Origin of the sequence: Pseudomonas sp. SB113 (assembly GCF_040754745.1) — a bacterium.
GTDB classification, from domain to species: domain Bacteria; phylum Pseudomonadota; class Gammaproteobacteria; order Pseudomonadales; family Pseudomonadaceae; genus Aquipseudomonas; species Aquipseudomonas grimontii.
Map to the genome: position 1 here is coordinate 1 of NZ_JBFMHW010000031.1, position 55599 is coordinate 55599.

Sequence of the window (55599 nt, forward strand, 5' to 3'; positions counted from 1 at the left end):
GACGGTGATAGAAGGCCAGTTGTGGCAAACCATCTTCAAGCCCAAATAACGCAGTCATGATCATCCATGTGTACCAGAAACGTGAGTTTGCTATCCGTCACCCAGAACGGATATCCGGTCGTTTCACCTAAGATAGAGGCTATATCCCGCGCATTGTCGATTTCCCAGCCCGAGTATGTTGAATCAAGTACCAACAAAATCAGGTCTTTTTGGTTAATGCGGTACTGTATTTCCTTCCAGAAATTGGGGTTGTGCTCTGAATTTTTCTCGTTCAGTTCGACGGGGTCGAGGAAGCTGCTCTCGAACTTGAAGAACTTTTTTGTCAGGTTATTTATTAATGCTGTGGTTTCGTATGTCTGAAGTTTTCTAGAGCTTATTTCTAAGCTCCTGAAAGCATCATCTATTTCTTCTTCCAGGTAACTCATTAGTGAATCCCAATTCTTGATCGGCTAACGGGAACCAGTTTTAGAAGTATATGACCTCTTTTTGCCCCTCCGCCCGCTCTCTTTCCGGGGGTTTGATAACCAATATGAGGTGATTTCGGCCCTTCTTTGCTTGGGACTAGTATTGGGTCATCAATATTCACCTCGGCCCCCCTATTTGGGCCGCTTTGTACACGCCATTCAGTTGGAAATGACTTTCCATATTGGTCTTTACCCCATTTGGATACGCTGTATTCATCCCTTGATATGCCTGTTCTACGAAAGGCTTCATCTAAACCCGTGTGCATTTGCTCGTAGCTGTTGCGGTCTTGTTTGCGCCAGTCCAGATCTACATCGGAGTTAAATTCCCACGTGTTTCCGGTGTGTGGCGGAGGGCAACTCCCAGAAGTGCAAGCTAACCCTAACGGATCTACCCATCCGGTCGGGTTAGGCACGTACTGGTACGCGTTGATCCCACCCGCCAACTTCACCGGGTCAGGCGTCAGGTAACACCCAATATCCGGATTGTAGTAGCGATGGCGGTTGTAGTGCAGTCCGCTTTCCTGATCGAAGTACTGACCCTGGAAACGTAGCGGGTTGTCGATTGTGCCTTTGTCGAGTCGGCTGATCTGGCCGTAGGCGCGGTAATGTGCGGACCAGACGATTTCGCCGTCGGGGTCGGTGAGTTCCTGCGGCGTGCCGAGGTGGTCGAGTTGGTAGTGGTAGGGCTTGGTATCTTTTGGGCCGAATCCTTCCAGCAGGGCGAGTGGCCTAAAACTATCGGGTTCGTAGAGATAACTGCGATGGCGATCTGCATGGTGCTCGGCAATCAGCCTGTCGCCTTGCCAGAAAAACTCCGTCGTTAGGCCGTCCACGGTTTTGCTGATGCGCCGCCCAAATGGGTCATAGCGATAGCTGGCGGTTTGGCCGTTGGGTTGGGTGATGCCGATCAGCCGATGCTGGCAGTCGTAGCGATATTCGGTAATCAGCGCGTGCCCACGGCCCCGCCGTTCACGGATCAGGTTCCCGAAGGCGTCATAGTCGTAGTGGCGGTCGCCCTGGATCATCAGGCGGTTGCCGGCGACGATGTCGGGGCCGGGGCGGTCTTGCATCAGCAGGTTGCCAGCGGGGGTGTGGCCGAAGCGTTCCTGCAGGTCTTGAGAATGGTCGGCGCGGGTGAGGCGGCCTAGTGGGTCGTAGTGGTAGTGGTGTTCGCCTTTGCGGGTGTCTAGCAGGCGGGTGAGGTTGCCGGTTTTGTCGTAGTCGTATTGGCGTTGGTAGAGGTGGTCTTGTTGCTGGGTGATCGCGTGGGCGTGCAGGCGGTGCTGGTCGTCGTAGTGGTAGTGGCTGAGGAGTTGGCCTTGTTGGCGCTGGTGCTCCTGGCCGGCCTTGAACAGATGAGAGGTCAGCTGCGCGCCGTTTAATTCGATGGTGGCGAGGTGGCCGCCTTTCGCATGGTTAAAAACCAGTCGGTTGTTATCGGGCAGGCGCAGGTGTTGAAGCTGGCCGCAGGCGTCGTAGCCGTAGCGCAAGGTGCCCCAGCCTTGGTGTTCGGCGGTGAGGCGGTTTTGGCTATCGTATTCGTAGGCGAGCGCCCAGTGGCCGTCGTCGACGCTGAGGAGGTTGCCCTGGCGGTCGTAGGCATATTCAACAAGGCTACCGTCGGGCAGGGTTTTTCTGACGAGGCGTCCGGCGTGGTCTCGCTCGTAACGGGTAACGAGCTGACTACCATCGTCACCGTGTTCGGTCTTTTCCTGCAGGTTGCCGTTGAGGTCGTAGACGTAGGCCGTACGCTGCCCGTCAAACCCGGTTTCCTGCTGGATCAGGCCGTTGGGATGATAAGCCAGTCGGTAGGTCTCGCCGACTTCGTTTTCGATCTCGGTCAGCAATAACCGCACGTTGTCGTAGCGGTAGTTGACCTGAGTGCCATCAGCGTTGATGCGCCGACTGATCAGGTGCAACCCGTCGGCGTATTCGTAGCGGGTGACGTGGCCCAGTTCGTCGCGTTCGGCGCTGATTTTTCCGTAGGGGTTGTAGCTGTATTCCCGACATGCACCGCCTGGTAATACGACGCGAACCAAGCGACCCACGCTGTCCCACTGATACTGGGTCAGCGCGCCATGCTCATCCTCGCGCGCCACCTGACGGCCAAGATCGTCATAGCGATACCGCTTGATCCCGCCATTGGGCAACTGCTCCTCAATCAGTTGCCCCCGCTCATTCCACACCAGCCGATGGCAACTGTGATCCGGGTACCAAACCCCAACCAGTTGCCCGTATTTGTCGTAGCTGTAATCCGTAACATGTCCGTCGGGATCGATCTTACGAATGACATCGCCCTGGTCATTGCGCTCATATTTCCAGACCGCCAGACCCCGCCTTACAACCCGTACGAACCCGTTGTCATGCTCGTAGGACGTCGGCTCATCATCCCCAGGAAACAACGCTACCAAGCGTCCGGCGTCGTTGTACTGATACGCCGTCACCGACCCCAGCGGATCTTGCTCAACCGTCAGCCGGCCCTTGTCATCGTAGGATTTGAAGTGCTGGGCACCGTCCGGATCAATCCGCTGCACCAGCCGCGCCCGGTCGTCATGGACATACACTTCCTGACTGCCATCGGCGTTGTGCAGCGTGACACGGCCGTCGTCCCCCCAGACATACCGCGTATCCACCTGCGAGAAACTGGCCCAATGCCGAACACATCGCGCCGCTTTGCCGGGCCGTTCCCACGCCCAGAAGAAACTCGCCCCACCGGCCAGTCCACGCTCAAGAATCACATGCTGATCGTCGTAGCGATAAACCTCGCTTTCACCTACCGCATTGGTCGCCGAAACCAGTCGGCCAGCGTCGTCGTAGGCGTAGGAAACGACGTTCTGCTCCGTCACCCATTCGTAAGGCTCATACCCCTTGGCCCGCTGCACCTGGTAGTCCACCGCGACGATGCGGCCCGACGCATAGCGCAGGAACAGCGCACACCCCGCACCGTTATCCAGCCGCTCAATCCGCCCCACATAGTCCCGGGAAATCCGCAGCCGGTTGTCATACGCATCGCTGATGGAGACCAGCACACCGTCGCGAAAGTGATAAAACCGCGACGCCTGGGACAACACCAACTCATCCGGCGACGTGCCCAGATAGATCGCCGCTTCGGCCAGGCTATTGGTGATGGCAGGCCGAGCAACGGTCGGCATCGGAAACGAAGTAATGCGGTTCTCATGGTCCGTCCACACCACCGAATCGCCCGACACCGCAAGCCGATGCGCCAGCGAATGACTCCAGCCAAACCCCAAGCCGCCATCCAGTTCCACCGCACTGGTGCGGTACAACCGTGTCCACTCGAACGGCAAGATTCCATCCAACGTGCCGTCGGTGAGGGTGAGCAATTCCTCCCCGGTAACCATCGACACGGGGCAGCCGTTGGTGACGGTCTTATCCGAAGAAGCCGCCGCATCCCCGTTCGGGTTCTTCCCTGACGCCGGCACATCATCGACAGGCTCCTGGCGGACCAACACCGTCTGCTGAGTCTTCCTGCGAACCGCCGGCACGGGGTTCGAAACCACATGCTCCCCCGCCTTCAACGGCGCAACCGGTACAGCCTTGATCGCTGTCGCCGGGCCACCGAGCAGCAAAGGCTTCACCGCCTCGACATGCGCGTCCAACTTCGGCCCGACCCACTGATCAGCCAGCCTCTCCAGCCACTGGCGCGCTCGTCCGGATTTGATATGTCCCAGCACCTGAGCGCCCAGGCGAATCTGCACGCCCATGCCCCGGGTCGCCCAAATCAAAAACAGATTGATCAACACCTCGCCGGTGATCTCGCCCAGCACTTCATACATCTCGGGCGGCGGTAGCAGGCGTATCCAACTGACCATGGCCGACATGTAGATAAACAGCAGCGGCTCATCGCTGAGCACCAACAGCCCCTTTGCGATGGCGTCGTTGCCCAGCCTCAGCAGTTCATCAAGTTCGGCCTGGGTGATGTACTGCAGCAATTTCTCGCTGTTGGCCTTAAGGTCCGCCAGCAAGTCATACAGCTGCGTAACGTTGTCCCACAGGTTGTAGAGCGCCTTGGCCATCCCGCTTGAAAACGCCAAACCTTGCATCGCGCTACGTTCGAGCGGCGTGGCGTTGGCGAAGTCGTCCCATTGGGGCTGGAAGGTCTTGGTCCATTCGTCACGCAGGCGACCTTCCAATCCCGCGATCACCGACTGATAAGACGCATACAGCGCCTTGACGTGATCCTTGGAAACGTTGGGATAGAAGGTGATTTGGTACGGCTGGTTGCGATCACACTCGGTGATTTCGAGGATGCCGCTGGGGCCGATGGTTCGATGGAGTGGTGCGCCGAGCGGGCTGCCGTCCTGGGCAATGGCTTGCAGCATCACCGGCGTATTGCCGATTGGCACAAATCGAGTGCTTTCGAACATATGCACCAGAGTCAACGATCCCTGGGTATCGCACGTGGCGACCGTTTTACTTGGGGCGTTGGAAGAGACCGGCGCCACCAGCGCCACCTCTTCCCCAACTTTGAACACTTGCTCCACTTCCAGTGCCGAAACACTCCAGAAGCTCCCGGCCCACTCATCAAAGGTGTTCAGGCAACCGCGAAAGTCACGAAAGACGCGCTCAACGTCCGGCGCCTTGGCATCCATGGGGGCCAGGACAAAGCTGGCAATGACGGGAATCAAGAGGCAGCCCAGAAAACCTGGGCATTAACGGGTAGGTGCATCGGCGGTCCCTCGCACTGAATGATCAGGCGAGAGACTTTGGAGAGGTTCGTCAGGTAAAGATGTCGGCGCTATTCGCCAGGACGGCTAGGAGGGTTCGCCAAAACTTCGGGTAAACGGGGAGTCGATCGTAGGAGTCGGATTACAGGTGGAGAAGCCCTACAGCTTCAGTTGCCCAATCGCCTTGCTCAACTCCCCAGCCAACGTCGCCAGCTCATTGCTGGTGGTCGCCGAATCCACCGTCTGTTGCACGGTGTTTTCGGTCACATCACGAATGCTCACCACCGCGCGGTTCATCTCTTCGGCCACGTGGCTTTGCTGTTCGGCGGCGACGGCGATCTGGGTGTTGCTTTCACGCATTTGCGCCACGGCGCTGGTGATTTCGGCGAGCGCTGTGCCGGCTTCCAGGGCTTGTTGTACGCAGTCGTCGGCCTTGAACGAGCTTTCCTGCATGAAGTCCACCGCGTCGCGGGTGCCGGCCTGCAGAGCCGAGACCATGCGGGTGATTTCGTCGGTGGAGCTTTGCACGCGCTTGGCCAGGTTGCGCACTTCGTCGGCGACCACGGCAAACCCACGGCCCATTTCCCCGGCGCGAGCCGCTTCGATGGCGGCGTTGAGGGCGAGCAGGTTGGTCTGTTCGGCGATGCTGTGGATCACACTGACCACGCTGTTGATTTTCTGGCTGTCCTCGGCCAGTTTCTGGATCATTTCGGCGGTCTGTTGCACGCCGGAAGACAGGCCGGCGATTGAGTGCTGTACGCGGGTGACCACGTCCTGACCGCTGCCAGCGAGGGTGTCGGCGGCCTGGGACAAGTCGCGGGTGGCACCGGCATGTTGGGCGATGTGGTAGACGGTGGCGGTCATTTCGTTGATGGCGGTGGCGGCCTGGTCGGTCTCGCTTTGCTGGCCAAGCATGCCGTGTTGTACCTCGTTCATGCTGCTGGCCAATCGAGCGGCACCCTCGTCCAGAAGCTTGGCGGTGCGCGCCACGGTGCTGACCACGCGCTGATAACCGGCTTGCATGGCATTGAAGGCGCTGGCCATCTGGCCGACTTCATCCTTGCAGGCCAACGGCACGCGGGCCGACAGGTCGCCGGTTTTCTCCACGTGCAGCATCACGTCCTTGAGGGTGTTGAGTTGGCTGAGCAGGAAGCGGATCAGCAATTGCGAGGCGCAGAGCATCGCCAGCATCAGGATCAGCACCGCCACGGCATAGTTGGCGAAGCGTTCACTGAATACCTGGCTCAGGCTGGGGGCGTGGGCGAGCACGGCGATGTATTGCCCATCAGGGCGGGCGATCACTTCTGCGCCCATCAGCGTGTTTTCGCCGAACAGCGGCATGGGGTTGAGTTCGACCCAACCCGTGCTGCTGCTCAGGGCTGACAGATCCTGATCGGCCAGCTGTGGGACTTGGCCGCGGGCAAACGTCAGCCAGTGCTCGCTCTTGGGCAGGGCCTTGTCGGCCGGCCAGGCACCGAGCAATTGCGCCTGGGCGTGTGCCGAGGCCTGGGACGCCTGGCTGCGCGATTGCTGCTCGAGATGCACGGCGTACAGCACCAGAAGCAGGGTCGTGATAAAGGCGACCGCGTTGACGGCCCAGAATTTGTATTTCAGCGAGATATTGCTAAGCCAGGCACCCATGGAAGGTTTTCTCTGATAGCGGAAACAGCATTGGCAAGGTGCCATTATTGTGCCGCTACTCAGAAAAACGGTTTTGACATGGGTCAATGCGCCGCATCAATCCACCGCAGGCAGCCCAAAAAACGCGCGGGCACAGGCGGTGCTGTGCTGAGCCAGGTCCTCCACCGTTTCGTTGCGGTGCAGGGCGACTTCGCGTAGCACTTCCGGCAGGTAGGCGGGTTCGTTACGGCCGTTTTTCGGTTTTGGACGCAGAGTGCGCGGCAGCAGGTAGGGCGCATCGCTCTCGAGCATCAGACGACCGCGAGGAATTTCTCCGACCAGCGGATGCAGATGAGTCCCACGGCGTTCATCGCAGATCCAGCCGGTGATGCCGATGTGCAAATCGAGATCGAGGTAGCTGAACAGCGCCTGTTGTTCGCCGGTGAAGCAATGCACCACGGCGGCGCTCAGGTGGTCGCGGTAGTCCTTGAGGATCTCCAGCAGGCGTTGGTTGGCGTCGCGCTCGTGGAGAAACACCGGCAGCTTGAGCTCAACCGCCAGAGCCAAGTGCTCTTCCAGGACTTTTTCCTGTTGCGGGCGGGGTGAGAAGTCACGGTTGAAATCCAGCCCGCATTCGCCCACCGCACGTACGCGGCTTTCGCTGAGTAAACCGCGCAGACGCTTGGCGCTATCGCCGTTCCAATCGCTGGCGGAGTGGGGGTGGATGCCGGCAGTACTGAACAGGCGTTGGCCGCTGTCATCGAGGTTTACGCACAGTTCCAAGGCCTGTTCGCTGCCGTCGACGCTAGTGCCGGTCAGCACCAATTGTTGCACGCCGGCCGCATAGGCGCGGTCGAGAACGGCCTGGTGCTTCTCGTCGAAACTGGGGTTGGTCAGGTTGACGCCGATATCAATGAGTTGCATGGTGCTATCTCCGCCTGCGGCCGGAAAGCATATCAGAGCTGTAGATTTATAAGAAAAACGAAGAACTACAACGAGTTATAGCTGTCTTTGAACGTCGCAAGTGACATTGTCGTTGAGCATTCGCCTTCTCCAATGCCGCCGTTGCGTACCTTGCCAGCGCATAAAGCGCTCTGTTTCTGACCTCCGATGTCTCGTTTTTCGCGAGGGCATTGGCCAGTATTCTTTCCGGAGAGCGGATGATCCGACCCTCGGCGTTGCTTATGTTGTGCCTGACGCTGCTGCTGCCCATGGCGGCGGTCGCGCGTCTGGACGGGCCGCTGGAAGTGACCAAGCCCGGCAAAGTGCGCGACCTGGCGGAGATTCGCTCGAGTCGCACCCTGCGTGTACTGGTCAACCAGAGCCGTAACAGTTCCGGCGAGGTCCAGGGCCAGGCCATCGGTGTCGAATACCATCGCCTGCGTGCGTTCGAGCAATACCTCAATGGCCACGCCCGTGATGGCCAGGAAATCAACCTCAAGATCATTCCCAAGGCCAAGGACCAACTGCTCGGCGCACTGGCTCGTGGCGAAGGCGACCTGGTGGCCCCCGGTGAATTGCTGGATGTAAAGGCCGCGCACAAGATCAGCGCCAGCGATCCGATCGCCAGTGGTGTGCCGTTATGGCTGGTCGGGGTGAAGGGAGAGCGGCGGTTTACCAAGCTGGAGCAGTTGTCCGGGCGTACCCTGGCGCTGACCACCGGCAGCGCGGCGGCGGATGCCATCAGCCAGGTCAACCAGAAGCTGGCCTTGCACAAACAGCCGCCGGTCAAGGTGGAATGGGTTGACCCCACCCTGGCCGTGGAGGATGTGCTGGAGATGGTCCAGGCGGGTATTTTTCACCTGACTATCGTCGAGAAGCCGATTGCTGAACGCTGGTCGAAGATCCTGCCCAAGTTGCGCTTCGACAAGCAGGTGGCGATCAGCGAACCGGGTGACGAGTACTGGTTTGTGCGCCAGGACGCCTCGATGCTGCGGGCCAGTATTGATCGATTTCTCAAGACCTATCGCACACCGTCCGATCAGGATGTGGCATTCCAGCGCATCTACCGACGCCTCTACCAGGTGCGCAACCCGCTGGCCCGCGCCGACCGCCAGCGCCTGGAAAAACTGCGCCCGGTGTTACAAAAACACGCTCGTGAGCAAGGCATGGACTGGCTGAACCTCGCGGCGCTGGCGTTCAAGGAGTCGGCCTTCGACCCGGGTGCGCGCAACAGCGGAGGCCCAACCGGCCTGATGCAGATCACCCCCTCGGCGGCGCAGCGCGTGGGCGTCAACAATATCGAAAGTCTCGACAGTAATGTGCAGGCGGGCGCGCGTTACCTGGCGTTGATCCGTCGCAAATTCTTCGCCAGCCCCAAGCTCAACGAGCGCGAGCGCATGGCCTTCGTATTGGCCGCGTACAACATGGGGCCGGAGCGAGTGCAGGGTATGCGCGCCGAGGCCAGGCGCCGTGGACTGAATCCCAACCAATGGTTTTTCCAGGTGGAACGCATTGCCATGGAGCAGGTGGGAATGGGGGGCGTCAGCTATGTTAATAGCGTCAACAAGTACTACTTGGCGTTCGATCGGGAGCGAGAGTCCCTGGAGCCGCCATCGCCGAAAATCGCCTCACGGAAATAATCGATTTTATCGATATTGATCAGGCATTTTTTCGGCTTTTATCATTGCTTAAACTGATTAATATAGCGGCCAACCAACCCCTACTTCGAAAAGGATTCACCCCATGAGCCCAATGATCAAAAGCCTGTTGTCCACTCGTGCCGGCTACGGCCTGACCATCCTGCGCATCGTGGTCGGCATCATCTTCGCCGCCCATGGTTCGCAAAAACTCTTCGGCTGGTTTGGCGGCTATGGCCTGGCAGGCACCGCCCAGTGGATGGAAAGCATCGGCCTGGCGCCGGGTACCCTGATGGCGCTGCTGTCGGGCGGAACCGAGTTCTTTGCCGGCCTGGCCCTGATCATCGGTTTGCTGGTACGCCCGGCCGCCTTGGGCCTGACCATTCTGTCGCTGGTGGCGATCTTCTCGGTGCATATCCATAACGGTTTGTTCATGGCCAACAACGGTTATGAGTTCGCACTGGCCTTGCTGGGCGGCTCCCTGGCGGTGCTGCTGGAAGGTGCCGGCAAACTGTCTGCCGACCGTGCCATCGCTAACTGATCGCTCTGCAACACCCTGGATAGGCCCGCCATGCGCGGGCCTTTTCGTTGCTCAGGATTCTTGACACCGCCCCACCGGCTTCTCTAGGATGCTGCGCATGCGCCGATTTAAACAGCTAATTGCGGGGCGCCACTGGGTCTCAATAGGACCCGACAGAAGCCTGTCTTCCCCTGCGGAGGCAACTTCGAAATACCGCTAAAGCGCTGGTTCGGTGTTGCCTCTCACCTGCCCGCAGACTTTTGAGGCAGAGACACGACACAATGAATGCACTACGCCCCCTGATACGCCTGGCCCCGATCACCGCGGACCTCACCCAACGCAATCCGAAAATCCTCCTGGGCGGTAAGCACCAGCCTACGCTCTTACGTTATCTGGACGGGTGGCCACGTCGCAGCGGGCGGCCATCGGCATTCTTGATTCAGTTTGTTGAAGATGGCGACTCTCTTGCTCGTTTTGCGAATAACAGCTTCGATCTGGCGGTTATCCAGGCCCCCAGCGCGAGCAACGCGCAGGAAGTCATTCGACAATTGACACGCATTGCCCGGCAGGGGCTGATTGCCAGGCGTTGAACGGTCAGTGGAGCACGACCTCCGCTTGCAAGCGACGCCGTCGATTACCTAGAAAAACCATCCAGGCAACAAGGCATAGCATCAGCGGTATCGCCAAGGTCGCGACCATTTTTATAGCGAACTCCAGGCGATGCACCTGCGCGTATGTCTCGGCCCTCAAGGCATGTAATTCCATCGGTAAGCGTAGGCGTTCCTTGTTGAGCGCCACCAGTTGGTTGTTAGTGTCCACTGACTGGGAGCCGAGGGGGACCGTCATTGGGTTCAGCATTTGCCATTCCTGTTCCGTCCGTAGCAGGCGCCGCTCCAATTCAATCGCTCTCTGACCGTAGGCCTGTTCGGCGCTGTGGCGCATCCGTTCCAGCTTGTGCGGTGATGTGTCCGCTGGCGCGCGGGGGCGAATATTGGTCAGCGCATCACCGGCGGCCAAGTTATCCAGTGTATTCAAGATAAACAGCGCGTTGCTATCGGGTGCTGAGCTGTTGAATTGATCCATGAGTAAATCGGTGTCGGCGACTACCACTACATGGATCTGCGCCGCTTCTTGCAAACCTGTCGGCGTCCCTTCAATGCCGTCGGGGAATGCTGAATAGGCCGGTCCCTCTATACGGGCTGCAATCACATGCTGTTGCGCTCGGGGGGAGGCCTCATCGGTCGTGGAGTCGACCTCGATTGCTGACGCAAACCGGTTGGTTTCCAGCAACTCGGATTGACCGGAGCTTTGCAGAAGGGGAGTGAGGGTTGTGCGAGCTTTTTTGCTGCCAAAGAGTGCGCCGCTGCTCGATACCGTCACGGTATTCAATTTCCAGGTGCTGATATCGTACGTGTTCATTGCCTGCCGAGGCAGGTTCAACCTGACCGGATACTGCACTGTGAGCTCCCCAGGCTCTGGAGCCTGCGACGCCGCGTAGCGGTGGTCGACCAGGAATTTATCCGCTGGCATCTCTATCCCCCAGGCGGCAAGCAACTCAGCCAGTCGCGATGGGGCGGATGTGATGTCCAAGCTTTGCTCGCTTACGGGGTCGATAAATACCATCAATTTACCTCCCCTCAATACAAACTGTTCAATTTCATACAGCGATTGCGCAGGCAGCGCCTGTGGGTGCACGACCATGAGCGTTTTGACTTGTTCCGGTACGCCCTTGGCGGTCGCTTCCAAGTTGATAAGGCTGAAATGTCGCCGCAGTTCCCCCAGCAGCCGGCCTGCAGATTCTCCCATCTCCAGCCCTGAAAGCAGTCCGATAACGGGGCGCTCCGGATGTTGCAACTTGTAGATCAGATGGCTGATTTCATATTCGAGCAATGGCTCCCGGTCCAAGCTGAATGAGCCGATGCGTTGTGCTCCGTGGCCGGCGCGGGTGCCGATCAGACCCATGAAGCCCGCAGTGTCGTCGAGACCGAAAAGCCTTGCTTTGTAGGCGTCTTCTGAAAAAGGCACGGGATCAATAAGATGCAGGTTAATCATGCCTTTCGCTGCTTTTTCGTACTCCTGCAACCGGTCTTTGATGCGCTTGCCATAGCGCTTCAAGGCGTAGCTTCGTTCCGGGTCGTTCTTGGCATTGAAGTAATATAAATCCAGAGGGTGTTCCAGTGACGCGAGTAACTGTCGTACTTGAGGAGATAACGTATGGGTTTTCTCTTGTGAAAAGTCCCATCGGATATCAGGAAGCTTTCCTACCCACACTAAGTTGAACGCCAGGAATAGTAACCAGATGACAGTGAGTGTCATGCCGGGGCGCAGAGTCGGTCGCATAGAGGGCTTTCCTTCTCAGCTATGTTTGTAGTTGAGGGTTACTGTTGTCGCTGAGAGAAAGGCTAAGATCATGCTAATGAAGTAAAGTGTGTCACGAAGCGTGAATTTTCCATTGTCGATAGCGCTGTACCTCGAAAAAGGGCTGAGGGAGACCAGGCTGTCTACCGCCCAGAGTGGGGCTTGATGTTCAAGTGCATCGAGCAAATAAGAGAACCCACTGACAGTGAGCATTAAGCCCACTGTCAATATGAAGAGGGCAGTGCGTTGACGCACCAGCGTGAAAATAAAACAACCGACAGATAAATAACTGCCTGCCAGCAACCAGCTCGACATGAATTGCGAGGCGATAACGCTGTTGTCCGCCCCGCCCAAGTAATTGGCAATGATGACGAGAGGGAAGGTCAATATCAGGGCTATGCCCGACACGACCCAGGCAGCAAAAAATTTACCCATAACCCATTCAAAGGTCGTGATGGGTAATGTTTTCATAAGGTCGCGAAAACCTGTATTGGACTCGTCCGCCCAGAGTTGTGCCGCCAATACAGGGATCAATAAAAAATAGAGCCAGGGGTGTAGCTGGAAGAAAACCTGCAAGTTGCTGCTGTCTTCTTCTGGCCAAGAACTCATGTGCAGCCCCAGCGCCACGGACACTACTGAAAAAATGGCAACACTCAGATAGGTGCTGGGGGTGCCAGCATGATGAGCGAGCTGACGCTTGAAAATGACGGGCAGCAGTTTCAAAGGGGGGTCTCTCGGCTCAGATAGTGAACTACGTCGCTAATGCGACCTGGCTCTACGTTCAGTGAGTTGATTTTCCAGCCGCGATTGGCAATGAGCGTATTTATATGGGGGTAGATGGTGTGCCCCGGCATGGCTAGGACGGTCACTGTACCGGGGGCATGCCGATGTTCTTCAATGCCTGCCACCCCGGGCAGTACGGCGAGCGCCAGCAGGTCCAAGGGGGCGTCTGCAGCGAGGGTGACCGCCTGGAAATGGCGAGAGTCCCGTTGCAAATCAGGCATGAGAGTATCGGCCACCAAGCGATCACCGGCGATAACCAGTGCGCGTGTACAGAGCTTGGACAATTCATCGCAGTGGCTGGAAGCGACGATTACCGTCATTTCTTGTGTCAATGACTGGATGAGCGTCATGAATTTGTGTTTCTGATCGGGTGCGAGCCCCTCGGTCGGCTCATCCAGTAAAAGTAATGCCGGGCCATGCAGGATGGCCTGAGCAATGGAGACCTTGCGCTTCAAGCCAACGGAGAGCGCTGCGAGTGGCTCGCTGAGCACCGGCAACAATTCCAGTCGTGTCGCAGCCAGCTCCACCTGTGCGTGTTTTTCGGTACCACGTAGTCCGCGAATGGCTGCGATGTAGTCAAGGAAATCTTTAACCGACATCGTAGGATGACTGACGCACTTTTGAAGTTGGTAGCCGATTAGTTTTTTCGCTTTGAGTGGATGGGCTTTAGTACTGATGCCTTGGATTTTTATATGCCCGCCGGAAGGGGTGGTTGAGCCCGATATTAGATCGAGAAGTGCTGTTTTAGCTGTAGGATTTTCTCCAAATAGTCCAAGACATTCCTGTTTGTTTGCGCTAAATGAAAAATCGCTGATTATTTTTTTCTTGTTCAGGTGCTTTGTCAGGTTGATTATTTCGATCATTTAGCTTGGTGTGACCGTAGGGGGGGAGTTTGAAAAAAGGGTACGAGCAATAGCTGTTTTTGGGAACGTCCATCAATGCTAATAAGAAAATTCCTACGTGCGCGCTAGTCGGGTCGCTGAAACAATTGTGTTGTGCTTATTGACCTTTAATTGTCGAGTATTTGTCTGAAGGTTATAGATGTTTTCCGAATTTTTAATGAGGCCTGATTACCATGATGCTTCTACGTACCCTTGTTCTTGAACGTGACGGTCAGGATGCTCCGGTCAACGGTGCATTGCTCTGTGGGTTTGCTGTAGGTCAGATTACCTCCAACTTCCTCGTGTATAGCTTGGATGAAGAGGTTGAGCCGGCTAGTTCCAGGGTCTATGTCGCAGTCTTGCGCAAAAAACTTGATAGGTATTTTCTGGGCGGGGTTGAGTCCAAGGACGACCTGAATGTGGCAATGCATGTGTTCAAACAAATTCTTACATCGGCGGCGGGCGTTAAGACGGGTAGTGCTACCGAAAATCAGGTTCCTTATCATTTTATCGATTTGAAAGGCTGCAAGCTGCCGCCTGCGAGGCCCGAGGACCATCACTCGGTGATCATCAAGAAAGCGCTGGTGATGAAAGTGATCACCCTGGGAATGTCTGCTCCGATGATGCCGGCAATCGAAAGCGCTTCATTGATTGTGCCTTCCATTCGCTTTTCGTCGAAAATGAGTGTGTCTGCCACGGGGGCGAATCCTCCCGAGCCTACCCAGCTTCCCGTACACGAGCCTATTGTAGAAGAGCCGCGGCAGATGCCAGTCGAGGCGCCTGTGACCATTATGCAGGCTGCACCTGTTGTCCTGAATGAGCCAGACGCCTCGGTGCAGCGCAAGCTTATGGCGCCAGCCGACCACGGTAGTTTGTTCGAAGTGGACAGTACGCTGACCAGCCTCGCGCGCGTCGCTCAGGAGCTGACCCAACAAAAACTCGCTGCAGTCGAACGGGAAACGGCGCTTGATCAATGGCAGGCCCGATTGCAGCAGCAGCAAACTCAGTTGGATGAGAAGACCCGGGATTTGGAGCAGCGCACCACTCAACTGCATGACCAGTCGTTGGCGGTCAGTCAGCGAGCCGAAGCACTCAGGGCGATGACCTCGCAGGTATCGGGCATGCGACAGAGCCTGCGGGGTGTGCTGCTTGAACTGGATCAGGCCTTGGATGGTTAGACTGGCCTGGCTACTTTCTCGGGTTCATTTATCATCAATGTCCGCGAACCGACGCCAGGGTGTAATTTCCTGGCCTATCGGCACCTATGGACATTGCCTGGGGATGCATGCGTTTGAGTACCAAGCTGATTACCAAAGAAGGTCATGAAGCGCTGAAGAAAGAGTTGGATTACCTGTGGCGCGAAAAGCGTCCGGATACCACGCGTAAGGTGACCTGGGCCGCCTCCCTGGGGGATCGCAGTGAGAACGCCGACTATCAGTACAACAAGAAGTTGCTACGCGAAATCGACCGGCGGGTGCGTTACTTGCGCAAGCGCCTGGAAGACATGCGGGTGGTGGAGTACATGCCCGAGCAGGAGGGAAAGGTATTCTTCGGTGCCTGGGTCGATATTGAAAACGAACAGGGCGAGACCAAGCGTTTTCGCATTGTCGGCTATGACGAAATTTATGATCGGATGGACTATATCTCCATCGATTCACCGATGGCCCGTGCGCTGCTGCGCAAGGAAGTCGACGATGAGGCCATTGTGCAGACCCCGGGAGGCGAGGTGTGCTGGTGGATCACCGCTATTGAGTACGTGAAGTAAGCGACGTTGGCCCGCCCCCGTAAGGGAGGCGGGTCATTGATCGCTCAGCCTTCGCGCAATACGGTCAGCGGGCTTGCATTCAACGCACGGCGTGTGCCGAACACCCCTGCACCGCCGATCAATACCGCGCCGATCACAGGCAGCAGCAATAGCCAGGGGTGCGGGTGCCAGGCCAGGTCGAAGGCATAGCGGTACAGCACCCACGTCACCAGCTCGGTGCCCAGCGCTGCCAGCAAGCCACTGACTGCGCCCAACAAGCCAAACTCGATACGTCGCGCCTTGACCAGCAGCTTGCGCTCTGCGCCCAGTGCTCGGAGCAGTGCGCCTTGGCGAATGCGTTCATCCAATGTGGCCTGCAGGCCGGAGAACAGCACGGCCATCCCCGCGGCGAGTACAAACAACAGCACGTATTCCACTGCCAGGGTCACTTGGGCAAGGATGCTGCGCAGTTGCTCCAGCAGCGCCTCCACCTGCAGGATGGTCACCGCCGGAAAGGCGCGGGACAGATCAACGATCTGCTGATCATGCCCAGGGGCGAGGTAGAAGCTGGTCAGGTAGGTGGCCGGCAGGTCCGTCAAGGTGCCCGGTTGGAAAATCATGAAGAAGTTCGGCTGGAAGTTATCCCAGTTGATGGTTCGCAGGCTGGCAACCCGCGCCTCGCGATTTTCCCCGGCAATGGTGAACACCAGGTGATCGTTCAGCTTCAGCTTGAGGCTTTGCGCGACCTTGGCTTCTACCGAGACTCCAGGAATTCCGTCGGTGGGTTGTTGCGACCACCATGAGCCTGCTGTCAGGGTATTGCCCGGCGGCAGGTCGGCGGCCCAGGTCAGGCTCAAGTCGCGTTGTACCGCGCGGTCACCACTGGAGTCCTTGCTGACTATTTCCTGTACAGGCTCGCCATTGATACTGATCAACCGCCCTGGCACGACCGGGTACAGCGGCGCTGACTGCGCCTGCACTTCCAGCAGGCGGGCACCGAAGGCGTCCTTATCGGCCGGCAGGATATTCAGGGCGAAATAATTAGGTGCGTCCTTGGGCAGCTGGTTTTGCCAGGTGTCCAGCAATTCGCCACGCAGCAGGGCGATCAAGCCCATGGACAACAGGATCAGGCCGAACGCCAGGGACTGGCCTGCCGCCGCCAGCGGGTGGCGCAGCAATTGGCCCAGGCCCAGGCGCCAGGGCAGGGACGCTCTGGCCAACAGGCGTCGCAGGCTCTGCAACAGCAGCAGAAGCAAGCCACCCAGCACCAGCGCGGCGACCACGCCGCCGCCCAGCAGGGCGAAGGTCAGCACCAGGTCGAGGCTCAGGCGCCACATGATCAGGCCCAGGGCGAACAGCGCAGCGCCGTAGACCATCCAGGTGCTGGACGGGATGGGCAGCAGGTCGCGCCTCAACACTCGCAGCGGTGGTACGCGACCGAGTGCGGCCAGCGGTGGCAGGGCGAAACCCGCGAGAGCGACCAGCCCGGTGCCGATCCCGGCGATGGCCGGCAACAGTCCACCTGGGGGAACGTCCGCCGGCAGCAGGTCGTGCAGGAAATAGAACAGGCCAAACTGTGCCAGCCAACCGAGCAGGGCGCCGGCCAGGCTCGCCAGCAAACCCAATACGCTCAATTGCAGGCTGAACAGCACCATGGCCTCGAGTCGCGATAACCCAAGGCAACGCAGCAACGCACTGGCGTCGAAACGTCGGGTGGCAAAGCGGTTGGCCGAGAGGGCTACGGCTACACCGGCCAACAGCACGGCCACCAGGCTGGCCATGTTCAGGTAGCGTTCGGCTTTGCCAAGGGCGCCGCCGATCTGCTGGTTGCCGTCCCGTGAATCCTGAAGACGCTGGTTGGCGGCGAGCCCCGGCTTGATCAGGTCACGATAGGTTTGCAGCGCGGTGCTGGCCTGCGGCCCACGCCACAATTCGCGGTAGCTGACGCGACTGCCTGGCTGGACTACCCCGGTGGCGTCCAGGTCCGCCAGGTTGATCATCACCCTGGGCGTCAGGCTATAGAAGTTGCCGGCGCGATCCGGTTCGTAGGTCAATACGCGTGCCAGGCGCAAGGTCTTCATACCCACATCGATACTGTCGCCGACTTTCAGGTCCAGTGCTGTCAGCAGCCGTGACTCCACCCAGGCTTCACCGGGTTTCGGTCCGCCGCCCGGGGTTTCGTCCCCAAAGGGTGCTGCTGCGCTCTTGAGCTCACCTCGTAGCGGATACTGCTCGTTGACCGCCTTGATGCTGGAGAGCTGGATGCCATTATCGGTGGCAATGACGCTGGAAAACTCAACCACACGAGCGTGATCCAGGCCCAGTTCGGTCCCGGATCTGATTTGTTCGGGGCGGGCCGGTGAGCTGCCTTCGAGTACCAGGTCGGCGCCGAGGAACTCGGTGGCGCGTAACAGCATGGCACCGTTGAGGCGGGCGCCGAAATAACCGATAGCGGTACTGGCGGCCACAGCCACCAACAGGGCGAAGAACAGCACACGCAATTCACCGGCGCGGGCATCGCGCAGTAATTGGCGCATGGCAAGGCTGAACAGGCGCAACAGCGGCAAGCGTGCCATCAAGGCTCCAGGGGGGCGACCATCAGGCCGGCTTCAAGGCGGATCAGGCGTCGGCAGCGATGAGCCAGGCGCTCGTCATGGGTAACCAGCACCAGGGTCGTACCGTTCTCTTTATTGAGTTCGAACAGCAGGTCGCTGATGCGCTCGCCGGTGTGGCTGTCGAGGTTGCCGGTGGGTTCATCGGCAAACAGCACGTCCGGTTCGGCGGCAAAGGCGCGGGCAATCGCCACCCGTTGCTGCTCGCCGCCGGAAAGCTGGCGTGGTGAGTGGGTCAGGCGCTGGCCGAGGCCCACGCGTTCCAGCAGATGCTTGGCGCGTGCGCGTGCGTCTTTGCGGCCATCCAGCTCCAATGGCAGCATGACGTTCTCCAGCGCATTGAGGCTGTCGAGCAGTTGGAACGACTGGAACACAAAGCCCACGTGTTCGGCACGGATGCGCGCGCGCTGGTCTTCGTCGAGGGTGCTGAGCGCCTGGCCGGCGAGGGTGACTTCACCGCTGCTGGGCAGGTCGAGGCCGGCCAGCAGGCCGAGGAGGGTGGATTTGCCGGAACCGGAGCTGCCGACGATAGCCAGGCTATCGCCCTTGTTCAGTTCCAGGCTCAGTTCGTGCAGGATAGTCAGTTCACCTTCCGCGCTGGGAACCACTTTGCTGAGGTTCCGCGCGGTGAGAATGCTTGCGCCCATGGAGAATCCGATGCGAATGTGGTTTTTGAGTGCTGGCCTGGCCTTTATGTGCATGGCCCAGAACGCAGCGGCGGGTACAGTCCTGATCGTTGGCGATAGTATCAGTGCCGGTTTCGGCCTGGATACCCGCAAAGGGTGGGTGGCACTGCTGGAGCAACGGCTCAAGAAGGAGGGTTTCGACGATAAAGTGGTCAACGCCTCCATCAGTGGTGACACCAGTGCCGGAGGCCTGGCGCGGCTGCCGGCGGCGCTTGCAGAGCATAAGCCGGACGTGGTTGTGATCGAGTTGGGCGGTAACGACGGCTTGCGTGGGCAGCCACCGGCGCAATTGAAACAAAATCTTGCGTCGATGATTGATCAGTCCAAGGCCGGCGGTGCCAAGGTGCTGTTGTTGGGGATGCAGTTGCCACCCAATTATGGCCCGCGATACACCACGGCATTCGCCGAAGTCTTCGGCACGCTGGCCAAGGAAAAAAACATCCCGCTGGTACCGTTTTTCCTTGAGGGCGTGGGTGGTCATCCGGAGCTGATGCAGGCTGATCAACTTCACCCGGCTGTCGGCGCCCAGGGCAAATTGCTGGAAAATGTCTGGCCGACGCTAAAACCGCTGCTATGACGCTTTTCTACCGGCAGGCTTTCGGCTAAGGTGGCGCCCCCCCGATCTGGAGCCCCCGATGTCGCGTCCTGCCTGGTCCCTGTTTAACTACCAACTGATCGAGCCGGACGAGCAGCTGGATCTGTTCGCCTGCCAGGAAGTGCGGGTGCATCTGGTGACACGTCAATTGGAACTGGGTGGCTCCATTGATCGCACGCTCTGCGGCACTTTATTGCCGGCTCAGCCCCGCTGGTCGCTGGTGGACCGTTCGATTTTCCAGGACCAGCGCCTGTGCCCTTTGTGCCGGGCCATCCTTGAGTCCCAGAAGCGCGGTACGCCGCCGATCTGGCCGGAGTTGCGTTTTGAGCTATAGAAGCAGCTACAAGCATCAAGCGCTAAGCTGTAAGCTTGTGGCTGAAAGCTTACAGCTTGCGACTCGCTTTTAACCTACCCATCGTTCTGCGAAGGATTTTCCGGATGTTGTCGCGCCTTTCCGTCGTCACCTGCTGCCTGTCTCTTGCTGCCTTGTGCGCGGCCGGTTCTGCAGCCGCCTTGCAGTTGCCCTTGCCACCACCCGGTGAAGACATCGTCGGCCAGGTGCAGGTGATCAAGGCCAAGTACGAAGATACTTTTGCCGACCTGGGCACTACCTATGACCTGGGCTATTCGGAAATGGTCGCGGCCAATCCGGGGATCGATGCCTGGTTGCCGGGAGCAGGGACCGAGATCGTCCTGCCGACGCGCTTCATTCTGCCGCCGGGGCCTCGGGAAGGCATCGTGATCAACCTGGCTGAATATCGGCTTTACTACTTCCCCAAGGGCCAGGACGTGGTCTACACCTTCCCGCTGGGGATTGGTCGTGAAGGCTGGGGCTCGCCCATTGCTCACACCAGCATTATTGCCAAGACGCCGAACCCGACCTGGACTCCGCCGGCCTCGATCAAGGCCGAGCACGCCGCCAACGGCGACCCGCTGCCCAATGTGGTGCCGGCCGGCCCGGACAACCCTCTGGGGCCGTTCAAGTTCACCCTGGGGACGCCGGGTTACCTGATTCACGGTTCAAATATGAAGTTCGGCATCGGTACGCGCACCAGCCACGGCTGCTTCCGCATGTTCAACAACAACGTGCTGGAAATGGCCGGTATGGTGCCGGTGGGGACGTCGGTGCGCATCATCAATGATGCCTACAAGTTCGGCAGCAGTGGCGGCAAGGTCTACCTCGAAGCACATACGCCCTTGAACGACGACGGCACACCGTCGGTGGTCGACAAGCACACGGCAGTGATCAATGCCTTGCTCAAGCGTGAAGACCTGGCCAATAACCTGCGGGTGAACTGGGATCAGGTGCGTGATGTCGTCGCGGCCGAAGATGGCCTGCCGACTGAGATCGGTGTGCCAGGTGCTGCACCGATAGCTTCCAGCGCGCCGATCGACCTGCAGCAATAAGCGTCTGGTCCGCTCCTGAGCCCGCCACGGCCTTGCGCTGCGGCGGGCTTTTTATTGCGCAGGGTTCAGGTACGAATCGCAGGCAATAAAAAGCCGATCCAAGAATGGATCGGCTTGATAACAACCCCGAGGGATTATTACTTGCGGCTAGCTTTTTCAAGCATACGCAGAGCGCGCTCGTTAGCTTCGTCAGCAGTCTGTTGTGCTTTTTGAGCAGCAGCCAGAGCTTCATCAGCTTTACGGTAGGCTTCGTCTGCACGGGCCTGGGAGCGAGCTGCTGCGTCTTCAGTTGCAGTCAGACGAGCTTCGGTTTCTTTGGAGACGCTGCTGCAACCGGTAGCCAGAACTGCGGCCAGAGCCAGAGCAGAGAATTTCAGAACGTTGTTCATCGTGTTCCCCTTCAAGGACTTTCTATTAAATGGCTACTTTCTCAGAGTGAGCTAATAGCCGGCGTACATACTACCCATTACTTGTAGTAAGTAAACTGACGTAGCGCAAGAAGCAAAAAAAATTCTCGCGCCGAATCTATTTTGGCTAACCTTTTGAAGGTTTGTATAAAAACCGTCCAATTTTTTTCAGTCGGATGAAGATTGGATCCAGGCTGAAAGCTCCGGCCCGCATGTGCCGAGCCTGGCAATCAGATGAAAATTTATATATCTGCGCCGACACTTTGGTTGCGTTTGACGTTGCTTGCCAGAGTATCTTTTACGCATGTAGAGGTGACTTTAAGAGCGCCTGTTCGTCTCAAGGTTCAACTGCCGGCAATGTTCAGGCTTTCGGTCACCGGTTGATCGAGGCCCTTTCTATATCCGCCAGTGGCAGGGATGACGGGTACGTCTTGAGCAATTACAGGATTGGTGCCTACTATTCCCTACGTGCTGGTTGTGAGCGCTATAGGTTTTCTCGTTGTCGAAACCGGCACGGGGTGGCGTAGATGTTCCTTCGCCGGAAAAACATCGGTAAGGTAGGGGTCAGAATCCAAGACCCGCGAGGAGTAGTGATGAGCGAGGCGTTGTCCATCCACCATGACCAGGCTGGTCATCAGTTCGAGACCAATGTGGACGGTCATCGTGCCTATCTGACCTATATGGACCTCGGAAAGCAGACCCTGGACATCTATCGGACCTTCGTGCCCAACGCACTGCGCGGCCGTGGCATTGCAGCCGCGTTGACCGAGGAAGCGTTGAAGTTCGCCGAAGAGCAAGGCTACACGGTGATACCGTCGTGCTCCTATGTCGAACGCTACATGGAGCGCCACCAGCGCCATGCCGCGAAGCTTTGACGCATTAAACGCAGCATGAAAAACGCCGGGCTCAGCCCGGCGTTTTTGTGTGCGCACACTTCAGATACAGGTTCAGGTGCGCTTGCGTTTCGGCAATACGTCCTTGAGCTTGGCATGCATGCTGCGCAGGGTGTTCTCGGTGGCGGACCAGTCGATGCAGGCATCGGTGATCGACACGCCGTACTGCAAGTCGGCCAAGTCCTTTGGAATCGCCTGGCAGCCCCAGTTCAGGTGGCTCTCGACCATCAGGCCGATAATCGACTGGTTGCCTTCAAGGATTTGGTTGGCGACGTTTTCCATCACCAGCGGCTGCAGGGCCGGGTCCTTGTTGGAGTTGGCGTGGCTGCAGTCGACCATGATGTTCGGCTTGATCTTGGCCTTGTTCAGCGCCTGTTCGCAGAGCGCAACGCTGACCGAGTCATAGTTGGGCTTGCCGTTACCGCCGCGCAACACCACGTGACCGTAGGCATTGCCCTTGGTGGTGACGATGGAGACGCCGCCTTCCTGGTTGATACCCAGGAAACGGTGAGGGCTCGAGACCGATTGCAGCGCGTTGATCGCCACGGTCAGGCCGCCGTCGGTACCGTTCTTGAAACCCACGGCCGAGGACAGGCCGGACGCCATTTCGCGGTGGGTCTGCGACTCGGTGGTACGTGCGCCGATGGCCGACCAGCTGATCAGGTCCTGCAGGTACTGCGGGGAGATCGGGTCGAGGGCTTCGGTGGCGGTGGGCAGGCCCATTTCGGCCAGGTCCAGCAGCAACTTGCGACCAATGTGCAAACCGTCCTGGATCTTGAACGAGTCGTCCAGGTACGGGTCGTTGATCAAACCTTTCCAGCCGACGGTGGTACGCGGCTTCTCGAAATAGACGCGCATCACCAGGTACAAGGTGTCGGACACTTCAGCCGCCAGCACTTTGAGGCGCTCGGCGTATTCGTGGGCAGCCTTGAGGTCGTGGATCGAGCAAGGCCCGATCACGACGAAGAGGCGGTGGTCGGTGCCGTCGAGAATGTCACGGATGACTTCGCGGCCTTTGGTGACGGTCTGCAGGGCAGCGTCGCTCAAAGGGATTTCGCGCTTGAGCTGATCGGGTGTGATCAGTGTCTCGTTGGATTCGACGTTTAGGTCATTGATCGGTAAATCAGCCATCGTGTTACTCGCCAGGGTCACGGGTGCCGGCCGCCAGCCATCCCCGTGCGGCGGGCACAGCATGATTTGAATGCAGGGGGGAGGAACCTTAGCGCGTAACACGGGCCCGCGACAATGGGCAAAGCCCGCTTTAATCCAGCGTTGGCCGCACAAACGTCTCATGGGCAAACTCGCCGGCATGGCGCGCCACCCACTCACGGGCCAGGGCTTCAAGTTGCTGCGGAGTCGGTTCGGCATCTTCATGCTGGCGGCAGTAGCGCTCTATCCGGCATGCTTGCTCACCCATTCGTGCACCGAACAACGCATGCTCATCGGTAAACGAAATGCCCACGCGGTAGCCGTTTTCCACCTTGCGACACCACGCCACATACCCCGGATAGCGGGCCGTGGCACCGAGGGAGGGAATGTGCAGGTCAACGGCCGTGCCCTGGCGCCATGCGCGGGGCCAATTGCAGGCGACGCCGCCCAGGCCGATAGTGAGCAGGCGTTGGCGGGGAATGGCGGGAGAGGGGCGTTGGATTAACTCGACAGCGACATCATCAGGGTGAGGTAAAAAACGACCCATGTACACGGACTCCGAGCACCGTCCAGTTGACGGCGGTGGCAGCAGTATAGTGAAGGAACTGGAATTGACCGACCTGGATATTGACCAGCAATTGCTGGGATTGCCAGGTATTTCGCTGGTGGTGTTCACCAGCGTGGGATGTTCCAGTTGCCGTTGGGCGCGCCAGCAATTGCCGGACTGGCGTTTGCCGGTGGACCGTTTGTGTTGGGTGGATGCCGGGCACAACGGCGGTGCGGTCGAACGCTACCAGATCTTTCATTTGCCCGCGTTGTTTGTGGTGTGCGAGGGTCAATTCCTCGGGCAGATACAGACACGCCTTACGCTTTCTGACCTTGTCGACACCATTAACCAAGCGCTTAGCCGCACTCCAGAGGATCTGCCATGACAGCACAGTCGCCACGCATTGGCATTATCGGCACCGGCGCCATCGGTGGTTTCTACGGCCTGATGCTGGCCCGCGCGGGCTTCGACGTGCACTTCCTGTTGCGCAGCGAATACGCGGCGGTCAGCGAGCACGGCCTGCGCGTCAATAGCCGTGTGCATGGCAACCTGCAGCTGCACCCGGTGCAGGCCTACGCCCGTGCCGCCGACATGCCCCCGTGCGACTGGTTGCTGGTGGGCACCAAATCCACCGGCAATGTCGAGCTGGCCCCGACCCTCGCCCAGGTCGCGGCGCCGGACGCCAAGGTGGTGTTGCTGCAAAACGGCCTGGATGTCGAAGACAGTCTGCGTGAACACCTGCCGCCATCCCTGCATCTATTGGGCGGGCTGTGCTACATCGGCGTACACCGCTCTGCGCCTGGCGTGGTCGAGCACCAGGCGTTGGGCCGGGTCAACCTGGGCTACCACAGCGGCACGGCGGCCAACGATGAGAGCCGCCAGAAGGCTATTGTCGAAGCCGGCGCTGCGTTGTTTCATAAGGCCGGTATCGAGTCCCAAGGCATGGCCAATGTGCATCAGGCGCGCTGGCACAAACTGGTGTGGAACGTGCCCTACAACGGCCTCTCGGTGTTGCTGGGCACCGGCACCACGGCGATGATGGCGGACGAATCCAGCCGCGAGCTGATCCAGGCGCTGATGGCCGAAGTGGTGCAGGGCGCCCATGCCTGCGGCCATGAAATCCCCGGCAGTTACGCCGAGCAGATGTTCGCCATGACGCAAACCATGGACGATTACCTGCCCAGCATGTACCACGACCATATACACAAGCGCCCGCTGGAACTGGCGGCGATCTATGCGCGACCGCTCGCTGCCGCCAAGGCCGCGGGTTGCGAGTTGCCGCGAATGCAGGCGCTGTACCAGGCCTTGAGCTTTATTGATCGGCATAACCGCTGATTCGGGGGACGTACCATGGCAAAGGGATTGGGCGACAAACTGGTGCTGGCGATTTCCTCGCGGGCGCTGTTCGACCTGAGCGACAGCCACAAGGTCTACCTGGCCCAAGGGGTGGAGGCCTACCGCAAATACCAGATCGAACACGAGGAAGAGATCCTCGAGCCCGGTGACGCCTTTCCGCTGGTCAAGAAGCTGCTGAGCCTCAATGCCAGCCTGGGCCGTGCTCGGGTCGAGGTGGTGCTGGTGTCGCGCAACAGTGCTGACACCGGCTTGCGCGTGTTCAATTCTATCCAGCATTACGGCCTGGATATTTCCCGCGCAGCCTTTGTAGGTGGGCGTAGTCCTTATCCTTATTTGGCCGCTTTTGGCTGTCATCTGTTTCTTTCCACCCATGCTGAAGATGTCCGCAGTGCCCTCGACGCCGGCTTTGCCGCCGCGACGATTCTGTCGGGTGGTCCGCGCCGGGCTTCCAGCGAGGAACTGCGGATCGCCTTTGACGGTGACGCGGTGCTGTTCTCCGATGAGTCGGAGCGCGTGTATCAGGCCGGTGGGCTGGAGGCATTCCAGGCCAGCGAGCGCGAGTCGGCGCGGCAGCCATTGCACGGCGGGCCCTTCAAGGGTTTCCTGGCGGCACTCAACTTATTGCAGCGTGAGTTTCCGGACGAGGCCTGCCCGATCCGCACGGCCCTGGTGACCGCCCGTTCGGCGCCTTCTCACGAGCGGGTGATTCGGACCTTGCGTGAGTGGGACATCCGACTGGATGAGTCACTGTTTCTCGGCGGCCTGGAGAAGTCCGCATTCCTCGAGGCGTTTGCCGCAGATGTGTTTTTCGATGACCAGGCCGGTCACTGCGAGAAAGCCAGGGAGGTGGTGGCCACCGGGCATGTGCCCCATGGCATCAGTAACGAGGTGAGGATTCAAGCCGAGACTTAGGGGCGCTGCTAAGCTCATTCAATCTCCTCCATCCTGGCCGTCCGGGAGGTTTTATGATTCGTTCGATGCTGTACGCCACGGACCTTGGTCTGTATGCGCCGTATGTGATGCAGCATGCACTGGCGCTGGCGCGAACGTTCAAGGCAGACCTGGATGTGATTCATGTGGTCGAGCCCATCGGGTTGTTCGCCGAATCGGTGTTGCAGAGCTACCTTGATGAGAGGGCCTTGAGTGAATGGCAGAGCCAGGGGCTGACCACTGTCATGGCAACCATCGAGCAACGGGTGCTGGACAGTTTTCGTGAAGAGTTGGGGGAGGGGGAGCAAGACCTGGAGCTGATTCGCTCGGTACGGGTGATCCAGGGGGATCCGTGCGAAGTGATACTTGAGCAGTTGCGCAAACTGTCCGTCGACCTGCTGATCGTCGGCAGTCACAGCCATGCCACGGCGGCCGCCACTCCGCTTGGGCGCACCGCCGCGCGGGTGCTGCAGCTGTCTACCGTGCCGGTTTACCTGGTGCCTTCGTTACAACGTCGACGCAGTGATGACGTGTGATGGGTGAGAAAGGATAAAAAGTTCTAGATTTATCCGTCGAACCTTTAATATAGTTATATACCGTCGCTGATACCCGTGGCGTCTATCTGCTTTGAGGGATACATATGAAGCTTCAACAACTGCGCTACATCTGGGAAGTGGCGCACCACGACCTCAACGTTTCCGCTACCGCTCAAAGCCTTTACACCTCGCAACCCGGTATCAGCAAGCAGATCCGCCTGCTCGAAGACGAGCTGGGCGTCGAAGTGTTCGCGCGCAGCGGCAAGCACCTCACCCGTGTCACACCGGCCGGTGAACGCATCATCACCACCGCCGGCGAGATCCTGCGCAAAGTCGAGAGCATCAAGCAGATCGCCCAGGAATTCTCCAACGAGAAGAAAGGCACCCTCTCGATTGCCACGACTCACACCCAGGCGCGTTACGCATTGCCGCCGGTGATCCGCGATTTCATCAAGCAATACCCGGACGTGGCGCTGCACATGCACCAGGGTTCGCCGATGCAGATCGCCGAGATGGCCGCTGACGGCACCGTCGATTTCGCCATCGCCACCGAAGCCCTGGAGCTGTTCGGTGACCTGGTGATGATGCCGTGCTACCGCTGGAACCGTTGCGTCGTCGTGCCCCAAGGCCACCCATTGGCCAAGTTGCCGAAGCTGACCTTGGAAGCCCTGGCTGAATACCCGATCGTGACCTACGTCTTCGGTTTTACTGGCCGCTCCAAGCTCGACGAAGCCTTCAGCCATCGCGGTCTTACGCCGAAAGTGGTGTTCACCGCCGCCGACGCCGACGTCATCAAGACCTATGTGCGCCTGGGCCTGGGCGTGGGCATCGTTGCCAAGATGGCCGTCGATACCAACCTCGATAAAGACCTGGTAGTGCTGGATGCCAGCGAGCTGTTCGAGTCCAGCGTGACCAAGATCGGCTTCCGCCGTGGCACCTTCCTGCGGGGCTTCATGTGCGACTTCATCGAGAAGTTCGCCCCGCACCTGACCCGTGAAGTCATGGCCAAGGCGATCCAGTGCCACAACAAACAGGAACTGGAAGAGCTGTTCGACGGCGTGGAGTTGCCCGTCCATTAAGGGGTTTATTTGGCCTCGGTAACCGTAAAGTGTTGCCGGGCGCCTGCCACCAGAATCGCCACCTCATCACCTTCGAACTTGCCCAGCAGGCTTTTGCCCAGGGGGGAGCGCGGGGTGATGACGGTCACCGGTTGGCCGACCACGTCCACCTTCAAACCCGCCGCATCCGGTGCCAGGAACAGCCACTGCTGGCGGCCGTTCTCGTCCTCCAGGCCCAGTAGCGTGCCGACTTCTATGCCACATTGATCATCGTACGCACGCAGTGGCAGGTTCTGGCACAGCGCCAACGCCTGCTTGATTTCCTCGACGCGCTTGGCTTGCCCGGCTGCCAGGTAAGACGCCTCCAGCCCGAGGGTGTCGTATTTGTTTTCGGCGATATTTTCTTCGTGGGTCGCGGTTTCGTAAGCGGTCTGCGCGGCGCGCTGGGCGATGTCGAGGTCGGCGGTGAGCTTTTCCAGGATCAACTGGTGAACGGCGTGTTTATTCATGGTCATCAATCGCAGAATTGCAGGACATTGGCCCGGGTCTTTTCATTGGGTGCGTTCTGGTCCTGTTGCAGCCAGAACTGGCATTTGGGGTTGGACAAGTTGCGCGTGTTGTTGCGGGCCTGGTCCAAGGCTTGCTGCTGTTCCTGCTTCTGCAGGTTCTGTTGGTACTGCTCGAACATACGGTTCGGCGGCTCCGGCGCAACCGGTGCAGGTTTACCCAGTTGCTGAACGGCCTGGGCCACGGGCGCCAGGCTTTGCGGGAATAGATAGCGCGACGCCAGCCAGGTGGTCAGCGCGATGGCGATAAACCCCAGCCACACCCCCAGGGCAATGGCGAGGGTGAGCTTGGGCAGCGACAACGAGCGATCGGACATGATGGCCTCCTGGCAGGCATTAACGGCATGGCGGCGATTGTCGCACAGCTACTGTGCAGAATAATCGCGATCAAGCCTTCTGCATCAGCGCATTTATGCGGACAATCGAGCCTTTGAGCGTTGGAGCCCGGAATGAGAGCCCGCTGGGATATTTTTTGCAGCGTCGTCGATAACTACGGCGACATTGGCGTGACCTGGCGCCTGGCCCGGCAATTGGTGGCTGAGCAGCGGTGCGAGGTGCGCTTGTGGGTCGACGACCTGCGCGCCTTCGAGCGTATGTGTCCCGACATTGATGTGCGCCTGGACCAGCAATGGCAAGAGGGTGTCGATGTGCGCCATTGGCCGGCCACGTGGTCGAGCGCTCCGGCAGCCGATGTGGTGATCGCCGCCTTCGCCTGCCAGTTGCCGCCTGACTACATGGAAGCCATGGCCGCGCGTGAACGCACACCGTTGTGGATGAACCTGGACTATCTCAGCGCCGAAGATTGGGTGGTGGGGTGCCATCGGTTGCCGTCGGTGAAATTCAAGGGTGTGCAGAAGTACTTCTTTTTTCCGGGTTTCCGACCCGGCACCGGGGGGCTGTTACGCGAGGCAGGGTTGCTGGAGCAGCGTCAGGCGTTTCAGCAGGATGCCGATGCGCAGCGGCAATTCCTGCAAGCCTTGGGTGTGTTTCCGGCAGCAGGTGCGCGGCTCATCTCGTTGTTCGCCTACGAAAACGCCGGATTGGCCAGTTGGCTGGACGTACTGTCGACAGACGGGCGCGTCACGCATCTCTTGGTACCGGAAGGGCGCATCCTCGGGGATGTGCAGCATTGGCTCGGCGTAGAAGGCCTGTCGGTGGGAGACGTTCATCAGCACGGCGCCCTGACCGTGCAGGTGCTGCCGTTTGTGCGCCAGGAGCAATATGACCGCCTGCTGTGGTGTTGCGACTTCAACGCCGTGCGCGGCGAAGACTCGTTCGTGCGCGCCCAATGGGCGGGGCGGCCGCTGCTGTGGCACATCTATCGCCAGGACGAAGACATCCACCTGGACAAGCTCGACGCCTTCCTGGACCTGTACACCGCCGCCCTGTCGCCGGCCGCAAAGGTCGCCTTGGTCGAACTCTGGCAAGCCTGGAACACTGATGGCGATATGGCACAACCGTGGAAAATGCTGCTGGAGCACTGGCCTGAGCTTAGTCAGCACGCGCAGACGTGGTGTCTGGAACAAGGCTTGCAGGCCGATCTTGCGACGGCGCTGGTACAGTTTTATGAAAGTTGGATATGATACGCGACCTTGATTTTTGTAAATCCCATCCAAATTTCGGATATACGCAATGAAAACTGGTAAAGAACTGAAACCCGGTACAGTGATCCGTCTCGAAAACGACCCTTGGCTGGTTCAGAAAGCTGAGTTCACCAAGTCTGGTCGTAACAGCGCAATCATGAAGACCAAGCTGAAGAACCTGCTGACCGGTTACAAGACCGAGATCGTCTACAGCGCCGATGACAAACTGGACGACGTGATCCTCGACCGCAAAGAAGCGACCCTGTCCTTCATCAGCGGCGACACCTACACGTTCATGGACACCACCGACTACACCATGTACGAGCTGAACGCTGAAGATATCGAAGCCGTTCTGCCGTTCATCGAAGAAGGCATGGAAGACGTCTGCGAAGCTATTTTCTTCGAAGAGCGCCTGGTTTCCGTAGAGCTGCCGACCACTATCGTGCGTAAGGTTGCCTACACCGAAGGTTCCGCTCGCGGTGACACTTCGGGCAAAGTGATGAAGCCTGCCAAACTGAGCAACGGTACCGAACTGCAAGTAGCCGATTTCATCGAAATCGACGACCTGATCGAGATCGACACCCGCGAAGGCGGTTCGTACAAAGGTCGCGCCAAGAAGTAATTCTGGCCCCGCCGATACGAAAAAGCCCGACCTTGCGTCGGGCTTTTTCGTGGGCGCTGCTTTTTACTTCAGGTGTTGCTTCAGCTCGTCCGATGCCTGCAGCAAGGCCGAACGCACTGCGGGTACCTGGCTGACCACATTGAGCAAACCGTAGTCGTGGATCATGCCGTTATAGCGCACGGCCGTTACGGGAACCCCGGCCTGGTCCAGCTTGCGCGCATAGGCTTCGCCTTCGTCACGCAACACATCAGCACCGGCAGTCTGAATCAGCGCGGGCGGCAAGCCCTTGAGCTGATCCGTGGTCGCCCGCAACGGCGAGGCGTAGATCTCGGCCCGCTGGTTGGCGTCGGTGGTGTAGTTATCCCAGAACCACTTCATCATGTTCCTGGTGAGGAAGTGCCCTTCGGCGTACTGGTTGTAGGACGCCGTCTCGAAGTTGGCATCGGTCACCGGCCACAACAGCAACTGGAACTTGATCGCGGGCGTGCCCTTGTCCTTGGCCATCAGGCTGACGACGGCTGCCATATTGCCACCGACACTATTGCCCGCGACCGCCAGCCGTTTGCCGTCGACGTTGATGTCCTTGCCGTGCTCGGCGACCCACTTGGTTGCGCCGTAAGCCTGGTTGATCGCCACCGGGTAGTGCGCTTCCGGTGAAGGCGTGTAGTTGACGAAGACCGCCACGGCCCCCGAGCCCACCACCAGGTCGCGCACCAGGCGCTCGTGAGTCGGGTAATCCCCCAATACCCAGCCGCCGCCGTGAAAGAACATGAACACCGGCAATGTGCCCTTGACCCCGGCTGGCCGCACGATGGTCAGGTCGAGCGGCTGGCCATCGACCTGAATGGTCTTCTGGCTCACGTCCGCCTTGGGCAAGGTCAACTTCACACCGGCCTGGGCCCCCGTCAGTATGGCGCGGGCTTCCTTGGGCGTCAGTTGTTCCATCGGCTTGCCGGTGCCGGCGTTCAACACATCCAGGAAGGCCTGGGTAGTGTGTTCAACGTCGCCATTGGCGGCGAAAGCGTGAGTGATGGACAGGGCGAGCAGGCTGCCGGTCAGCACTTTGGCAAATGTGTTCATGTTCTTCTCCAGTGACAGCAGCAGTGGTTAGACGGTTACGTGCAGGCGCACATCGACGTTGCCACGGGTGGCGTTGGAGTACGGGCAGACTTGGTGAGCGGCGTCGACCAGGCTTTGCGCATCGTCCTGGTCCAGGCCTGGCAGGCTGACGTGCAGGTCGATATCCAGGCCGAAACCACCAGGGATCTGGCCGATGCCGACGTGGGCAGTGATCGAGGCATCGTCCGGGATTTTGCGTTTGGTCTGGCTGGCGACGAATTTCAGGGCGCCGATAAAGCAGGCCGAATAACCGGCAGCGAACAGTTGTTCCGGGTTGGTTGCCTGGCCACCGGCGCCGCCCAATTCTTTGGGGGTGGAGAGTTTCACATCGAGGATGTTGTCGCTGGAAACAGCGCGACCATCACGGCCGCCGGTGGCGGTGGCTACTGCGGTATAGAGCGTTTGCATGGTGTCGTCCTCTTGGTTTATAGCGCTAATATTTTGCGCGCTAAGTAGTTGGTGAGATGAATGTATAGCGCTAATGTTTAGTGCGCAATATAAATGTATAAATATTTTTTCAGTCGCTGCAAACCAATGTGGGAGGGGGGGGCTCCCGATAACGGTGTTTCAGCCAAAAGATTCGTCGACGGATAAACCGTCATCGGGAGCAAGCCCCCTCCCACATGTTGAGTGTTTTGCTGTGTTTAGATCGCGTTCTGCAGGTTGCCCCGCAACGTAAGCAAATCAGCCTGCAGCTTGCGCAATTGGTCCAGCTCCAAACCGCTGGCGCCGAGAATGCACTGGGGAATACCCATGGCCTTCTCCTGCAAGGCACGTCCAGCGTCGGTCAGTTCCACCACTACCACGCGCTCATCTTCACGGCTGCGGGTGCGGCTGAGCAGGCCTTCGGCTTCCAGGCGCTTGAGCAGTGGCGTCAGGGAGCCCGGGTCGGTCAGCAGGCGGCTGCTGATTTCGCCGACGGTCAAACCATCTTCTTCCCACAGCACCATCATGGCCAGGTACTGCGGGTAGGTCAGGCCGAGAGCTTGCAGCAGCGGTTTGTAGACCTTGGTCATGAGCAGCGACGTGGAGTGCAGGGCGAAACACAGTTGATTGTCCAGCAATAGGGATTCGCAGGGGGCGGGATTTTTGCTCATGGCGGTGCCTCAAAAAAGCGTGTCTGCCCTGGAATCTAGCGGGCAAATCTTTAATGCGCCAGATAATTCTGTCTGGCTGGTCAGACCAGCCCGCTTTGCAGTGCCAGATCCCAAGGCGGCACGGGGCTGAATCGGGACTTGAGGTATTCCAGCAGCAATCGGCTGCGCGCATTGGGCTGCTGTTCCAGGCGCAATGCGTAGATCCCGGTGGTCTCCGGGCTGGGCAGGCCGTCTTTGCAAAACAGCGGCAGCAACTCCCCGCGTACCAGGTACTCACTGGCCAGCCAGGTGGGAAGGTGGGCGATGCCGAGCCCGGCGAGAGCACCCGATAACAGCGCTTCAGCGTTGTTGGCGCTCATGCGGATGCGCCGCGGGCGGTACGTTGCACGGCGCCCATCCATTTCGAAGCGCCACGCGAACATCGGCGCCAGGCCGTCCCAGTCCAGGCCGTCATGCTCGCTCAATTCGCGGGGGTGGGCCGGGGTGCCACGGCTTTTCAGGTAGGCCGGACTGGCGCAGGCGATGCGCACGATACTGGCCAGGGGCGTGGCGATCAGCCGTGTATCGACGATATGCCCCGCGCGCAGCACCAAGTCGACCTTGCCCAAGTGCGCGCCCTGCATATCGACAAAGCTGTCGATCAGGTGCAGGTGCACATCCAGCCCCGGGTACACATTCAGAAAGTCCGCGATCACTGGCGCCAGATGCCGTCGACCAAACGCTGCCGGGGCGTCCACGCGAATCAGGCCCTCGGGTGCATGGCTCAGGGAGGCGGCTTCCGCCCGCGCCAGTTGCAACTCGCTGACGATCCTGCGTGCCCGCTCGGCGAAGGCCAGGCCCGCCGGGGTCGGCACCACCGCATGCGTGCTGCGCTGGAACAAGCGGCTGCCCACGGAGCTTTCCAGGCTGTCGATACGCCGCGCCACCGCCGAGGGCGTCAGCGGATGGCGACGTGCTGCAGCGGAAAAGCTGCCCGTTTCCAATACATCGAGAAACAGACTCAGTTGATCGGTCAGCGTATGAGGATTCATCGGCGCGTGCTTGTGCGAGATTGGCATAGCCATTGTGCGTTGCTGTGCGTTTCCGCGCCAGAGTCGACTGCGTAGCATGCAGGTCTTGTGAATGGGGAGTAGCGAGCGGTGTTGGATTTAGCGGTGTACCTGGTATTGGGCGTGGCCCTCGGCACGGTGGGTGGCCTGTTTGGTATTGGTGGCGGGCTGATTGCAATCCCGGTACTCGGCGTGTGGTTCGGCCTGGACCAACAACTTGCCCAAGGCACGGCGCTGGTGATGGTGGTGCCGAACGTGATGCTCGCCCTGTGGCGTTACCACCAGCGCAATCGCATCGAACTGCGGCACGCGCTGCCCTTGGGCATCATGGGGTTCAGCTTTGCCTGGCTCGGCTCGATCTGGGCCGTGGGGTTGGACGCAGGCGCCATGCGTATCGGCTTTATTGCGTTCTTGCTGACACTTTCGGCTTACAACCTGCTGCGCATGTTCACACGTAATGCACCGCCGACGGCACACATGCGTTACTCCTGGCCCTGGCTTGGCGTGTTGGGCGCGGTGTCCGGTTCCATGGGCGGTTTGTTCGGAGTTGGCGGCGCGGTGGTGGCCACTCCGGTGCTCACCAGCCTGTTCGGCACCACCCAGGTCGTCGCCCAAGGGTTGTCCCTGGCCTTGGCGTTGCCCAGCACGGGTGTGACGTTGGTCACTTATGCCTGGCACCACGAGGTGGACTGGATGATCGGCGTACCGCTCGCCGTTGGCGGCTTGCTCAGTATCAGTTGGGGCGTGAAGGTTGCCCATGCGTTGCCGGAGCGTGTGTTGCGCGGCCTGTTCTGCGGCTTCCTGGTGCTGTGTGCGGTGATGCTGACGTTTAAAGTCTGAAGCCTTCGAGGATGTATTCGGCCAGGCACTCGGTGATCGGTGAGGTCATTTGCGGGTTACGCAGCAAGTGCAAATTCATCGAGGGCAGCGGTGGGAAACCCTCATCGCTGCCGAGTACGCGCAAGTCGTCAGTCACCAGGCTTTCCATGCAGATCATGGCGGCCAGGCCGGCACTCACGACGGCCTGGATCGCCGCGACGTTGGTGCTGTGATACGCCAGGCGGTAATCCCGCCCGGTTGCATCCAGTGCGGCCTGGGTCCATTGCGTGTACACGCAGTCGGTACCGGACACCGCCAGGGGCACGGCATCGTGCTCTTCCACGCAAAAACATGGCGCCGCTGCCCATACCATGCGCTCTGTGCGCAAAAGCTCGCCGATTTCCTTGCCGGGTTCGCGGCTGATAACGGTCAGCGCCAGATCCCGTCGCTGCATCAGCACCCTTGATGATTCGCAGTGCAGCTCGATCTGGATCAGCGGGTAGGCCTTGGAGAACCGCTTTAGGATCCCTGGAAGGAAACGCATCACGTAATCGTCCGGCGTACCGATGCGTACCAGCCCCACCATATGCGGCTCGCGCAGGGTGTTGAACACCTCGCTGTGGAGTTTCAGGATACGCCGCGCATAACCCAGCAACACCTGGCCCTCTGGCGTCAGCCGCACTTGCCTGCCATCGCGCTCGAACAGCTTGCGCTGCAACACGTCTTCTTCCAGACGTTTCATCTGCATGCTCACCGCCGATTGGGTGCGGTTGACCAGTGCACCGGCGCGGGTGAAACCGCCCTGGTCGGCGATGGCGACGAAGGTGCGCAGCACTTCAGTGTCGATACTCGGGTAGCCGGACAATTGATCAATCTCCGAGATGTATTGCATAAGAAACATTCGTTGGATTGATCATATTGCACGGCACACACTTGCGTCATCCCCACTGGAGGGCGAGAAGATGAAAGGTCAGAAAGGTTTTGTGTTGATCGCCAAGCGGCCGTTTTCCGGGCTACTGCGGGTGGTATTTCGGTGGCAGGTGTTGCGCCACGAACGGCTGATGCTGGCGAGCATGAGCGATGATGCGCTCAAGGACATCGGCCTCAGCCGTGCCGATGTGGAGCAGGAGAGCCATCGGCATTTCTGGGAAGATCCGCTGCGAAAATGACCGCGGATGCAGTAGGGTAGGTCGCGAGCATTCAAGGAGATTCCCATGCCCGCCGACTTGTCCTTTTCCCTCAAGCAAGCTCGACGCATGGCGCTGGGGGCCCAGGGATTTTCCGGGCGCCAGGCGCCAGCACAGATAAAGGCCGCGCACCTCAACCGCGTGATCGAGCGCTTGGGCGTGGTGCAGATTGACTCGGTCAATGCGCTGGTGCGCTCTCATTACCTGCCGCTGTTTTCCCGCCTGGGCAATTACTCCCCGTTGTTGCTTGAACAAGCGGCTTGGAGCCAGGGCCGGCGGCGTTCCCTGTTTGAGTATTGGGGGCACGAGGCCTCGTTGCTGCCGATGGCGTTGTACCCGTTGATGCGTTGGCGTATGGAGCGGGCGCAAGAGGGGCGTGGTATCTATTCGCAGATGGCGCGCTTTGGTCGTGAGCAGCAGGCCACGATCCAGCGCGTTTTGCAGACCGTCGAACAGCAGGGCGCGCTGGGCGCGGGCAGTTTGTCGACCCGCGAAGAACGGGCCGGACCCTGGTGGGACTGGAGCGATGAAAAACATGCGCTGGAGTGGCTGTTCGCCGCCGGCCTGGTTACCGTTGCCGGCAGACGGGGTTTCGAGCGGCTCTACGACTTGCCCGAGCGTGTCATCCCTGGCGACATCCTCCGGCAGGCACCGTTGGCCGAGGCCGAGGCCCAGCGTGGCTTGCTGCTGCACAGCGCCACCGCCTTAGGTGTAGGCACCGAAAAAGACCTGCGCGACTACTTCCGCCTTGACCCCGCCGACAGTCGCAGTCGCCTCGCGGAGTTGGTCGAGGACGGGCAATTGCAGGTTTGCCAGGTGCAAGGCTGGACGCAAGCGGCATATTGCCTGCCCGCGCCCAACGTGCCGCGCAAGGTGTCGGCCAGCGCACTGCTGTCGCCCTTCGACTCGCTGGTCTGGGAGCGCAGCCGTACCGAGCGCCTGTTCGATTTCCGCTACCGGCTGGAGATCTACACCCCGCAAGACAAACGGGTGTACGGCTACTACGTGCTGCCGTTTTTGCACCACGAGCGGATCGCTGCACGGATCGACCTGCGGGCCGAACGCGCCAACGGGCGCCTGGCCGTGCATGCGGTGCATGAGGAAGAGCCGGGGCTGGATGAGGAGGGGATGTTGGCGCTGGCGTTGAACCTGCGGCAAATGGCCGACTGGCTGGGGCTCGAACATATCCAGCTCAATTGCCAGCGGTCGAGTGCCGACCGGTTGCGGTTAGCCATGCTGCACTTGTAGGAGGAAGGTACTTTCGTGGCGAGCGGGCTTGCCCCGCGTTGGGCTGCGAAGCAGCCCCAGTAAGATCACTGAAGGGGTTCAGGCGCAATGGCGGCGTGGGTTTTGGGGCGGCTTCGCCACCCAACGCGGGGCAAGCCCGCTCGCCACAACAAGCCCTATTTTCCACACGTCTGCTAGCGCTTGACCTGCTTCAAAGTCTCGGCAATCAGGAACGCCAACTCCAGCGACTGGTCGGCGTTCATCCGTGGGTCGCAATGGGTGTGGTAGCGGTCCGACAAGCCATCTTCAGTGATCGGCCGCGCGCCGCCGATGCACTCGGTGACGTTCTGCCCGGTCATCTCGATATGAATCCCGCCGGCATACGTGCCCTCGGCCTGGTGCACCTGGAAGAACTCCTTGACCTCGCCGAGGATCTGCGCAAAGTCGCGGGTCTTGTAGCCGCTGCTGGCCTTGATGGTGTTGCCGTGCATCGGGTCGGAGCTCCACAACACCTGCTTGCCTTCGCTCTGCACGGCGCGAATCAGGTTGGGCAGATGGTCGCCGACTTTGCCTGCGCCCATGCGCGCGATCAGGTTGAGGCGGCCGGGGTCGTTGTCGGGGTTGAGGATGTCGATCAGGCGGATCAGGTCATCCGGGTTCATGCTCGGGCCGACTTTGACGCCGATCGGGTTGTTCACCCCGCGCAGGAACTCGACATGAGCGCCATCCAACTGACGGGTGCGGTCGCCGATCCACAGCATGTGGGCCGAGCAGTCGTAGTAGTCGTTGGTCAGGCTGTCGCGGCGCACGAAGGCTTGTTCGTAGTTGAGCAGCAGCGCTTCATGGGCGGTGAAAAAGCTGGTTTCGCGCAGTTGCGGTGAGCTGTCCATGCCGCAGGCACGCATGAAGGCCAGGGTTTCGTCGATGCGGTCGGCCAACTGGCTGTATTTTTCGGCCAGGGCGGAGTTGGCGATAAAGTCCAGGTTCCACTTGTGCACCTGGTGCAGGTCGGCAAAACCGCCCTGGGCAAACGCGCGTAGCAGGTTGAGGGTGGCGGTGGACTGGTGGTAGGACTGCAGCAGGCGGTCCGGGTCCGGCACGCGGCTTTTTTCGTCGAAGCCGATGCCGTTGACGATATCGCCACGGTAGGCGGGCAGGGTGATGCCGTCGATGGTCTCATCGTTGGCCGAGCGCGGCTTGGCGAACTGGCCGGCCATGCGCCCGACTTTCACCACCGGGCAGCCGGCGGCGAAGGTCATCACAATGGCCATCTGCAGCAGCACCTTGAAGGTGTCGCGGATTTTTGCGGCGGAGAACTCGGCAAAGCTCTCGGCGCAGTCGCCACCTTGCAGCAGGAACGCGCGACCCTGGGTCACCTCGGCAAACTGACGGCGCAACTCGCGGGCTTCCCCGGCAAACACCAGCGGCGGATAGCTGGCCAGGCTCTGCTCTACGTGCAACAAGTGCGCAGCGTCCGGGTACTGGGGTTGTTGCTGGATTGGCAGGGCGCGCCAGCTGTCGGGGCTCCAGGGTTGGCTCATCATGAACTCGATTGGGTGGTTGACGGTGGGGCGCCAATGTTATCAGTAATTAGTGCGTGACCTGTTGCCGCCGGTTGGCCGACAATCGCGCCTTTGCCGTGCGGTAAACCCTTTAGGAGTAGTGATGACCGAGGAGCGTGTCGAGCGCCTGCTGGCCGAAGTCCATGATGATTTCGGCATGATCCGTGTGCTCGAGGTGGCCGATTACCGGTTTCTCGAGTTTGGCGACGCCATCGAGCAAAGCTGCGTGTTCACCGCTGACCCGAGCTGGCTGGAGTACGACTACACCCGTGCGATGCTGATCGGTGCGTTGTGCCATGAGCAGCCGGAGAGCGCGCTGTTCCTCGGCCTGGGAGCGGGTACGTTGACCCAGGCGTGCCTCAAGTTCCTGCCGCTGGAAGATGTCGAAGCCATCGAGCTGCGCCCTGATGTGCCGCGCCTGGCCATCGAATACTTGGGGCTGGATGATGATCCGCGTCTGTATATCCGCATCGGCGACGCCTTGGAATTGTTGGAGACCGCTGAATCGGCGGACCTGATTTTCGTCGACCTTTACACGGATGTCGGCCCTGGCGTCGGACACCTGGCCTGGACCTTCCTGGAAAACTGCCAGAAGAAACTCAACCCTGGCGGTTGGCTGGTGATCAACCAGTGGGCGACCGATGATGGCAAACCCTTGGGCGCGGCGTTGCTGCGTGGTTTGTACCACCGGCATTACTGGGAACTGCCGGTGAAGGAGGGCAATGTGATCCTATTGGTGCCTTCGGAGCTGGACCAGGCGCTGGATCTTGATGCGCTCTGGGGGCGCGCCGAAGCCCTCGCACCGCGATTGGGGTATTCGTTGCAGCCGTTGATCAAGGCGATTCGGCCGGCTACTTAGTCGCCTGTACCGACGCCATCGGCGGCAAGTCGAATCGTCGCACCGCCCCTCCCACACTTGGAACTCATTTCAAATGTGGGAGAGGGCTTGCCCCCGATGGCGTCGGTACAGGCGACTCAAATACCCTTGAACACCCCCGGCCGCTTCTCGACCATCGCCCGCACGCCTTCCTTGGCATCCTCGGTGTTCAGCAATTTATCCACCATCGGCGGCAGCGCGGCCGCCGCAACAGTTTCGCCTTCCATACGTGCCAGGCGGGACGACATCAAGGTGGCCTGGACGCCAAGCGGTGCTTGGCGCGCGATGCGACTGGCGAGTTCGATGGCGCGGGGCAGCAGGTCTTCACTGGCCATTACTTCCTGCACCAAACCCAGGCGCAGGGCTTCATGGGCGTCGAACTCATCGCCGGTGAGCAGCCAGCGCATTGCGTTGCCCCAGCCGGCGATCTGATGAAAACGCAATGTCGCACCCCCAAACGGAAAAATCCCACGTTGTACTTCCATCTGCGCAAAGCGGGTATTGCTCGCGCACACATTAATATCCGCAGCGAGCATCAACTCGATACCGATGGTCAGGCAGTAGCCCTGGGCCGCGATGATCACCGGTTTACTGACCCTGGGGCCTGCGAAAACGCCCCACGGATCGCAACCTCCCAGTGGGGGTTGCCAGCCTCCCGCCATCACGCCACTGACATTGGCCAGGTCCAGGCCAGCGGTGAAGTGGTCGCCGTGGGCAAATACTACGGCCACCCGTGCTTCGTCATTTCGATCAAATTCGCCATAAGCCAGGCTCAGTTCATTGAGCAAATCCAGGTCAAAGGCGTTGCGCTTGGCGACCCGATCCAGGCCCAACAGCAGGACATGGCCCTGGAGTTCACGGCTGACGCGGCTGCGGTTGGCTTGATTCATCGGGTGTTCCCTCGGGCGCAATGAAGGGTTTCAGACCAAAGGGTCTCGATGCTGGGTGAACCGTTTAAGCGTGATGACCAACAGGGCCGGGCCTTTGAAAAATAGACCCTGGCGCGCTTATCTGCAAAGACTGTGATGCAGCGCGGTTTATCGGCGCCTGGCGATAAAAAAAGCTCCCTTTTTCAGGTATTTCCGGTATAGTGCGCGCCGGCCTTTAACCGGGCCGCGTTTAGGTAGCGCAATTCCCCGAAGTCAGCTTCGGCTGCACGTCCGCACAGCGGACTCTCCCTTGACGAATCTTTTTCATTCATTCGTTTTCGCAAATCCCCGCCGACAAAGCAGCCAGGGCGACTCTTGAGTCTCAACACGGCATGCGCAGCTTTGGAGCATGGGTCTTTGCGGATGCACTTAGAGGCAGACCCATGACCCAGGAAACCGGCGGCTTCGCCGCTTTTAATCTTAACCCGAACATTCTCGCTGCCGTCATCGCGACCGGCTACGAAGAACCTTCGGCGATTCAGCAGCAATCGATCCCGATCATCATGGCCGGCCAGGACATGATTGGCCAGGCGCAAACCGGTACCGGTAAAACCGCCGCGTTCGCCCTGCCTATCCTGCACTGCATCGATCCTGCCAAGCGCGAACCGCAAGCCCTGATCCTGGCGCCAACGCGTGAGTTGGCGCTGCAAGTAGCAACCGCTTTCGAAACCTACGCCAAGCAAATGCCAGGCGTTACCGTTGTTGCCGTTTACGGCGGCGCGCCGATGGGCCCGCAACTGAAAGCCATCCGTAATGGCGCTCAGATCGTTGTTGCCACCCCAGGCCGCCTGTGCGACCACCTGCGTCGCGACGAGAAAGTCCTGTCGACCGTGAACCACCTGGTTCTGGACGAAGCTGACGAAATGTTGAAGCTGGGCTTCATGGATGACCTGGAAGTCATCTTCAAGGCACTGCCTCCAACCCGTCAGACCGTCCTGTTCTCGGCTACCCTGCCACAGTCGATCCGTGCCATTGCCGAGCGCCACCTGCGCGATCCGCAACACGTGAAGATCCAGACCAAGACTCAGACCGTTACCGCGATCGAACAGGCTCACCTGTTGGTTCACGCTGACCAGAAGACCTCGGCTGTATTGAGCCTGCTGGAAGTCGAAGACTTCGACGCCCTGATCATGTTCGTGCGTACCAAGCAAGCGACCCTGGACCTGGCCAGTGCCCTGGAAGCCAAAGGCTACAAAGCTGCTGCGCTGAACGGTGACATCGCCCAGAACCAACGTGAGCGCGTGATCGACTCCCTCAAGGATGGCCGTCTGGACATCGTTGTAGCGACCGACGTAGCGGCTCGTGGTCTCGACGTTCCGCGTATCACCCACGTGTTTAACGTTGACATGCCTTACGATCCAGAGTCCTACGTTCACCGTATCGGCCGTACCGGCCGTGCCGGTCGCGAAGGTCGTGCACTGCTGCTGGTGACTCCACGTGAGCGCCGCATGCTGCAAGTGATCGAGCGTGTAACCGGTCAGAAAGTGGCTGAAGTCCGCCTGCCGGATGCCCAGGCCGTTCTCGATGCCCGCATCAAGAAACTGACCAACAGCCTGTCGCCGCTGGTAGCTGACGCTGAATCGACCCACGGCGACCTGCTGGACCGCCTGACCGCCGATATCGGTTGCACCCCACGTGCCCTGGCTGCAGCCCTGCTGCGCAAGGCTACCAACGGTCAGGCCCTGACCCTGGCAGCCATCGAGAAAGAGCGCCCACTGGTGCCGAACAACGCGCCACGCGGTGATCGTCCAGAGCGTACCGGCGACCGTCCGGACCGTGGTGATCGTGAGCGTCGCGCTCCGGTTCCATTGGCTGAAGGCCGTGCTCGTTGCCGTACCGCGCTGGGCGCGCGTGATGGTATCGCTGCCAAGAACCTGCTGGGCGCTATCCTCAACGAGGGTGGCCTGGCACGTGAAGCCATCGGTCGCATCCAGGTCCGTGACAGCTTCTCCCTGGTGGAGCTGCCGGAAGACGGTCTGGAAAAACTGCTGACCAAGCTGAAAGACACCCGCGTTGCCGGCAAGCAATTGAAGCTGCGTCGCTACCGCGAAGATTGATCCGCCCTTGGGCTGATTGATCGCACATAAAAAATCCCCGACTGGTTCGGGGATTTTTTTGTCCGGTGTTAACCGAAACGGTAGATGTCCATGCCCAGCGCGCCCATGGTGAACCCTTGATGCGCCACGCTGAAGGCACCCCCGGCGCCGCGCGCAAAGTACAGCGGTAACAAATGTTCATCGCTGGGATGGCTACGCACGGCGTGGGGCGCCTGGCGACGGTAATCATGCAAGGCTGCCTCGTCGTTGGCGGCGAGTGTGTCCACCATCCAGTCGCGGAAGTCGCGTGCCCAGGGTTCGATACTCTCGGGTCCGGCCTGCCAGTTCAGCTCGCCCAGGTTATGGGTGATGCTGCCGGAGCCGATCAACAGTACGTCCTGTTCGCGCAAGCTGGCGAGGGCATGCCCGACGCGGGTTTGCAGGGCAGGGCCCATGTGACTGGGCAATGAGACTTGCACCACTGGAATGTCCGCTGCCGGGTACATCAGCGAGAGCGGCACCCAGGTGCCATGGTCGAAAGGGCGGCGCTCATCGATTCGCGCATTCAAACCGTCGGCATGAAGCAGCTCGACGATTTCGTTGGCCAATTGCGGGTCGCCCGGCGCCGGGTACTGCACGGCGAACAGCTCGCGGGGGAAGCCGCCGAAGTCGTGCCAGGTTTCGGGCGCAGCGCTGCCGCTGACCAGCAGTTCCTGGCTTTCCCAGTGCGCCGACACCACCACAATTGCCTTCGGCCGTGGCAGTTCAGCGGCCAGGCGTTGCAGGGCGGGGCCGCTGGCGCCGGGTTGCAGGGCAAGCATGGGCGATCCGTGGGAGATAAACAGGCTGGGCAACATAAGGAAGGTCCTGAGGTTTAACATGGGCCCATCTTCAATCAGATCATTGATCTAAATCTAATATAAGTTTTAGCGCTTTTTGATCGAATTTTCGGAGGTGATTCCATGGAGCCCAAATTTTGGCAGGAACGCTGGGCGCGCAATCAGATCGGTTTTCACTTGCCCGAGGTCAATCCTTACCTGCTGCGGTATTGGCCTTCGCTGACACTTGCCCAGGGCGCCAAGGTGCTGGTGCCGCTGTGTGGCAAAAGCCTGGACCTGATGTGGCTGGCCAGTAACGGCTATCGCGTACTCGGCGTTGAACTGTCGGAGCAGGCGGTTGAAGCTTTTTTCAGCGAGCAGAATCTGACGCCGCGAATCACTCGGCACGGCGTGTTCAAGGTGTACCAGGCTGATTTGATCGAAGTATGGTGCGGCGATTTCTTTGCCTTGGACGCTGGGGTACTGGCTGATTGCACTGCGCTTTACGACCGTGCCGCACTGATCGCCTTGCCGCCGCTGATGCGCGCGCAGTACGCCGAGCAGTTGAATAGCCTGTTGCGGCCAGGCTGCCAGGGGCTGCTGATCACCCTGGACTACGACCAGACGCAAAAAGCCGGCCCACCCTTTGCGGTGACGGATGATGAGGTAAAGGTGCTACTGGGTTTCCAGTGGCGCCTGGAGGTGCTCGAGGCCCAGGATATTCTGGGGGAGAGTTGGAAGTTCGTGCAGGACGGTGTCACGCGCCTGGAAGAGTGCGCCTATCGGCTCACCAAGGTGTAAAAACCGTGCACAAAAAAAGGGGCGATCCAATCGCCCCTTTTTGCATTCCCGGGTATCAGCCCCGACGACGCAGCGCGTCGATACGCTCTTCCAGCGGTGGGTGGCTCATGAACATGCGAGCCAAGCCCTGCTTGACGCCACCGTTGATGCCAAAAGCGGTCAAGCTGTCGGGCATATGCACCGGCAGGCCCTGTTCGGAGCGCAAGCGCTGCAGCGCGCTGATCATTGCGCTGGTGCCAGCCAGGCGTGCGCCGGCTTCGTCTGCGCGGAACTCTCGTTTGCGCGAGAACCACATCACAATCGCGCTGGCCAGGAAGCCCAGTACCACTTCGGCAAAGATGGTCGCTACGAAGTAGGCGATACCGCGGCCGCCTTCGTTCTTGAAGATCACCTTGTCGACAAAGTTGCCGATGATCCGCGCAAAGAACATCACGAAGGTGTTAACCACGCCTTGCACCAGCGCCAGGGTAATCATGTCGCCGTTGGCTACGTGGCCAATTTCGTGCGCGAGTACCGCCTTCACTTCATCGGGTGAAAAGCGCTCGAGCAGCCCTTGGCTGACCGCCACGAGGGCGTCGTTCTTGTTCCAGCCCGTCGCAAAGGCATTGGCCTCGTAAGCAGGGAAAATCCCGACTTCGGGCATTTTAATACCTGCTTCTTGAGACAACTGCTCCACGGTTTGCATCAGCCATTGTTCATGGCGAGTGCGTGGTTGAGTGATGATCTGGGTGCTGGTGCTCATCTTCGCCATCCACTTGGAGATGAACAGCGAGAACAGCGAACCGGCGAAACCAAAGACCGCACAGAAAATCAGCAGCTGATTGAGGTTCAGATCAACCCCGTTGGCCGCCATGAACCCGTTGAAGCCGAAAAGGCTCAGGGTGATGCTGGCAATCAGCACGACCGCCAGGTTGGTGGCCAAGAACAGCAGGATGCGCATCATGGTTGTAGAGTTCTCCTCATGCTTAATATGTCGCGTACTGCGGGGTATATAAGGTGCGGCTTGGGGTGATTCAACCGAGCGACTATTTCAAACTGTGTCCTACAGCCTGAATGTAGAGCCTTGAAGGGATTTTCCGATGACGAATGCCATCCGTGAAAAGCCACTTTTTGCCTTGCGGCCCCGTAACTACAGGGGCTTGTGGATGTAGAGACGCAAGTGCAGTGCGGGGAAAGTGGATAGCCAGAGAAGTGTTGCCAGATAATCGCTGTACGACCGAATGTGGGTCGTACAGCGCCATGCCGGTTACTGGCGATAGGACTTGAGGAAGTTGCCGATACGGCCAATGGCCATGTCCAGGTCATCCACGCGCGGCAGGGTCACCACACGGAAGTGATCCGGCCACGGCCAGTTGAACGCCGTGCCCTGGACCACCAGCAGCTTTTCCGACAGCAGCAGGTCGAGCACGAACTTCTCGTCGTTGAGGATCGGGCAGACTTTCGGGTCGATCCTTGGGAAGGCGTACAACGCGCCCATGGGCTTCACGCAGCTCACGCCCGGGATCGCATTGAGCAGTTCCCAGGTACGGTTGCGCTGTTCCAGCAGGCGGCCCTGGGGCAGGATCAGGTCATTGATGCTCTGGTAGCCACCCAGGGCGGTCTGGATTGCGTGCTGGCTCGGCACGTTAGCGCACAGGCGCATGTTGGCCAGCATGTCGATACCTTCGATGTAGCTCTGGGCGTTGTGCTTGGGTCCGGAAATCGCGATCCAGCCTGAGCGGAAACCCGCCACGCGGTAGGACTTGGACAGGCCGTTGAAGGTCAGGCACAGCAGGTCCGGCGCCAGGGAACCGGTGCAGATATGCACCGCATCGTCGTAGAGGATCTTGTCGTAGATCTCGTCGGAGAACACCACCAGGTTGTGCTGGCGTGCCAACTCGAGCATGCCCAGCAGCACTTCCTTGGAATACACGGCGCCGGTGGGGTTGTTCGGGTTGATGATTACCAGGGCCTTGGTGTTCGGCGTGATCTTGGCCTTGATGTCGGCCAGGTCCGGGAACCAGTCGGCGCCCTCGTCGCACAGGTAGTGCACCGGGTGGCCGCCGGCCAGGGTCACGGCAGCGGTCCACAGCGGGTAGTCCGGTGCCGGCACCAGCACTTCGTCGCCGTTGTTGAGCAGGGCCTGCATGGACATCACGATCAGCTCGGACACGCCATTACCCAGGTAGATGTCTTCGATGCCGACACCTTCGACCTGCTTCTGCTGGTAGTACTGCATCACGGCCTTGCGCGCGCTGAACAGGCCTTTGGAGTCGCTGTAGCCCTGGGCCGTTGGCAGGTTGCGGATCACATCCTGGAGGATTTCATCCGGCGCTTCGAAACCAAAGGGCGCCGGGTTGCCAATGTTCAGCTTGAGGATGCGATGGCCTTCCTCTTCCAGGCGCTTGGCGTGCTTGAGCACTGGGCCGCGAATGTCGTAGCAGACGTTGGCGAGCTTGTTCGATTTGCTGACCTGCATGGCGATGTGATCCTGAAAATGAACGATCCAGACGGTATGGGCACTACCGTACTGTGAATGCTGCAAGGCCCGCACCCATAAATACGTTTGAATGCCGGTAGCGCGGGTGCCAGACTGGCGTTTTGAAGAGGCGCAATCATACGTGCCGCCTGATCCATGGAAAAGATACAGATCAGGCTTTTTCAGTTGCCGAGGTGTACCGATGGAAAAGTTGCAGAGAACCGTTGAAGAATGGGAGGCAATGCTCGATCCAGAGCAGTACAACGTGTGCCGCCTCAAGGGCACCGAGCGTCCTTTCAGCGGTAAGTACAATGGGACCAAGACCGACGGCGTATATCACTGCATCTGCTGCAATGAGCCGTTGTTCGATTCGACCACCAAGTTTGATTCCGGCTGCGGCTGGCCGAGTTTCTACGCGCCGATCGCCGACAGCGCAATGATCGAGATCCGTGACGTCAGCCACGGCATGATCCGCACCGAAGTCACCTGCGCCAAATGCGATGCGCACCTTGGGCATGTGTTCCCGGACGGTCCGCCGCCGACGGGGCTGCGTTATTGCATCAACTCGGTGTGCCTGGACCTTGTTCCTCGTTAACTTGAAGGGCGTCGGGACTCTGTAGGAGCGCTCGCGAAAGTCGTCAGCGATTACGCGGCCATTCTGGTTCAGCGCGGTGTCCTTGAGTTTTTCGCGAGCAAGCTCGCTCCTACAAAGTGTTGATGGGATGCCATCAGTCCGGTCAATTAAATTGCACACAATTGAATTGCCTACTATGTTTCACCTTCTTCCCCTTTATCGAGGCACTGCCATGAGCAACAACCTGCTGAGCATCCCGTGCACCACCATCAAGGGGGAGCAAAAGACCTTGGCCGATTTCGCCGGCAAGGCTGTCCTGGTGGTCAACACCGCCAGCAAATGCGGCTTCACCCCGCAGTACAAGGGCCTGGAGCAACTCTGGCAGCAGTACAAGGACCAGGGCCTGGTGGTGCTGGGCTTTCCTTGCAACCAGTTCGGCAAGCAGGAGCCCGGCGACGAAGGTGCGATTTCCGAATTCTGCGAGCTGAATTTCGGTGTCAGCTTCCCGTTGTTCAAGAAGATCGACGTCAATGGCAGCGATGCCCATCCACTGTTTGTGCAACTGAAAAAACAGGCGCCGGGCCTGCTGGGGTCCAAGGGCATCAAGTGGAATTTCACCAAGTTCCTCATCGGCCGCGACGGCCAGGTGGTTAAGCGCTTCGGTCCTACCACCAAGCCGCAGGACTTGACCCAAGAGATCGAAGCCTTGCTCAAATGACCGACCTGCCCACCGTGTCCCTGGCCCTGGACAACCAGCTGTGTTTCAAACTCTACGCTGCGTCACGCGCTGTCACCCGCGCTTATAAGCCGATGCTCGACCAGTTGGGTCTGACCTATCCGCAATATGTGGTGATGCTGGTGTTGTGGGAGTGGCACGCCACGCCTGCGCTGCAGCCGACGGTCAAGGCCCTGGGTCAACGCCTGATGCTCGACTCGGGCACGCTGACGCCGCTGCTCAAGCGTCTTGAGCAGCTTGAGTTAGTGACGCGCCGGCGCAGTGCCAGGGATGAGCGGGAAGTGCACTTGAGCCTGAGCGAGGCCGGTTTGCAACTGCGGGACCAGGCCCATAGCCTGAAGACCCGCTTGTTGTGTGATCGCGGCATCGACCTGAATCAGGCCGATGCCTTGCGCGATGGCCTCGACCAGTTGCTTGCGCAGCTTAAAGACTTGTCGTCCCCGGCACCCACAAGTCCAGCAGCGCGTTGAGTTCTTCACGGCGGAACGGTTTGGCCAGATAGTCATTCATGCCCGCCGCACGGCAGCGCTCGCGTTCTTCGGACAGGGCGTTGGCGGTCAACGCGACAATCGGCAGGTCCGGCCAGCGCCCGCTGCGACGAATCTGCCGGCTGGCCTCATAGCCGTCCATCACCGGCATGTTGCAGTCCATCAGCACCATATCGAAGCGCTGCTCTTCAAGAAACGTGAGTGCTTCGCCACCATGGGCGGCCACGATCACTTCGCAGCCCAGCTTGCTGAGCATACCCTTGGCTACCAGTTGGTTGACCGGGTTGTCCTCCACCAGCAGGATGCGCGCCCGATGTGCGAGCGGCGCGGCATCCAGTTGGACGGGGTCAAGCACCAGGTGCGCGTCGGTGCGTAAGTTGCGTTGCAGGATCTGGTACAGCGCGTTACGGCTCAAGGGGCGCGCTTGTTGGTGCAGCGGCACCAGCGCCGCGACTTCTTCGCTGGGCATGAAATTGCCGTAGGCGGTCACCAGCAGGATGGGCGCGGTAATGCCCGGTCGTATGCGGAACAGGCATTCCGGGCAGTCGGTAATCAGCAAGTCAGGCGTTTGCCCGCTCAAGTCGTCTTCCATGGTGAAACAACGGGGGGCCAGTCCCCAACTGGGCAGCAGGGTTGTGAGCAACTCTGTCAGGCCGCTGCCGGCGTTGGTGATGGCGATAACCTCACCTTTGAGCGGCGGTGGCTGTACGGCGGGCAAATGGGCAGGCAGTGGCAGGTCTGCGCAGAACTGGCTGCCAAAGCCCACTTCCGAGCTGATACTCAAACGTCCCTTCATCGCTTCGCACAGGTTGTGCGTCAGCGCCAGGCCCAGGCCTGTCCCGCCAAACTGGCGAGTGATACCGGCACCGGCCTGGGTGAACGGTTGGAAAATTTTCACCTGCGCTTCCTGCGCAATGCCGATGCCGGTATCGCAGACTTCAATGCGCACCCCGCCGTCGTGAGTGCGCAGGCGCACATCAACGCGACCAAAGCGTGTGAACTTCAAGGCGTTGGAGAGTAAGTTGCTGACAATCTGCCGCACACGGGTCGGATCACCCAGCACCTGGGCCGGGAACTGCGGGTCGATCAGGCAACTCAGTTCCACGCTCGGGGCGGCGTTCTGCGACAACAGGTTGGCGGTGTCTTCCACCAGCGCCCCCAGGTCGAACGGGATGCGTTCCAGCTCCAACTGGCCGGCGTCGAACTTGGACAGGTCGAGAATATCGTTGAGTAACTCCACCAGCACTTTGCCGGAGTCATGGGCGATAGACAGTTGCTGGCGCTGCTCGGCGTTCAACGGACTGTCCAGCGACAGTGCGATCATGCCCAGCAGGCCGTTGAGCGGGGTGCGGATTTCGTGACTCATGTTCGCCAGGAAGGCCGCCCGGGCCTGGGCCATGCCCAATGCATTCATCTTCGCCGCTTCCAGCTCATCGTTGGACTGAGTCAGTCGCTGGTTGCTGGCCTTGAGTTCAAGGGTGCGCGCGGAAACGATGTCTTCCAGTTGCCCCAGGTATTCAGTCAGCCGGTCTTCGGCGTGGCGGCGCTGTTGGATTTCGGTTTCCATGTTTTCGAATTGCTGGTTGGCGACGTTCACCAGCACACCGATTTCGTCGTGCTCGTGCCCTGGCGGGCAGTCCAGGCGCGCCTGCTTGCGTGTGCTCAGCTCACGAATAATGCGCACCAGCGGCTGGGTCAGCATCATGTAGAACAGGCCCAGCAAAATCCCGCTCAGCAGCAGGCTGCGTGTGAACCCGTTGAGCAGGGTGATCTCGGCGCGGCGTAGGAACCGGCTACCAAAGGCGTAGGTGTCGACATCCAGGCGCAGTACGCCAAGTGACTCGTTGGGCATGTGACTCAGGAACAACTGGTCTTCGAACTGGCGGTTGGCGCCAAACATGAAGTCACTGATGGGCCGGTAGGTGCTTTCCTGGCGTGGTCGGTCGACATCGGCCAGCACCACGCCGTTGTTGTCGATCAACTGCGCGCGAATGATGGCGGGGGAATGGAGCAGGCCCAGCGTCAGTTCCTGGGCCAGTTCGGCATCGATGTTGTAGGCGATACGTGACGTAGGATTATGGCTGATTTCGATCAGCGAACGTATTTCGCGGTTGATGGAGGCGTCTTCGCTGGCATAATCAATGCCGATTTGGATCAGGCTGAGCAAGGTTCCCAAGACGAAACCGACCAGCACAGTCAATCGGGCTTGTTTATAAGACAAGCGGTGGGCGAACTTGATATCCATTGAGTGTTGAACCACTTCACGTTTCCCTTCGCCCGGCAAGCATAGCTGAACATCCACAAGCTCAGGCTTGCCCGGCATGAATCGTTTTTTACGCAGCCCCAAGCGGTCTGTCGCAGGGTTGCCAATACGCCATCTTTTGCAAGAACTTGCCAGAGGAATAATTGTGGATTCTCGATTGAGTGCCTTTCTAGAGCGAGCCGATGCAGTACTCGCTCGCCTGGAACCCCTGTTGCCCGCGCCACGCCAAGCCATCGACTGGGACCAGTGCCTGGCCGCCCGTTGGCAGCGCGAGGGCCGTAGTGGCTTCCTGTTGCCGCTGGACGTGAGCCTGGACATGCGCCTGTCCGATCTGATTGGCGTGGACAAGCAACGTGAAACACTGGCGCGCAACACCCAACAGTTTCTTGATGGCCTGCCTGCCAACCATGCGTTGCTGTGGGGGTCGCGAGGCACCGGTAAATCGTCCATGGTGCGCGCTTTGCTCGCGCAACATGCCAAGGCCGGTTTGCGCCTGATCGAAATCGAGCGTGACCACTTGGCCGATTTGCCGCGTGTGGTTGAGCAACTGCTCAAGTTACCGCAACGTTTCATCCTGTTCTGCGACGACCTGTCGTTCGAAGCTGGCGAAGGTGACTACCGCGTGCTCAAGAGCGTGCTCGATGGCTCCCTGGAACAGGCCCCCGAAAACGTGCTGCTGTATGCCACGTCCAACCGCCGCCATCTGGTGCCGGAAAACCAGAGCGACAACGATAACTGGAAGCGTGTGGACGGTGAACTGCACCCAAGCGAGGCGGTGGAAGACAAGATTGCCTTGTCCGACCGCTTTGGCTTGTGGCTGTCGTTCTACCCGTTCACTCAGGAACATTTCCTCGATGTGGTCGAGCACTGGATCGGTGAACTGGCGAACAAGGCGGGTTTGCAGTGGCAGCGCGATGAGGCCCTCGACATTCTCGCCGTGCGCTGGGCCACCGGGCGTGGCAACCGCAACGGTCGTTGCGCGTATCAATTCGCCCGTTACTGGGTGGGCCTCAAATTGCTGGAGCGTCAACCATGATCGATTTACGACAAGCCGGCACTGGCCTCGACGGCTATGCCATGCTGTGTGCCCAGTTGGAGTCGCTGCTGGCCGATGAGCGCGACTTCATCGCCAACAGTGCGCAGTTTTCGGCTTTCCTGTTCAGCCAGTTGGATGACCTGAACTGGGCCGGCTTTTACCTCAACCGCAATGAAGAGCTGGTGCTTGGCCCGTTCCAGGGGCAGATTGCCTGTGTGCGTATTCCGTTTGGCCGTGGGGTGTGCGGGGCGGCCGCGGCCTCGCGGCAAACCCAGCGGGTAGAAGATGTACACGCGTTTCCCGGGCATATCGCCTGTGACAGCGCGTCCAACAGCGAACTGGTGGTGCCACTGGTCAAGGACGGCAAATTGATTGGTGTCCTTGACCTCGATAGCCCGTCGTTGGCCCGCTTTACCCCGCAGGATCAGGCGGGTATCGAACAACTGGCGGCGATTTTCCTGCGCTTGACCGACTGCTGATCAAATAGGGGGCGCGGCCCGCCCCTTATTGGCTATCCAACTCGTTAAGCCGCACTTGGAGCATCCTCTCCAGCTCCAGCATCAGCTTCTCCAGGGACTTTATACCCGCTTCGATCAGGGGCCGCTCATCGCCCCGCGCACACGCCTGTTCGAGGGCTTCGCACTGCGAGGCCAGCGCACAGGCTTGAACGATGCGCGCAGCGCCCTTGATCTTGTGAGCCTGCTCGATGATGCCCTCGGCGCAGGCCTGTGCAGCCATCAGTGCGACCAACTCCTGGCGATCCTGGCGACTGCTGTTCAGTAATTCTTCCAGTAATAGGCGGCTCATGCGCGGGTCGCCACCGGTAAGGGCGTCGAAGTTGCCGATGTCCAGGATCAGACCGGTGGGTTGAGGACTGATCTTTGCCAGTTGCCGCTCCAGCGCCGTAAGGTTGATGGGTTTGAACAGGCAGTCATTCATGCCCGCCTGTGCGCAGCGTTGTTTCTCTTCGGGCTGGGCATTGGCAGTAAAACCCAGTACCACGCAAGGCGTCAGTTGTTCGCGCTGCTCGTATTCGCGGATCGAGCGGCTCAACTCGTAGCCATTCATGATCGGCATGTTGCAATCGGCGATCACCAGGTCGAAGTGCTCCTGACGCCAGGCCTGGAAGCCGGCGGCGCCGTTCTGGGCGGCGGTGTACTGATGGCCCAGGTAGCCGAGCTGCTGGCACATCAACAGGCGATTCGCCGGATGATCGTCCACCACCAGCACATTCAGCACAGGCACGTTCGTGGTTGCGGCGGGCTTGAGTTCGTCTACCATCTGCAGCGCCGGCAGGCGATTCATCTTCAGGCTCACGTGCACTTGGGTGCCTACCATGGGCACGCTGCTCAGGCTCAGTTGCCCGCCCATCATCGCGCACAGGCTGCGACAGATCACCAGCCCAAGGCCCGCACCGCTCCTGGCCAACTGGCCTGAGTTGTCCGCCTGCGCAAAGGGTTCGAACAGGCGCATCTGGTCGTCCCGGCTGATACCGATACCGGTGTCCTCCACCACCAGTTTCATCTCGACCTGTTGCGCCAGTTCAGTGGCTGATACTTCCACCTTGATTTTTACCTGGCCACGTTCGGTGAATTTGATGGCATTGCTGATCAGGTTGGACAGCACCTGCTTGAAACGCAGCGGGTCGATCAGGACGTCGGTGTGTTCAAGATCAGGCGTGAACTCCAGCAACAGGCTAAGGGTCTTCTGGCGGGCCAGACCGTCGAAGACACGCACCACCGACTCGATTACCTCCCTCAGGTTGACCCGCTCCGGTGCCAGGCTGAGGCGACCGGATTCAATGCGCGCAATGTCCAGGATGTCGCCGATCAGCTCCAGCAGATCCTTGGCCGAGTTGTAGGCGACTTCGATGGCCGGGCGGTCGAGGTGGCCCTGGTCCGCTCGCTTGAGTGTCAGCTCCAGCATGCCGATCACCGCGTTCATCGGCGTGCGGATTTCGTGGCTCATGGTGGCGAGGAACGTGCTCTTGGCCCGATTGGCTTCGTCGGCTCGCTCCTTGGCGGTGCGAAGTTCGTCGAACAGCTGGCGTCTCTCACTGATGTCGATCCAGCCACCGATGATGCCCTGAACTTCGCCGACGGAGTCGCGGTACGGCAGGATCCAGTGGTAGATCGTCAGTTTTTTTCCGCGGATATGCAGGGTGCGGTCCAGGATCAGCGGGTTGCCTTCGGCCACCACGCGCTGATAGTCGGCATGGTACTGCGCCGCCTCTACTGCAAGGGCTGTGCTGATCTGGACCGCGCTTTTACCTATCACGTCTTCGCGCTTGACGTCGAACGTCTGCAAGTAACTATCGTTGCAGGTCTGCAGCAGCCCCTTGTTATCACGTACGTAGATCGGGTGCGGGGTTTCATTGACCAGGGCGCGCATGAACTCGAACTGGTCATTGAGGGCGCGCTCGGCCATTTTTCGGTGCTTGATCTGGCGGCGCATGTACGCATTCCAGCTCAGGGAAACCAGTAGCAGCAGCCCGGTCCCGATGACGATGCGCGCAATCAGTTGGTGATAGTCACGCCAGTAGCTGTCTGAGTCGGCGGTATAGCCGCGCCAACGACTGTTGATCACTCCCAGTTCATCCGGCGCGATGCTGAGCAAAGCCTTGTCGAGAATCGAGCTGAGTTCGGTGGCGCTGCGTGATGTCGCCAGCCCGAAGGTGGCCGGCATCGTGCCGATGCTGAAGCTGATTTGAAGCTTGTCCTGGAGCATCTGCGAGGACAGGAAGTAATTGGCGACCACCAGGGTATTCACCGCGCCTTCTACATTGCCTTGTACCAGCAGTTCGGCTGACTTGAACGTGTCGCCGGTTTCTACCAGCTGAATCTTTGGGAAGTGCTCACGCAGGAATTTTTTCAGCGGACTGCCTTGTGTGACCGCCAGGCGCTTGCCCTCCATTTCCTCCAGGCCTGTGGGTGCCTGGCCGTCCTTGCGCGTCAGCATCACGTAGGAGTTTTCCAGGTACGGACGACTGAAGTTCAGTTGGGCTTCTCGCTCGACGCTTGGGATGATGGCTCCGATGATGTCCGCCTTGCCGGTTTCTACATGCTCGATCATCGTGTTCACATCGCGCCCGCGCTGGATCTCGAAGCGCAGCCCGGTGCGCAGGCGAATCAGTTCCAGCAAGTCGGCAGTAACGCCGCGAAAATTGCCATCGGTGTCGAAGAATGTCAGCGGCGCAAAGGTGGGGTTCACAATCACTTTGACTACCGGGTTTTCTCTCAGCCAACGTTCTTCGCGAAAGGTCAGTTGCAGCTTTTGGTCGGTCAACAGGATGTCGCTGCCGGCACTCCAGCGCTTGGCGATCGTTTCCCGTTCTGAGGTGGGTACGGCCCTCAGTACGGCGTCGACAATGCTCAACAGCGTTTGCTGTTCCTCGGGCATTGCAAAGCTGAATCCATAGGCTTCATGTTTGCCGAAGTTCGCCATGCGAATATTCTTCAGGTAGCCCTTGTTGATCATGTAGTGGGTGGAAATGGTATCGCCGAGAAATACGTCTGCCTGGTCGAAAGCCACTGCATTCAAGGCGTTTTGATAAGAAGGGTAGGCACGGATGATTGCCTTGGGGTACAGCTTTTCCACCTCGTGCAGCGGCAGGTAGTGATAGACCAGTGCCAGGCGCATGCCGGCCAGCCCATCACTCAGGCTGCGGGTTTCGCCTTCGCGGGTCACCAGGACCGGCCGGTCCACGGCATACGGCGCCGACAGGGTCAGCTTGGGGTTTGCCGCTTCAAAGCTGTTGGATGAGCCCAGTAAATCGATATCCCCCGCTTCGAGGGCTCGAATGGCGGCCTCTCGGGAGGGGTAGCGCAACACCTTTACCGGCACGGCCAGCGCCATTGCCAGCAGGCCGGCATAGTCGGCGGTGAGTCCTTCATAGTCACGCCCGCTGGAGGTGAGGTCAAAAGGCGGGTAGTCAGGAAA

Annotated in this window: 53 protein-coding genes (1 of these 53 only partly in view); 27 read left to right on the plus strand and 26 right to left on the minus strand. The window is 59.6% G+C overall.

Annotated elements, in window-relative coordinates; all coding sequences use genetic code 11:
- Positions 1-35 precede the first annotated feature (35 nt).
- From AB1462_RS27655 to AB1462_RS27670, 4 genes are all read right to left on the minus strand, one after another.
- Positions 36-425: a hypothetical protein gene (locus AB1462_RS27655; protein WP_065947443.1), complete on the minus strand. Its 390-nt coding sequence runs from the start codon at positions 423-425 to the stop codon at positions 36-38.
- Positions 425-5113 carry a polymorphic toxin type 47 domain-containing protein gene (locus AB1462_RS27660; protein WP_367248502.1) on the minus strand — a complete coding sequence of 1563 codons (4689 nt, stop codon included), beginning with the start codon at positions 5111-5113 and terminating at the stop codon, positions 425-427. Before AB1462_RS27660 ends, AB1462_RS27655 begins: the two co-directional genes overlap by 1 nt.
- Positions 5114-5311: 198 nt before the next feature.
- Positions 5312-6793, minus strand: coding sequence for a methyl-accepting chemotaxis protein (locus AB1462_RS27665; RefSeq protein WP_367248504.1), 1482 nt, complete (start codon positions 6791-6793; stop codon positions 5312-5314).
- A gap of 96 nt (positions 6794-6889) precedes the next feature.
- Positions 6890-7696 (minus strand): TatD family hydrolase, encoded by an 807-nt coding sequence (locus AB1462_RS27670; protein ID WP_090407349.1) that lies wholly within the window; start codon positions 7694-7696, stop codon positions 6890-6892.
- A gap of 236 nt (positions 7697-7932) precedes the next feature.
- Between AB1462_RS27670 and AB1462_RS27675 the strand changes: the two genes are divergently transcribed.
- The 3 genes from AB1462_RS27675 to AB1462_RS27685 all read left to right on the plus strand — a co-directional run bounded on the left by AB1462_RS27675 (position 7933) and on the right by AB1462_RS27685 (position 10461).
- Entirely contained in the window at positions 7933-9354 is a 1422-nt protein-coding gene (locus AB1462_RS27675) for a transglycosylase SLT domain-containing protein (RefSeq protein WP_367248506.1), read from the plus strand.
- Between the two features lie 103 nt (positions 9355-9457).
- Entirely contained in the window at positions 9458-9892 is a 435-nt protein-coding gene (locus tag AB1462_RS27680) for a DoxX family protein (RefSeq protein WP_017529401.1), read from the plus strand.
- 260 nt (positions 9893-10152) lie between these two features.
- The gene (locus AB1462_RS27685) at positions 10153-10461 is read left to right on the plus strand and encodes a hypothetical protein (RefSeq protein ID WP_090407344.1); all 309 of its coding nucleotides are present in this window, start codon (positions 10153-10155) and stop codon (positions 10459-10461) included.
- 4 nt (positions 10462-10465) lie between these two features.
- Here AB1462_RS27685 and AB1462_RS27690 read toward each other — a convergent pair whose 3' ends face one another.
- Genes AB1462_RS27690 through AB1462_RS27700 form a run of 3 tightly spaced genes read right to left on the minus strand, consistent with a single transcriptional unit; the run spans position 10466 to position 13875 of the window.
- A complete protein-coding gene (locus AB1462_RS27690; protein ID WP_367248509.1) occupies positions 10466-12211 on the minus strand; it encodes a Gldg family protein in 1746 nt (581 codons plus the stop codon).
- A 15-nt stretch (positions 12212-12226) separates the two neighbouring features.
- Entirely contained in the window at positions 12227-12952 is a 726-nt protein-coding gene (locus AB1462_RS27695) for an ABC transporter permease (protein WP_090407340.1), read from the minus strand.
- Positions 12949-13875, minus strand: coding sequence for an ATP-binding cassette domain-containing protein (locus AB1462_RS27700; RefSeq protein ID WP_259193548.1), 927 nt, complete (start codon positions 13873-13875; stop codon positions 12949-12951). Before AB1462_RS27700 ends, AB1462_RS27695 begins: the two co-directional genes overlap by 4 nt.
- Before the next feature lie 212 nt (positions 13876-14087).
- Between AB1462_RS27700 and AB1462_RS27705 the strand changes: the two genes are divergently transcribed.
- A complete protein-coding gene (locus tag AB1462_RS27705) occupies positions 14088-15071 on the plus strand; it encodes a hypothetical protein (RefSeq protein ID WP_090407337.1) in 984 nt (327 codons plus the stop codon).
- A 113-nt stretch (positions 15072-15184) separates the two neighbouring features.
- On the plus strand, positions 15185-15658 hold the full coding sequence (gene greB, locus AB1462_RS27710) for a transcription elongation factor GreB (RefSeq protein WP_053130756.1): 474 nt from the start codon (positions 15185-15187) through the stop codon (positions 15656-15658).
- A 44-nt stretch (positions 15659-15702) separates the two neighbouring features.
- Here the strand turns inward: greB and AB1462_RS27715 are convergent, their stop codons facing one another.
- Both AB1462_RS27715 and AB1462_RS27720 read right to left on the minus strand, forming a co-directional pair.
- The gene (locus AB1462_RS27715; RefSeq protein WP_259193547.1) at positions 15703-18213 is read right to left on the minus strand and encodes an ABC transporter permease; all 2511 of its coding nucleotides are present in this window, start codon (positions 18211-18213) and stop codon (positions 15703-15705) included.
- Entirely contained in the window at positions 18213-18896 is a 684-nt protein-coding gene (locus tag AB1462_RS27720; protein WP_090407331.1) for an ABC transporter ATP-binding protein, read from the minus strand. Before AB1462_RS27720 ends, AB1462_RS27715 begins: the two co-directional genes overlap by 1 nt.
- Before the next feature lie 10 nt (positions 18897-18906).
- Between AB1462_RS27720 and AB1462_RS27725 the strand changes: the two genes are divergently transcribed.
- From AB1462_RS27725 to AB1462_RS27735, 3 genes are all read left to right on the plus strand, one after another.
- Positions 18907-19512: an arylesterase gene (locus tag AB1462_RS27725; RefSeq protein WP_167361127.1), complete on the plus strand. Its 606-nt coding sequence runs from the start codon at positions 18907-18909 to the stop codon at positions 19510-19512.
- Positions 19513-19570: 58 nt separating this feature from the next.
- Positions 19571-19864 (plus strand): hypothetical protein, encoded by a 294-nt coding sequence (locus AB1462_RS27730; RefSeq protein WP_003172705.1) that lies wholly within the window; start codon positions 19571-19573, stop codon positions 19862-19864.
- 104 nt (positions 19865-19968) lie between these two features.
- The gene (locus AB1462_RS27735; protein WP_090407325.1) at positions 19969-20937 is read left to right on the plus strand and encodes a L,D-transpeptidase family protein; all 969 of its coding nucleotides are present in this window, start codon (positions 19969-19971) and stop codon (positions 20935-20937) included.
- A 137-nt stretch (positions 20938-21074) separates the two neighbouring features.
- Here the strand turns inward: AB1462_RS27735 and oprI are convergent, their stop codons facing one another.
- Positions 21075-21326: an outer membrane lipoprotei OprI gene (oprI, locus tag AB1462_RS27740; protein WP_003172710.1), complete on the minus strand. Its 252-nt coding sequence runs from the start codon at positions 21324-21326 to the stop codon at positions 21075-21077.
- Positions 21327-21937: 611 nt separating this feature from the next.
- Between oprI and AB1462_RS27745 the strand changes: the two genes are divergently transcribed.
- Positions 21938-22219: a GNAT family N-acetyltransferase gene (locus AB1462_RS27745; RefSeq protein WP_027606976.1), complete on the plus strand. Its 282-nt coding sequence runs from the start codon at positions 21938-21940 to the stop codon at positions 22217-22219.
- A gap of 72 nt (positions 22220-22291) precedes the next feature.
- Here AB1462_RS27745 and AB1462_RS27750 read toward each other — a convergent pair whose 3' ends face one another.
- Positions 22292-23368 (minus strand): 3-deoxy-7-phosphoheptulonate synthase, encoded by a 1077-nt coding sequence (locus tag AB1462_RS27750; protein WP_053130701.1) that lies wholly within the window; start codon positions 23366-23368, stop codon positions 22292-22294.
- A gap of 130 nt (positions 23369-23498) precedes the next feature.
- On the minus strand, positions 23499-23933 hold the full coding sequence (locus AB1462_RS27755; RefSeq protein ID WP_090407322.1) for a PilZ domain-containing protein: 435 nt from the start codon (positions 23931-23933) through the stop codon (positions 23499-23501).
- On the opposite strand from AB1462_RS27755, the gene AB1462_RS27760 reads away from it, so the two are divergent.
- From AB1462_RS27760 to cysB, 5 genes are all read left to right on the plus strand, one after another.
- Complete coding sequence (locus tag AB1462_RS27760; RefSeq protein ID WP_315338183.1) at positions 23932-24318, plus strand: thioredoxin; 387 nt, start codon at positions 23932-23934, stop codon at positions 24316-24318. The genes AB1462_RS27755 and AB1462_RS27760 overlap by 2 nt on opposite strands.
- Positions 24315-25268: a putative 2-dehydropantoate 2-reductase gene (locus tag AB1462_RS27765; protein WP_259193543.1), complete on the plus strand. Its 954-nt coding sequence runs from the start codon at positions 24315-24317 to the stop codon at positions 25266-25268. Before AB1462_RS27760 ends, AB1462_RS27765 begins: the two co-directional genes overlap by 4 nt.
- A gap of 15 nt (positions 25269-25283) precedes the next feature.
- Positions 25284-26201 carry a 5'-nucleotidase gene (locus AB1462_RS27770; RefSeq protein WP_027606981.1) on the plus strand — a complete coding sequence of 306 codons (918 nt, stop codon included), beginning with the start codon at positions 25284-25286 and terminating at the stop codon, positions 26199-26201.
- 53 nt (positions 26202-26254) lie between these two features.
- A complete protein-coding gene (locus AB1462_RS27775; protein WP_090407311.1) occupies positions 26255-26755 on the plus strand; it encodes a universal stress protein in 501 nt (166 codons plus the stop codon).
- 104 nt (positions 26756-26859) lie between these two features.
- Positions 26860-27834 (plus strand): HTH-type transcriptional regulator CysB, encoded by a 975-nt coding sequence (cysB, locus tag AB1462_RS27780; protein WP_003189876.1) that lies wholly within the window; start codon positions 26860-26862, stop codon positions 27832-27834.
- A gap of 5 nt (positions 27835-27839) precedes the next feature.
- On the opposite strand, the gene AB1462_RS27785 is transcribed toward cysB, so the two are convergent.
- Positions 27840-28322 carry a transcription elongation factor GreAB gene (locus AB1462_RS27785; protein WP_367248515.1) on the minus strand — a complete coding sequence of 161 codons (483 nt, stop codon included), beginning with the start codon at positions 28320-28322 and terminating at the stop codon, positions 27840-27842.
- Between the two features lie 5 nt (positions 28323-28327).
- Positions 28328-28696, minus strand: a complete 369-nt coding sequence (locus AB1462_RS27790; protein ID WP_090407308.1) for a hypothetical protein — start codon at positions 28694-28696, stop codon at positions 28328-28330.
- A 132-nt stretch (positions 28697-28828) separates the two neighbouring features.
- Here AB1462_RS27790 and earP point away from each other — a divergent pair, with 132 nt between their 5' ends.
- Positions 28829-29962 carry an elongation factor P maturation arginine rhamnosyltransferase EarP gene (earP, locus tag AB1462_RS27795; RefSeq protein ID WP_090407305.1) on the plus strand — a complete coding sequence of 378 codons (1134 nt, stop codon included), beginning with the start codon at positions 28829-28831 and terminating at the stop codon, positions 29960-29962.
- Positions 29963-30011: 49 nt separating this feature from the next.
- Positions 30012-30584, plus strand: a complete 573-nt coding sequence (locus AB1462_RS27800; protein ID WP_003172723.1) for an elongation factor P — start codon at positions 30012-30014, stop codon at positions 30582-30584.
- A 63-nt stretch (positions 30585-30647) separates the two neighbouring features.
- Here the strand turns inward: AB1462_RS27800 and AB1462_RS27805 are convergent, their stop codons facing one another.
- The 4 genes from AB1462_RS27805 to AB1462_RS27820 form a co-directional block, all read right to left on the minus strand.
- Positions 30648-31664 (minus strand): alpha/beta hydrolase, encoded by a 1017-nt coding sequence (locus AB1462_RS27805; protein WP_367248517.1) that lies wholly within the window; start codon positions 31662-31664, stop codon positions 30648-30650.
- Between the two features lie 27 nt (positions 31665-31691).
- Positions 31692-32111 carry an organic hydroperoxide resistance protein gene (locus AB1462_RS27810; protein ID WP_090407298.1) on the minus strand — a complete coding sequence of 140 codons (420 nt, stop codon included), beginning with the start codon at positions 32109-32111 and terminating at the stop codon, positions 31692-31694.
- A 236-nt stretch (positions 32112-32347) separates the two neighbouring features.
- The gene (locus tag AB1462_RS27815) at positions 32348-32800 is read right to left on the minus strand and encodes a MarR family winged helix-turn-helix transcriptional regulator (RefSeq protein ID WP_259193540.1); all 453 of its coding nucleotides are present in this window, start codon (positions 32798-32800) and stop codon (positions 32348-32350) included.
- Between the two features lie 80 nt (positions 32801-32880).
- On the minus strand, positions 32881-33831 hold the full coding sequence (locus AB1462_RS27820) for a LysR family transcriptional regulator (protein WP_367248536.1): 951 nt from the start codon (positions 33829-33831) through the stop codon (positions 32881-32883).
- Between the two features lie 108 nt (positions 33832-33939).
- On the opposite strand from AB1462_RS27820, the gene AB1462_RS27825 reads away from it, so the two are divergent.
- The gene (locus AB1462_RS27825; protein ID WP_367248520.1) at positions 33940-34689 is read left to right on the plus strand and encodes a sulfite exporter TauE/SafE family protein; all 750 of its coding nucleotides are present in this window, start codon (positions 33940-33942) and stop codon (positions 34687-34689) included.
- On the opposite strand, the gene AB1462_RS27830 is transcribed toward AB1462_RS27825, so the two are convergent.
- A complete protein-coding gene (locus AB1462_RS27830; protein ID WP_367248521.1) occupies positions 34679-35560 on the minus strand; it encodes a LysR substrate-binding domain-containing protein in 882 nt (293 codons plus the stop codon). The genes AB1462_RS27825 and AB1462_RS27830 overlap by 11 nt on opposite strands.
- Positions 35561-35630: 70 nt before the next feature.
- Between AB1462_RS27830 and AB1462_RS27835 the strand changes: the two genes are divergently transcribed.
- A complete protein-coding gene (locus tag AB1462_RS27835; RefSeq protein WP_244176400.1) occupies positions 35631-35837 on the plus strand; it encodes a DUF1127 domain-containing protein in 207 nt (68 codons plus the stop codon).
- A 45-nt stretch (positions 35838-35882) separates the two neighbouring features.
- Entirely contained in the window at positions 35883-37103 is a 1221-nt protein-coding gene (locus AB1462_RS27840) for a winged helix-turn-helix domain-containing protein (protein ID WP_367248523.1), read from the plus strand.
- 173 nt (positions 37104-37276) lie between these two features.
- On the opposite strand, the gene AB1462_RS27845 is transcribed toward AB1462_RS27840, so the two are convergent.
- On the minus strand, positions 37277-38623 hold the full coding sequence (locus AB1462_RS27845; protein WP_367248525.1) for a class II 3-deoxy-7-phosphoheptulonate synthase: 1347 nt from the start codon (positions 38621-38623) through the stop codon (positions 37277-37279).
- A gap of 124 nt (positions 38624-38747) precedes the next feature.
- On the opposite strand from AB1462_RS27845, the gene AB1462_RS27850 reads away from it, so the two are divergent.
- Positions 38748-39503 carry a spermidine synthase gene (locus tag AB1462_RS27850; RefSeq protein WP_259193535.1) on the plus strand — a complete coding sequence of 252 codons (756 nt, stop codon included), beginning with the start codon at positions 38748-38750 and terminating at the stop codon, positions 39501-39503.
- A 116-nt stretch (positions 39504-39619) separates the two neighbouring features.
- Here the strand turns inward: AB1462_RS27850 and AB1462_RS27855 are convergent, their stop codons facing one another.
- Positions 39620-40411, minus strand: coding sequence for a crotonase/enoyl-CoA hydratase family protein (locus AB1462_RS27855; protein WP_367248527.1), 792 nt, complete (start codon positions 40409-40411; stop codon positions 39620-39622).
- A gap of 422 nt (positions 40412-40833) precedes the next feature.
- Between AB1462_RS27855 and AB1462_RS27860 the strand changes: the two genes are divergently transcribed.
- Positions 40834-42507: a DEAD/DEAH box helicase gene (locus tag AB1462_RS27860; RefSeq protein ID WP_027606997.1), complete on the plus strand. Its 1674-nt coding sequence runs from the start codon at positions 40834-40836 to the stop codon at positions 42505-42507.
- 68 nt (positions 42508-42575) lie between these two features.
- Here the strand turns inward: AB1462_RS27860 and AB1462_RS27865 are convergent, their stop codons facing one another.
- Positions 42576-43343, minus strand: a complete 768-nt coding sequence (locus tag AB1462_RS27865; RefSeq protein ID WP_315338170.1) for a class III extradiol ring-cleavage dioxygenase — start codon at positions 43341-43343, stop codon at positions 42576-42578.
- Between the two features lie 105 nt (positions 43344-43448).
- On the opposite strand from AB1462_RS27865, the gene AB1462_RS27870 reads away from it, so the two are divergent.
- Positions 43449-44105, plus strand: a complete 657-nt coding sequence (locus tag AB1462_RS27870) for a thiopurine S-methyltransferase (RefSeq protein ID WP_259193532.1) — start codon at positions 43449-43451, stop codon at positions 44103-44105.
- A gap of 55 nt (positions 44106-44160) precedes the next feature.
- On the opposite strand, the gene htpX is transcribed toward AB1462_RS27870, so the two are convergent.
- Complete coding sequence (gene htpX / locus AB1462_RS27875; RefSeq protein ID WP_027607000.1) at positions 44161-45048, minus strand: protease HtpX; 888 nt, start codon at positions 45046-45048, stop codon at positions 44161-44163.
- A 303-nt stretch (positions 45049-45351) separates the two neighbouring features.
- Positions 45352-46563, minus strand: a complete 1212-nt coding sequence (locus tag AB1462_RS27880) for a pyridoxal phosphate-dependent aminotransferase (protein ID WP_012723006.1) — start codon at positions 46561-46563, stop codon at positions 45352-45354.
- A 202-nt stretch (positions 46564-46765) separates the two neighbouring features.
- Between AB1462_RS27880 and msrB the strand changes: the two genes are divergently transcribed.
- From msrB to AB1462_RS27895, 3 genes are all read left to right on the plus strand, one after another.
- On the plus strand, positions 46766-47158 hold the full coding sequence (msrB, locus tag AB1462_RS27885; RefSeq protein WP_259193530.1) for a peptide-methionine (R)-S-oxide reductase MsrB: 393 nt from the start codon (positions 46766-46768) through the stop codon (positions 47156-47158).
- 211 nt (positions 47159-47369) lie between these two features.
- A complete protein-coding gene (locus AB1462_RS27890) occupies positions 47370-47855 on the plus strand; it encodes a glutathione peroxidase (RefSeq protein ID WP_090407255.1) in 486 nt (161 codons plus the stop codon).
- Positions 47852-48343 (plus strand): MarR family winged helix-turn-helix transcriptional regulator, encoded by a 492-nt coding sequence (locus AB1462_RS27895; protein ID WP_090407253.1) that lies wholly within the window; start codon positions 47852-47854, stop codon positions 48341-48343. Before AB1462_RS27890 ends, AB1462_RS27895 begins: the two co-directional genes overlap by 4 nt.
- Here AB1462_RS27895 and AB1462_RS27900 read toward each other — a convergent pair.
- Positions 48297-50606, minus strand: a complete 2310-nt coding sequence (locus tag AB1462_RS27900) for a response regulator (RefSeq protein WP_090407250.1) — start codon at positions 50604-50606, stop codon at positions 48297-48299. The two genes, AB1462_RS27895 and AB1462_RS27900, sit on opposite strands and share 47 nt — an antisense overlap.
- A gap of 163 nt (positions 50607-50769) precedes the next feature.
- On the opposite strand from AB1462_RS27900, the gene AB1462_RS27905 reads away from it, so the two are divergent.
- Positions 50770-51660 carry an ATP-binding protein gene (locus AB1462_RS27905; protein ID WP_090407247.1) on the plus strand — a complete coding sequence of 297 codons (891 nt, stop codon included), beginning with the start codon at positions 50770-50772 and terminating at the stop codon, positions 51658-51660.
- Entirely contained in the window at positions 51657-52139 is a 483-nt protein-coding gene (locus AB1462_RS27910) for a GAF domain-containing protein (RefSeq protein ID WP_090407244.1), read from the plus strand. The genes AB1462_RS27905 and AB1462_RS27910 overlap by 4 nt, the downstream gene beginning before the upstream one ends.
- A 25-nt stretch (positions 52140-52164) precedes the next feature.
- On the opposite strand, the gene AB1462_RS27915 is transcribed toward AB1462_RS27910, so the two are convergent.
- Positions 52165-55599 carry the 3' portion of a transporter substrate-binding domain-containing protein gene (locus AB1462_RS27915; RefSeq protein WP_367248532.1) on the minus strand. The gene runs 201 nt beyond the window's last position, so the window shows 3435 of its 3636 coding nt (coding positions 202-3636); its start codon lies off the right edge, out of view; it ends in the stop codon at positions 52165-52167.

What these genes read in the sequence shown, in the direction of transcription:
- AB1462_RS27655 (WP_065947443.1), bottom strand. Translation starts at nt 425, where the DNA reads ATGAGTTACCTGGAAGAAGAAATAGATGATGCTTTCAGGAGCTTAGAA.
- AB1462_RS27665 (WP_367248504.1), bottom strand. Translation starts at nt 6,793, where the DNA reads ATGGGTGCCTGGCTTAGCAATATCTCGCTGAAATACAAATTCTGGGCC.
- AB1462_RS27670 (WP_090407349.1), bottom strand. Translation starts at nt 7,696, where the DNA reads ATGCAACTCATTGATATCGGCGTCAACCTGACCAACCCCAGTTTCGAC.
- AB1462_RS27675 (WP_367248506.1), top strand. Translation starts at nt 7,933, where the DNA reads ATGATCCGACCCTCGGCGTTGCTTATGTTGTGCCTGACGCTGCTGCTG.
- AB1462_RS27680 (WP_017529401.1), top strand. Translation starts at nt 9,458, where the DNA reads ATGAGCCCAATGATCAAAAGCCTGTTGTCCACTCGTGCCGGCTACGGC.
- AB1462_RS27685 (WP_090407344.1), top strand. Translation starts at nt 10,153, where the DNA reads ATGAATGCACTACGCCCCCTGATACGCCTGGCCCCGATCACCGCGGAC.
- AB1462_RS27690 (WP_367248509.1), bottom strand. Translation starts at nt 12,211, where the DNA reads ATGCGACCGACTCTGCGCCCCGGCATGACACTCACTGTCATCTGGTTA.
- AB1462_RS27700 (WP_259193548.1), bottom strand. Translation starts at nt 13,875, where the DNA reads ATGATCGAAATAATCAACCTGACAAAGCACCTGAACAAGAAAAAAATA.
- AB1462_RS27705 (WP_090407337.1), top strand. Translation starts at nt 14,088, where the DNA reads ATGATGCTTCTACGTACCCTTGTTCTTGAACGTGACGGTCAGGATGCT.
- AB1462_RS27715 (WP_259193547.1), bottom strand. Translation starts at nt 18,213, where the DNA reads ATGGCACGCTTGCCGCTGTTGCGCCTGTTCAGCCTTGCCATGCGCCAA.
- AB1462_RS27720 (WP_090407331.1), bottom strand. Translation starts at nt 18,896, where the DNA reads ATGGGCGCAAGCATTCTCACCGCGCGGAACCTCAGCAAAGTGGTTCCC.
- AB1462_RS27725 (WP_167361127.1), top strand. Translation starts at nt 18,907, where the DNA reads ATGCGAATGTGGTTTTTGAGTGCTGGCCTGGCCTTTATGTGCATGGCC.
- AB1462_RS27730 (WP_003172705.1), top strand. Translation starts at nt 19,571, where the DNA reads ATGTCGCGTCCTGCCTGGTCCCTGTTTAACTACCAACTGATCGAGCCG.
- AB1462_RS27735 (WP_090407325.1), top strand. Translation starts at nt 19,969, where the DNA reads ATGTTGTCGCGCCTTTCCGTCGTCACCTGCTGCCTGTCTCTTGCTGCC.
- oprI (WP_003172710.1), bottom strand. Translation starts at nt 21,326, where the DNA reads ATGAACAACGTTCTGAAATTCTCTGCTCTGGCTCTGGCCGCAGTTCTG.
- AB1462_RS27745 (WP_027606976.1), top strand. Translation starts at nt 21,938, where the DNA reads ATGAGCGAGGCGTTGTCCATCCACCATGACCAGGCTGGTCATCAGTTC.
- AB1462_RS27750 (WP_053130701.1), bottom strand. Translation starts at nt 23,368, where the DNA reads ATGGCTGATTTACCGATCAATGACCTAAACGTCGAATCCAACGAGACA.
- AB1462_RS27760 (WP_315338183.1), top strand. Translation starts at nt 23,932, where the DNA reads ATGTACACGGACTCCGAGCACCGTCCAGTTGACGGCGGTGGCAGCAGT.
- AB1462_RS27755 (WP_090407322.1), bottom strand. Translation starts at nt 23,933, where the DNA reads ATGGGTCGTTTTTTACCTCACCCTGATGATGTCGCTGTCGAGTTAATC.
- AB1462_RS27765 (WP_259193543.1), top strand. Translation starts at nt 24,315, where the DNA reads ATGACAGCACAGTCGCCACGCATTGGCATTATCGGCACCGGCGCCATC.
- AB1462_RS27770 (WP_027606981.1), top strand. Translation starts at nt 25,284, where the DNA reads ATGGCAAAGGGATTGGGCGACAAACTGGTGCTGGCGATTTCCTCGCGG.
- AB1462_RS27775 (WP_090407311.1), top strand. Translation starts at nt 26,255, where the DNA reads ATGATTCGTTCGATGCTGTACGCCACGGACCTTGGTCTGTATGCGCCG.
- cysB (WP_003189876.1), top strand. Translation starts at nt 26,860, where the DNA reads ATGAAGCTTCAACAACTGCGCTACATCTGGGAAGTGGCGCACCACGAC.
- AB1462_RS27785 (WP_367248515.1), bottom strand. Translation starts at nt 28,322, where the DNA reads ATGAATAAACACGCCGTTCACCAGTTGATCCTGGAAAAGCTCACCGCC.
- AB1462_RS27790 (WP_090407308.1), bottom strand. Translation starts at nt 28,696, where the DNA reads ATGTCCGATCGCTCGTTGTCGCTGCCCAAGCTCACCCTCGCCATTGCC.
- earP (WP_090407305.1), top strand. Translation starts at nt 28,829, where the DNA reads ATGAGAGCCCGCTGGGATATTTTTTGCAGCGTCGTCGATAACTACGGC.
- AB1462_RS27800 (WP_003172723.1), top strand. Translation starts at nt 30,012, where the DNA reads ATGAAAACTGGTAAAGAACTGAAACCCGGTACAGTGATCCGTCTCGAA.
- AB1462_RS27805 (WP_367248517.1), bottom strand. Translation starts at nt 31,664, where the DNA reads ATGAACACATTTGCCAAAGTGCTGACCGGCAGCCTGCTCGCCCTGTCC.
- AB1462_RS27810 (WP_090407298.1), bottom strand. Translation starts at nt 32,111, where the DNA reads ATGCAAACGCTCTATACCGCAGTAGCCACCGCCACCGGCGGCCGTGAT.
- AB1462_RS27815 (WP_259193540.1), bottom strand. Translation starts at nt 32,800, where the DNA reads ATGAGCAAAAATCCCGCCCCCTGCGAATCCCTATTGCTGGACAATCAA.
- AB1462_RS27820 (WP_367248536.1), bottom strand. Translation starts at nt 33,831, where the DNA reads ATGAATCCTCATACGCTGACCGATCAACTGAGTCTGTTTCTCGATGTA.
- AB1462_RS27830 (WP_367248521.1), bottom strand. Translation starts at nt 35,560, where the DNA reads ATGCAATACATCTCGGAGATTGATCAATTGTCCGGCTACCCGAGTATC.
- AB1462_RS27835 (WP_244176400.1), top strand. Translation starts at nt 35,631, where the DNA reads ATGAAAGGTCAGAAAGGTTTTGTGTTGATCGCCAAGCGGCCGTTTTCC.
- AB1462_RS27840 (WP_367248523.1), top strand. Translation starts at nt 35,883, where the DNA reads ATGCCCGCCGACTTGTCCTTTTCCCTCAAGCAAGCTCGACGCATGGCG.
- AB1462_RS27845 (WP_367248525.1), bottom strand. Translation starts at nt 38,623, where the DNA reads ATGAGCCAACCCTGGAGCCCCGACAGCTGGCGCGCCCTGCCAATCCAG.
- AB1462_RS27850 (WP_259193535.1), top strand. Translation starts at nt 38,748, where the DNA reads ATGACCGAGGAGCGTGTCGAGCGCCTGCTGGCCGAAGTCCATGATGAT.
- AB1462_RS27855 (WP_367248527.1), bottom strand. Translation starts at nt 40,411, where the DNA reads ATGAATCAAGCCAACCGCAGCCGCGTCAGCCGTGAACTCCAGGGCCAT.
- AB1462_RS27860 (WP_027606997.1), top strand. Translation starts at nt 40,834, where the DNA reads ATGACCCAGGAAACCGGCGGCTTCGCCGCTTTTAATCTTAACCCGAAC.
- AB1462_RS27865 (WP_315338170.1), bottom strand. Translation starts at nt 43,343, where the DNA reads ATGTTGCCCAGCCTGTTTATCTCCCACGGATCGCCCATGCTTGCCCTG.
- AB1462_RS27870 (WP_259193532.1), top strand. Translation starts at nt 43,449, where the DNA reads ATGGAGCCCAAATTTTGGCAGGAACGCTGGGCGCGCAATCAGATCGGT.
- htpX (WP_027607000.1), bottom strand. Translation starts at nt 45,048, where the DNA reads ATGATGCGCATCCTGCTGTTCTTGGCCACCAACCTGGCGGTCGTGCTG.
- AB1462_RS27880 (WP_012723006.1), bottom strand. Translation starts at nt 46,563, where the DNA reads ATGCAGGTCAGCAAATCGAACAAGCTCGCCAACGTCTGCTACGACATT.
- msrB (WP_259193530.1), top strand. Translation starts at nt 46,766, where the DNA reads ATGGAAAAGTTGCAGAGAACCGTTGAAGAATGGGAGGCAATGCTCGAT.
- AB1462_RS27890 (WP_090407255.1), top strand. Translation starts at nt 47,370, where the DNA reads ATGAGCAACAACCTGCTGAGCATCCCGTGCACCACCATCAAGGGGGAG.
- AB1462_RS27895 (WP_090407253.1), top strand. Translation starts at nt 47,852, where the DNA reads ATGACCGACCTGCCCACCGTGTCCCTGGCCCTGGACAACCAGCTGTGT.
- AB1462_RS27900 (WP_090407250.1), bottom strand. Translation starts at nt 50,606, where the DNA reads ATGGATATCAAGTTCGCCCACCGCTTGTCTTATAAACAAGCCCGATTG.
- AB1462_RS27910 (WP_090407244.1), top strand. Translation starts at nt 51,657, where the DNA reads ATGATCGATTTACGACAAGCCGGCACTGGCCTCGACGGCTATGCCATG.